We start from the raw sequence: 57,671 nt of genomic DNA, 5'->3' as shown, positions 1-57,671 counted from the left end.
CGGACTTTGGCTCGTTGCTCGCGTAAACTAAAAAACCTCTGCAACAGAAATATCTGCTGCAGAGGACGAGTTACTTTGTATACCCGCGGTTCCACCCCGCTTGTCCTGATTTCCAGGACCTCTTTGTGGATGATAACGGTATCCAGCCGGACTGTTTTACAGCCGCTCGGAGGTGGTCTTCAAACGCTTCTGTAATAAGAGGCTCTCAGCCTAAGACCTCTCTCTCTGGGATTCTTCCTGCGTTCTACTCTTCTCTTCATCGCATTTGCTAACATTATACCATGGGATTTTCATTTGTCAACACGTTCAAAAAATGTATTGAAAATTTCTATCAGAACCTATTTGTTCTTACCACAGCATTTTTTATATTTTTTACCACTTCCGCACGGACATGGATCGTTTGGATAAACTTTCTTTTCCACGTGGATTGTACGTGCGTTTTTCTGTTCTTTGTAAAGGACTTTTTTCTTTTCTTCTGTAAAGATCTTATCCCACTGTGGCAGTTCATACAGCCAGTCAGCTTTTGCATCTACCATGTTCTTGTAAAGCAGTTCTTTATCAAAAGCAAGACTTACCTCAGTGTCCTCATCCATTGTCTCAATTGGATTAGCCACTTTCAGGCTGTCGTTGATTCCATCAAGGAATCCTGTCATTGTAAATACATTAATGCCATATTTTTCAGCAAGTTCCTTTACAGTTCCTTTTACTTCTTCGTCTGGATTCTCAAGCAGCTTTTCATAGATCTCTTTTTCAGTCTGGAAATAGGTTCCCCAGAACTTCTGCAGAGAAGCTTTATCCATCTCTTTCGAGTAAGCGGTATCTCTCCACTGTTCTAATAATGTACTCATACTGTAAATTCTCCTTTTTATTCTTTATCACTCCATATATCATACAGCATTTTTCGACTGTTTGCAAAACATTTTCTTGTAGAAATTGTTTTTTATCTATATAATAGAGATAAAGTATAGTACGAAGGTGGTTGTTATGAAAAAATTCAAGCGTTTTGCAGCTCTTATCTGTGCAATTCTTCTGTTCCTGATGTACGTCAGCACTCTGGTATTTGCATTTATCGACAAATCCAGATCATTAGGACTTCTTAAAGCATCTGTTGCCTGCACGATTCTTGTACCGGTTATGAGTTACGCCTACATCCTGGTTTATCGTCTGATCCACAGGAATGATGACGACTTTCACAGTGAATATTAACATCTCATACATAAAGCTCTGCCATCATCCAGGCAGGGCTTTTCTCTTCGCCGAATCTGCCACCAAATCGTTTTTTCTCCTGTTCTCTGATCTTCTGTCTTTTATTTAGATATTCTTCCATGGAAATGACTTCCTGTGTGCTGATATTCTTCTCTTTCTGCATATCTTGTTACCTCCTGTCTACAGTTTTTTCGTCTGTCTGCCTTCTGGTATAAGCCTCATCCGGCATTTCCCCGACATCTTTAATATATGTTCTTATTTTCTGATTTATGACTTTTTCTTTTTTATGATGATACCAGATTGCTACGTGCTTTGCACTCTCGCAATCCTCAAAAACATTCATCATCTTTTTATTTTAAGAGTATAGCCGTGTTCTGTGACCTTACTATGGAGATTCTCTAAAAAAATCATAAGTTGTTTCTTAAGAAAATATGATTGACAACACCACGTCAATTCACTAAACTAGACATAGTGAGTAGTAAGAAAGGAAGAACATCATGAACAATTTGCAGATACCGGAGAATTACCATTCTCCACTTACGATCCGCGAGACTGAAGTGGCTATCAAAGAAGTAAAAGACCACTTTGAACGCGCACTTGCCAAATCTCTGCATCTGACGCGTGTATCCGCTCCTCTTTTCGTCCGCCCGGAATCCGGACTGAACGATAACCTGAACGGAGTAGAACGCCCGGTTGCATTTGGCATCAAAGAACAGGAAGACCGCGAAGTTGAGATCGTCCACTCTCTTGCAAAATGGAAACGTTACGCCTTAAAGCGCTACGGCTTTCATTCAGGAGAAGGACTTTATACTGATATGAGTGCTATCCGCCGAGATGAAGATACTGACAACATCCATTCCATCTATGTTGACCAGTGGGACTGGGAAAAAGTAATTTCCAAAGAAGAACGCAACATGGAGACACTGGAATACACTGTAGGAAAAGTATACAGTGCACTCAAAGAAACCGAAGCCTACATGGCACGCCGTTACAATTATATTGAAGAATTCCTTCCGGATGAAATCAGCTTCATCACATCCCAGGAACTGGAAACCATGTATCCTGACAAGACACCAAAGGAACGTGAATACCACTTTGCCAAAGCCAAAGGTGCCGTATTCATCAAACAGATCGGTAAGACACTTGCCTCCGGACAGCGTCATGACGGACGTGCACCGGACTACGATGACTGGGAACTGAACGGTGATATCATCGTCTACTATCCGGTACTCGATATCGCACTGGAGCTTTCTTCCATGGGTATCCGTGTCGATGAAGATGCACTCCGCCGTCAGTTAAAGGAAGCCGGCTGCGAAGAACGCGCCGAGATGGATTTCCAGAAAGCATTACTGAACGGAAAACTTCCGTACACAGTCGGAGGCGGAATCGGACAGTCCCGAATCTGTATGTTCTATCTCCGCAAAGCCCACATCGGAGAAGTCCAGTCCTCCATCTGGCCGGACGACGTCCTCGAAGAAGCCGCATCCCGCGGAGTGTACTTACTGTAATACATAACCAACCATTATCACAATTTGATAATTCGCCATAAAAAAATGAGGCAGGACTAAAAAAGTCCTGCCCTATTTTTACATTCCTATTTATTTCTGAAGATGATATCATGTCTTCCCGGTCCATTAGAAACCATTGTGATCGGATATCCGATCTCTTTCTCGATAAATTCGATGTAGTTTCTGCAGTTCTCCGGAAGATCTTCGTATTTCTTGATTCCTCTGATGTCGCATTTCCATCCCGGAAGTGTCTTGAGTACTGGTTTTGCTTTCTCAAGAAGATGTGTTGTCGGGAATTCTGTTGTAACTTCTCCGTCAATCTCGTATCCTACACATACCGGAATTTCATCCAGGTATCCAAGTACGTCGACAACAGTAAATGCTACATCTGTAGTTCCCTGCATACGGCATCCATATTTGGATGCTACACAGTCAAACCATCCCATACGTCTCGGACGACCTGTTGTTGCGCCGAATTCTCCGCCGTCTCCACCACGTCTTCTGAGTTCATCTGCTTCTTCGCCAAAGATCTCACTTACAAAGGCACCTGCTCCTACTGCACTTGAGTAGGCTTTACATACTGTAACGATCTGTTTGATCTCATACGGCGGGATTCCGGCACCGATTGCACCGTAAGCTGCCAGTGTAGAAGAAGAAGTTACCATTGGGTAAATTCCATGATCCGGATCCTTTAATGTTCCAAGCTGTCCTTCAAGAAGAATTTCTTTACCTTCCTTGAGTGCTTCGTTAAGATACAGAGAAACGTTACATACATACGGTGCTACCATTTCTTTGTATTCCATCAGTTCCTTATATAAATCATCAGGATTGATTAACGGTTTGTGATACAGATGTTCCAACATGACGTTCTTCTGTTCTGCTATGCGGTTTACCTTTTCTCTAAGTTCAGCTTCATCCTCGAAAAGCTCACTGATCTGGAAACCAATCTTTGCATACTTGTCTGAATAAAACGGTGCAATACCAGACTTTGTAGATCCGAACGACTTTCCGCCCAGTCTCTCTTCCTCATATGCATCAAAATTCTTGTGATAAGACATCACCATCTGTGCACGGTCTGACACCAGAATCTTCGGCATCGGAACATCTCTGTCAATGATTGACTGGATTTCCTTGAAAAGAACCGGGATATCTACAGCGACACCATTGCCGATGATACTGGTTGTATGTCCGTAGAAAACTCCTGACGGTAATGTATGAAGAGCGAATTTGCCGTAATCATTGATAATTGTATGTCCGGCATTTGCTCCACCCTGGAAACGAATGATAATATCTGCTTTTTCGGCAAGCATATCTGTGATCTTACCTTTTCCTTCGTCTCCCCAGTTCGCACCTACTACTGCTTTAACCATAATAAATCCTCCTGCGTGTTCTTGGCTATCTGTGAAATATCTCCACAGTGTCATCCCTCTTTTCATCGGGATAACTCCTACTTATAAATATAATCAATGTCCCTTATAAAGACACCGATTGAATTATACTACATTTCAAATAAAAAGTACACTCTTATTTTCAGCTACTTCCCGAAAATTCCGTATTTTTCTTGATTTTATGCTCCGTAACAGTCTTGCTACATCAGCGGTGCCACAAGTCTTAAAACCTGACCGTATATTTTCACAAAAGTACTCCGGTTTCTGACCTCCGTCATCGTCACCTTCTGACATTTTGTCAGTGTATCCTGGAAGTCCTTTTCAATATCACGCACAACCGGATTGCGGTAAATGAAAACACCGCATTCAAAATGCAGATAAAGACTGCGGTAATCCAGATTGATACTGCCTACTGTCGCCGTATCATCGTCTGAAGTAAATACTTTTGCATGAACAAATCCAGGCGTATATTCATAGATCTCTACCCCACCTGCGATCAGTTCCTCATAATAAGTCTTCGCAAGATAAAATGCATACGGCTTATCCGGAATATGTGGCATAATAATCTGCACTTCTATTCCACCCTTTGCAGCTCTTGTCAGCGCATCAATCATCTCATTGTCCAGGATCAGATACGGTGTCATAATATGCACATACTTCTTCGCATGATTCAGAATGTGGAAATACACTTCTTCTCCTACATTTTCATGATCGAACGGACTGTCTCCGTATGGGATGATATAACCATCTTTGCGGCTGAATCCCGGCTGCTTTTCTGTCAGATACTTTGCATAATCCTCCGGCTGTCTCTCCGTAATATTCCACATCTGCAGGAACATCATGGTAAAACTCTGCACGGCATCACCTTCGATTTTGATCGCTGTATCTTTCCAGTGTCCGAACCGGACTTTCTTGTTGATATATTCATCTGCCAGATTAACACCTCCGGTAAATGCAACCTTTCCGTCAATCACACAGATTTTCCGGTGATCCCGATTATTCTGGCTGGTAGAAAGGATGGGTACGATCGGTCCAAATTCCTTGCACTGGATTCCATATTCCCGGAGCTGCTTCGGATACTCATACGGCAAAAGGCTGATACTGCAGGTTCCGTCATACATCAGGCGTACTTCCACGCCCTCTTTCACCTTTTTACGCAGAACCTCCAGAACAGTGTCCCACACATATCCTTCTCCGATAATAAAATATTCCATGAAAATAAATTTTTCTGCCTTATTCAGTTCTTCGATCAGAACCGGAAATTTGTCATCTCCCAGTGGAAAATACTGTGCCTGTGAGTTCCCATAAGTCGGAAATCCCACCTGGTTATAAAGGAAATGTGACAGATTGGCATTTGCAACCCTTCCACCTTTCATCGCATGGACAACATATTCATTCTGCTGCATATAAGGTTCAGTCTCCACTCGAAGCTTCTCCAGTCTGGCACCCAGATATTTGGTTCCGATTCCTGCTTTTGTAAACAGATAAAATCCAACTCCGACCACCGGGACAAGGAACACAAACAGGATCCACGTCATCTTAAACGCCGGATTCCCTTTTTCATTGAAAATATAAATCGCTGTGATAAAAGAAAGAAGCGATATCACTCCGTTCATATAGGTACTGTAATTTCCCAGATATGTAAAAGTGAGAACCATAATACCAATCTGAAGAAGAATCAGCAGAAGAATAATCGCGGTATGGCTGTACACTGCACCAAATACTTTTGTCTTGGCACGTTCTTTGACTGACTTGCTGGTATCATGATATTTTGTAAATTCTCTCATTCGCGGTCTTCCTCTCTTTAGATACTATTTTATATCGTAACACAATTTTTATTCTTTCACAACATTCCAGTTGCTTATAATCGTACAACACTTCCTTATTTTTGTTGTTTTTCTGGTTCTTTTATAAATATTTTACTTTCCCTTTTCAAATAAAAGTATTACAATAAAATTATTCATGTATACTATATTTCATGACGAACTATCTCATCTGCCATATCTGACAGGACGAGATCAAGAAAGGAGCAGCAACATGGCTAAAAATTTTGGTAAAATCCTGCTCGGACTGACTGCCGCAGGCGCAGCTGGTGCCGGTGCATATTACTGGTTAAAGAACCGACATAATGAAGAACCGGAAGACGAGTTCGATGATACTTTTGAAGAGGATGATTTTGAACTGGATGATGATCTTGGCGAAGTGCCTGAGCGTGGTTACACAACTCTTACTCCATCTTCTGCAAAGGAAGAAACCTCTGAAGAGTCTGAAGAAAAAACTGACGATGCAGAAGCCGCTTCCCAGACACCGGAAACTGATTCCGAAGAATCCGATCCGGCTTCAGAAGAAGTTTAAGAAAGAACTTATCTTACAGCTTATCATTTTCTGCATAAAGCCAAACCCGGAAGAATTTTTCATTCTTACCGGGTTTTTCATTGCCATTTCTTTTCAAAAACTGTCGACTAACACATTATTTGCAATTAAATTCTGAGCAAGACTGCTTTCTTTATTTTGGCAGCTTGAATGAACTCTTCAGCGAAACGATTCTGTTAAATACCAGATGCTCTTTGGAAGAATCATGGGAATCCACGCAGAAATATCCCTGACGTACAAACTGGAAGCTTTCATATGCTTTTGCATCTGCAAAGTTTGATTCTACAAAGATTTCTTTCTCTGTAAGAGAATTCGGATTCAGGTTCAGGGAACCGTCTTCTTTATTGTAGACACCCTTTTCTTCGTCGATCAGGTTCTCATACAGTCTTACGGTTGCCGGAAGTGCTGTACTTGCCTCTACCCAGTGGATCGTTCCTTTTACTTTTCTTCCTGTGAATCCGGAACCACTCTTTGTCTCTGGATCATAAGTACAATGTACAACAGTTACATTACCGTCTTCATCCTTTTCAAATCCTGTACAGGTTACGAAGTAAGCATTCATCAGACGTACTTCGTTGCCTGGGAACAGACGGAAATATTTCTTCGGAGGCTCTTCCATAAAGTCTTCTCTCTCAATATAAAGCTCTCTTCCAAATGGAAGCTGACGGCTTCCAAGTTCTTCATTCTCAAGATTATTCGGTGCATCCAGATATTCAATCTGTCCTTCCGGATAGTTATCGATCACAAGCTTGATCGGATCAAGGACTGACATCATACGTGCTCTCTTAAGCTTCAGATCCTCACGGATACAGTATTCGAGCATTGCATAATCTACAGAGCTCTGCGCTTTGGAAACTCCGCACAGGTCAACGAACATCTTGATAGATTCCGGTGTGAATCCACGGCGACGAAGTGCTGCGATGGAAACCAGTCTCGGATCATCCCAGCCGTCCACAATCTTATCTTCTACAAGTTTCTTGATATAACGCTTTCCTGTAACTACGTTCGTCAGATATAATTTTGCAAATTCGATCTGACGCGGTGGATTTGCAAATTCACATTCTCTTACTACCCAGTCATAAAGCGGTCTGTGATCTTCAAATTCCAGTGTACAGATAGAATGAGTGATTCCTTCGATCGCATCCTCGATCGGATGTGCAAAATCGTACATCGGGTAGATGCACCACTTATCACCCGTATTGTGATGTGTCATACGTGCTACACGGTAAATAATCGGGTCTCTCATATTGATATTCGGTGATGCCATATCAATCTTCGCACGGAGAACCTTCTCTCCGTCTGCATACTTGCCTGCACGCATATTTTCAAAAAGCTCCAGGTTCTCTTCCACACTTCTGTCACGGTACGGGCTGTCCTTTCCCGGCTCTGTCAGAGTTCCTCTGTACTCACGGATCTGATCCGCTGTCAGGTCACAGACATAAGCTTTTCCTTTCTTGATCAGTTTGATCGCATACTCATACATCTGATCAAAATAATCAGATGCAAAGTAAAGGTGATCTCCCCAGTCAGCACCCAGCCATTTGATATCCGCTTTGATAGACTCAACGAACTCTGTCTTTTCCTTTGTCGGGTTGGTATCGTCAAAACGCATATGGAATGTTCCGTTATATTTCTGTGCAAGTCCGTAGTTTAAAAGGATAGACTTTGCATGTCCGATGTGAAGGTATCCGTTCGGTTCCGGTGGGAAACGGGTACATACATGATCGTATACGCCTTCTGCAAGATCTTTTTCAATTTCCTGTTCTATAAAATTCTTTGATACAGCTTCTTCTGCCATTGAAGTTCCTCCTCACGTCTCTCTATTACTTCAAAATCTGCCGGTATGTAGCAGTCTTTTTCATGTCATGTATCTCAATCATTGCCCTGTAGACAACTTTTGATTCATGTTCTTTAGTTTATCACACTTTCTATACATGAACAAGTGCAAAAAAAGCAGACATCGTAATCTCCAACCGGAAATACAACTCTGCTTCTTAAATAAATAAGCTGCCTAGCGGAATCGAACCGCCGACCTCCGCCTTACCAAGGCGACGCTCTACCGACTGAGCCAAGGCAGCCTGCGCATTTTCGCGACTCATTTAATATAGCATATCACTGCTTTGCTTGTCAACAATTTTAAAACTATATTTTTACTTTTTTTCAGACCGGCGCTTTTCTTCCAGAAGCTGGCGTGCTTTCGCTTTGATCCGCTGCAGGGCATTGTCGATCGTCTTCGGACTTTTGTCCATAAATTCTGCAATCTTCAGATACTCCATTCCCTGTAGATGAAGATACAGCACCTTTCGCTCCAGCTTACTTAATTTTTCTTTCAGTTCCTCTTCAAATGCATTCGTATACTCTTCTCCAAGAATCATCAGCTCCGGATTACTCTCTTTCCCTGCTTCGATCGTATCTACTATGGAAAGCCCGTTCTCCTCCGGATTGTCACTGGCAGACGCGTAAATCGACACATAGGAATTGAGCGGCAGATGTTTTTTCCGCTGTGAAGCCTTAATCGCCGTATACATCTGGCGTGACACACAAAGTCCGGCAAAACTTGAAAAGCTTGCACCTTCTTTCGGATCATAATCCTGCACCGCTTTAAAAAGACCGATCATCCCCTCCTGGATCAGATCGTCATTTTCTCCGCCCCACAGATACATGGCACGCGCTTGTTTGCGTACCATGTCTTTGTATTTTTCCATCAGATAATCCGTGATCTCGGTCTTACCTTCCCGAAGCAGTTCAATCAGCTGCTCATCCGTCATTTTCCCCAGATCCATTTTCATTCTCCGATTTTCCTAACTCATGCGCTGACGCACGATCTCATAGGCAAGGACACCTGCTGCCACAGACGCATTCAGGGAGTCAATATCTCCCTTCATCGGAATGGCTGCAGTCATATCACAGGTCTCTTTTACCAGACGTCCAACACCTTCGCCTTCGTTTCCGATCACCAGACCAATCGGTCCTTTCAGATTCACGCGGTACATCACATCCCCATCCATATCTGCACAGACAAACCAGAGTCCCTTTTCTTTCAGTTCTTCCATGGTTTTCACCAGATTGGTAACTTTTGCTACCGGTGTGTAATTCAGCGCACCTGCTGATGTCTTTGCAACGGTTGCAGTAAGACCTGCTGCGCGGTGCTTCGGAATGATCACACCATGCGCACCTGCAAGATTGGCAGTACGGATGATTGCGCCGAGATTATGTGGATCCTCAATATTGTCCAGAAGGATCAGGAAAGGATCTTCCCCTTTCTGTTTTGCAAGCTCCAGCATATCTTCCACCTGCGCATACTCGTAAGCCGCTGCCTGTGCAATGACCCCCTGATGTCTTCCGGTCTCTGAAATCTGGTTCAGACGTTCTTTGGTTACAAAATTCAGGATCGTATCATGCTTTTTTGCTTCTCTTACGATACTTCTGATCGGTCCGTCCTGACATCCGTCAAGAATATATACTTTGTCAATCGTTTTCCCGGAGCGAAATGCTTCCATTACTGCATTTCTTCCCTCGATCTGCTGACTGTTCATCTTTTTTTCTTCCATTCTATTTCTCCTGCTTCTTTTCTTCTTCGCATTCGCTTAAGTGATCCAGACCGATCTTGATCAGATCTGCCATTCTTTTCCATTCTCTTTTCAGGTAAAGCCATCCCATCAACGCTTCAAATCCGGTTGCACGTCGGTAATCGGTCAGTGACTGGTTCTTTGCCGGCGATACTGATTTAGCATTTCGGCCTCTTCTGTAAACAGCATGCTCTTCTTCAGTAAGCAATGGCTGAAGGGCACGCATCATCTCTGACTGGGCAGACGCCTGCACCATACTGCTTGTCTCCTGATGTAATTTTTTTACCTGTTTATTTCCTTCGCTGATCACCTTTGTCTTGATGATCAGATCATAAATGCTGTCCCCTATATAAGCCAGGGTAAGAGGTGAATAGCCTTCCGGCTCCACCTCTTTCATCTCAAGCACTTCTTTTATATAGTCAGCAATTTCAAATTCTACGCTTTTTTCCATTGTACTCCTTCTCTGGTATCCTTCAGGATAATTCCCTTTTCCAGAAGCTCGTCACGGATCGCATCGGCTCTTGCAAAATCTTTTGCTTTTCTTGCTGCCTGACGCTCTTCGATCAGTTTCTCAATATCTGCATCCAGAAGTTCTTCCTTCTTATCCAGGATCAGTCCCAGGACATCACCGAGTTTTACGATTCTGTCCAGTAATCCCCGGAGATATTCCTTTGAGCTTTCTGCTGTCGCAGTGGTATTTGCATATTTTACAAGTTCAAAGATTGCTGCGATTGCGTCTGCTGTATTGAAATCATCATCCATTGCTTTTTCAAATTCTTCTACATATGCATCAGTTTTTGAAAATGCTTCTTTTTCTTCGGCACTCATCTCTTCTGCTGCCACTGAAGCGATAAGATGTTTCAGATTATCGGTTGCATTGAGAATTCTCTCCAGACCGTTCTTGGATGCTTCCATCAGCTCTGCACTGAAGTTCAGGGGGCTTCTGTAATGTGCGCTCAGCATGAAGAAACGAAGCACCTGGAGGTCATACTGCTCGCTGATCTCTCTTACCGTACGGAAGTTTCCGAGTGATTTTGACATCTTGCGGTTGTCAATGTTCAGGAATGCATTGTGCATCCAGTATCTTGCAAATTCTTTACCGTTAGCGGCTTCACTCTGTGCGATTTCATTTTCATGATGTGGGAATATCAGATCTTCTCCACCTGCATGGATATCAATCTGTTCGCCAAGATATTTCCTCGACATCACAGAACACTCAATATGCCATCCCGGACGTCCATCTGACCAAGGTGACTTCCAGAAAGGTTCTCCTTCTTTTTTCGGCTTCCAGAGTACGAAATCCAGCGGATCTTCTTTTTCATCCTCACCGCTTACCAGAAGAGAACGTCCACCGGAACGGAGATCATCCAGATTCTTGTGGGATAATTTTCCATAGTCTTTAAACTTTCTTGTGCTGAAATAAACGGTTCCGTTTTTCTCGTAAGCGTAACCTTTTTCAATCAGCTCGGAAATCATCTCCACCATGCCGCAGATTTCTTCTGTTGCAAGCGGATGCTTGGTTGCAGGCTTTACATTCATTCCTGCCATATCCTTTTTGCACTCTGCAATATAGCGCTGTGAAATTTCCTGCGCGGATACCTGCTCTTCGATTGCCTTTTTGATGATCTTGTCATCAACATCCGTGAAGTTCGATACATAATTGACATCGTATCCTTTGTATTCAAAATAACGGCGGACGGTATCAAATACGATCATCGGTCTTGCATTACCGATATGGATGTAATTGTATACGGTTGGTCCGCAGACATACATTCTTACCTTTCCTTCTTCCAGAGGAACGAATTCTTCTTTCTTTTTCGTAAGTGTGTTAAATACTTTCATAAAGCTACTCCTTCTTTTTTCTATGCTTCCTCGATTATTTTTTCTTTCGCGAGTTTTTCTTTTAATGCTTTCAGTTCTTTCTTCAGACGGATATTGTCAGTCTGAAGCTGACGGATATCATTCAATACCGGATCTGGCAGATGGATCTGATCCAGGTCAGCGCTCGGAACTTTCTGGTCACCCATGCGTACAATTCTTCCCGGGACACCAACAACGGTACAGTTCGGAGGTACTTCCTCAATAACAACAGATCCTGCTCCGATCTTGGAATTCTTTCCAATCGTAAAGGAACCGATGACTTTCGCACCGGCACTGACCATGACGTTGTCTTCCAGCGTTGGATGGCGCTTGCCCTGCTCTTTTCCTGTACCACCCAGGGTTACTCCCTGATACAGTGTAATATTATCGCCCAGGATTGCAGTCTCGCCGATAATAACGCCACTTCCATGGTCGATAAAAAGCCCTTTTCCAATGGTTGCTCCCGGATGGATCTCAATTCCTGTCTTTCTGACACCACGCTGTGACACCCACCGTGCCAGAAAATAATGTTTTTTCAGATACAACTTATGTGCGATCCTGTAATGAAGCATTACCTTAAAGCTTGGATACAGAAATACTTCTATATCCGATTTGATTGCCGGATCTCGTTCTTTTACTACTTGGATTTCTTCTTTGATATAGGAAATAACTCCCATTTCATTCACCTCTGATTTGGAATTTCCTGTGAAACTATGAGAAACACGCTCCGCGAGTTTCTCAAGTTATCGCGGCAGTCGCCAAGGTCTCGTGCAAGCACGGACTTTGGCTCGTTGCTCGCGTAAATAAAAAACTCCGTCTCATAAAGAGACGAAGTTTCCGCGGTTCCACCCTAAATTAAAAGCAGCACTCCTGCTTTTCTCTCACGGCCTGTAACGTCTGCCACACGTACCCGGCTACTTGTAAAATCTTCACTTTCACGTTCGCCTGGTCAACTCCCGAATGCACTTCATCATTCCTGCTCCTGGATCTGCTTTCAGCCGATGACAGATCCTCTCTGATGGAACTCTGAGGATAACTACTCTTTTCGTTCTCCGTCTTTTCAGTTTTATTCATATCTAGTACATATAGTATGCGATTTTTTCTTTTTTGTCAACCGCTTATCAGACAATCTCGTTGATAAAAACAGGAGAAAACGGCATCAGTTTACTGATTTCTTCTTTGAATTCTGCTGAAAAAATCTCCTTTTCTTCCTCTTCAATCCTTTCCAGCTCTTTATAGCCAAATACGATCGATGTAAGCGCATCAACACTAATCTTCTGCACAGCATCATCTTTGCCGGTGTGCGCTGTCCTTGTCCGAACTACAAGATGTTCTTCATTGCCTTTTAGCATAAACAGACGGTTATTCTCCCGGATAACCGGATCATACAGAACAAACTCCAGATCCATCTCTTCTCTGCACACCATCGAAGACAGAAGACTTTCTATATTCAAAAGCCGTGCCATGATCAACGGTTTTTTCTTTTCTTCTTTTTTGAGGATGACTCCTGCCTTATCAAAAACATCTTCATATCCTTTTCGGATCAATGGCTCTCTTACTGCAAGCCCATCTTCTTCATCAAAAACAAGGATTCCTCGCATCTCTCCATCCTGCTCTGCGATCAGGATTCCGCCTTTTTCACTTTCCTGTTCCTTCAAAAGGCGCATATAATAAGCTGCATCCCGTTTGGTATATACCTGTATTTTCTGTTTTTCCAGAACTTCTTCCGCAAAATCCCCCAGCTTTTTACAGTCTTTTCCCTCTGCCTTTCTGAGTGTCACGCCGGAATCGTTCTGTAATTCCACGATCTTCTGTATTGTCAGTTCTTCCCCGTCTGTTCCTTTTACACTCCACACATCGGCTGCATAGATAAACCGGTAATTATGTGGATAATAAATTTTCTCACTTGCGGGCATCAGGAAAAAGAATGGCATTTTTTGCTGATACAGATCTCTTGCTGTCTTGCTTAATAATTCCGCCATATAACCTCTGTGCCGGTAAAGCGGCTCTGTTGCAACTGCAACAATGTATCTGCTCTCTATTGCCTTTTTCCCCATCTGTATTACATAAGGATTCAGCTGCATCATCGCCCGGATATCGTGATCCGTCTCGATCACATAGATTTCGTTATTCTTCGTCTTTTCTGTGTAATAATAGTCCAGAAATTCTTTTGTATCTTCTGTAAATACTTGTTCCCACAGTGTTCTTGTAAGCCCACGCTCTTCCGGCTTCAGTTTTTTCAGTATCTTCATTTTACTTTTTCGCCGTACCTTTCCATTCAGACTTGATCTACATCTGTCTTGCTGCACAACCTCCACAGCCTGCGCAGCCACCTGCAGGTACTGCTACGTCTACACTGCTGAAATTAGTCAGCTTTTCGATTGCACAGATTGCCTGGGAAGAAATTCCTTCCCCACTTCCGGTAAATCCAAGACCTTCTTCCGTCGTCGCCTTGACATTTACCTGATCCTTTTCAATATGCAGTGCTTCTGCAATATTCTTTTCCATCTGCTCGATGTGCGGGCGCATCTTCGGTTTCTGCGCAATGATCGTCGCGTCAATATTTTCAATCACATACATATGATCATCCAGAAGCTTTCCTACATGCTCCAGAAGCTTAATACTGGAAATTCCTTTGTATGCTGGATCTGTATCCGGGAAGTGCTTTCCGATATCTCCAAGTGATGCCGCTCCAAGCAGGGCATCCATGATCGCATGCAGAAGTACGTCTGCATCCGAATGTCCAAGAAGCCCCTTTTCGTATGGTATCTCCACTCCGCCAAGAATCAGTTTTCTTCCTTCCGTCAGTTTATGAACATCATATCCCATTCCAACTCGCATTTTCTATTCTTTTTCCTCCTGTTTTTCATCTGATGAATCAGTTTCTTCTGATATCTTCTCTTCACCAGACTTTTCTTCATCCTCATTGTCTTCCTGTTTTTCATCTGATGATAGTTCTGATTCAGACTCTGCATTTTTTTCTTCTGAACTCTGTGCTTTTCCAAGATCAACTTCTACTTTTTTCTCTGTCTTATCAGATTCCTTTGTACCTGCTCCCACCTGAACATCTACAACACCTTTTCCTGTCACAGATTCCTTTTCTGTTTCTTCGCTTTCCTCGGCATCCGTATCGGAATTCTCCTCTGTTTCTGCTTCCGTAGCTTGGATCTCTGCCTTTGTCGCCTTTACGATAATTCTGATATTATGAACAATCGTAGCCAGTCCGAATATTGCAAAAAATACTCCCGCCAGAATAAACAAAATCTGGTTCTTCGGTTCCCCGGCTATCGTCTCACGCACCAGAGATACGCCGGTATACACCAGATACGCTCCAACCGCCGCCATGATCACCTGCTTTGATTTTGATGTCATATGATAGTCCTCCATTTTGTCGTAATTTAGTTGTATTTTATCACATATTGGAGAAATTGACTACTTATCAGAAAGCGCAAGTTTTCATTTTCTCCGCAATATTTTATTTTCGATTCTCCGTTCCCCAAATACAAAGCTGGTCCAAAACCACCATCAGAGATTTTCCACGCTCTGTCAGAGAATACTCCACCTTCGGCGGAATCTGCGGATACGCTTCCCTGTGGATCAATTCATCTTTCTCTAATTCCTTCAGATTCTGACTTAACGTCTTATCCGAAATCTTCCCCAGATAACGCTGCAGCTCGTTAAACCTGACCGGCTGATATTCCATCAGACCGTAGAGAATGATCATCTTATATTTACCAGAAATCAAAGACAAGGTATAACTAAACCCCGTCTCTTCAAAATCTGCATTTTCAATATAATCTCTCATTTTACACTCTTTCATTCTTTATCTACACTTCCTTTCAGGTAAGTACCTAACCTAAAAGATGGTACTTGTTATTTCTTCACATCTTTATATAATTATAAATAGGAGCTCTTAAAAAAGCAATCGAATCATAGTACGGAGGTATGAAAATGAAAAAAGATTTAGGTGTCGTTCCTGCAGTTTATCCTATGCCGGTGCTGATGGTAGCTGCATATGACGCAAATGAAAAAGTAAACGTAATGAATGTTGCCTGGGGACAGATCTGCGATATGGATAAGATCATCCTTTTCATCGGAGAAGGCAAAAAGACCTGGTTAAATATCAAGGAAAGCAAGGCATTCACTGTAGCACTTGCTGACGAAGCGCATGTAGACGTGGCAGATTTCTTCGGAATCGCTTCCGGCAATAAAATCGATGACAAATTTGAGCGTACCGGATATCACGCTGTAAAAAGTGATAAGGTACACGCTCCGATCATCGAAGAATTTCCTGTTGTAATGGAGTGTGAGCTTTTGGAATTCGTCGATACGGAGCACATCTCAGGAATCGTTGGCAAAATCGTCAATGTAAAAGCTGAGGAATCTGTTCTCTCCGAAAATGGAAAGGTAGATCCGAAAAAACTGCAGGCTCTGATGTTTGATCAGTTCCAAAGTGGATACTATTCTACCGGAGAGCGCGTTGCTACCGCCTGGAAAGCCGGAGCGGGATTGATGAATAAATAATTTCACCTAAAAAGAGGACATCTCACTTTTTCTCAAAGTGATGTCCTCTTTTCTTATTTCATCTATACATACAAACAGGTATTTATACCACTTCAATCACAGCTTCTCCGCGGGAATGTTCTCCTTCTGCTTCCACACGGATTGTTCCGGTTTCTGGCGCATAGACGACCGCCTGTGCCCTTCCATAATATGTCGTAAATTTTCCTGTATCATAAGCCTCTGTGGTACATGGATCTGCACTTCCAAATCCCAGAAGCACGCCTCCCTTTACCCTGCAGGTCAGCTGCTCATCAGCTGCCGACTCTACCACGCCATTTGCGCCTTTGACAGAGATATCCACATAGACAATATCTCCTGCTTTCACCTGCTTCTCTTCCGGGCAAACCGAAATCCGCTTTTCCCCCTCTGCCGAAAGGAGTCTGCTTCTTCCGATTTCTTTTCCCTGCGCGTCGTATTGGATGGCACATAAGCTTCCGGACTTATATTTTACAGAGAGCAATGCCTTACACTGCTTCAGCTTCTTTTTGCCGATCAGTTTGTTATTCAGATACAATTTTACCGTCGCACCGTTTCCGTAAACCTCTACGATCGTCTTATTCCCTTCACAGCCTGACCAGGACCAGCTTTCTATCGCATTCGTCCCTCTCCAGACCGACTTGCTGACACGTACTCCCGGATGATTTGCCGGTCTGACTCCGATGACTGGTTTACTATTTTTCTCCCAGACGACTGCCGCATACCGACATGAAGCATCTGGATTTCCAAGAATATCGATCACCCCGGCACCTCCGAGCAGCCACGGATACGGACGGTTAAACGGCATACCTCCGGTATAGCTCCACGCTCCGATTCCTGCTTCACCAAGATAATCCCATGCTGTCCACATAAAATCACCGATCAGATACGGATATTTTTTTACCATTTTCCAGTTTTTCCAGATATCCTGTGGAAAAGTCTCGCTTCCAAACACAATTCTCTCCGGATGTGCTTTCCCTTCCAGCGGATATCTTCCGGAGCCGTAATTATAACCTGCTATATCCAGACGATCCAGGAACGGACTGGAGATCGCATCCACCTTTTTTGAATTTCCGCCCTTATTCATGCCGCTTCCGATAAACGAAGCCATAATATTAAACGCCAGGCTGTTATTGCTTTCTTTCTTTTGTTCTTTGGATGAGGATGTCGTATTTGTCTCGCCATCCTGATAAATCCCCTGCTCCTTTGCAGCTCTGCCCGTCACCATCAGATTGGTTCCACAGGTAACCGGACGAGTATGGTCATGACTGTGTATGCATTCTATCATAGCACTTCCAACCTGAAGTCCCTTCTTTTCACAAGGTTCTGCAACCTCATTTCCGATCGAATACAGAATGACCGAAGGATGATTATAATCTCTCTCGACCATGGCAGTCGTATCCGCTTCCCACCATGCTTCAAAATCACATCCATAATCATATTTATTTTTTCGGTTGTACCAGGTATCAAAGGTTTCATCCATAACATACATTCCCAGTTCATCACACGCTCTCAGCATTGCTTCACTGGCAGGATTATGAGAGCTTCGGATGGCATTAAATCCGGCTTCTTTCATGATCTTCACACGTCTTCTCTCACTTTTTTCCCAGCTTGCCGCTCCCAGGATCCCATTGTCATGATGGACACAGCCGCCTCTCAGAAGCGTCGCTTTTCCATTTACAAAAAATCCCTTCGTACTCCAGGAAAGCTTACGGATACCAAACCTCTCTTCTGCTGTATCCAGTATTTTTTCGTCCTCTTCAAGTATGATCTTAGCAAGATAAAGATTCGGAGATTCCTCATCCCAGAGCCTTGCCTCTGGCAGCTCGATCTCTGCTACAGCAGTCGCTTTTTCATTCCCTGATTGCGCAGCATTTACCTTTACAAACTTTTCTGCTATGGTAGTTTCTCCGTCCTGTATCTGCATACGGACACCATATTCTTTCGCACTGTCAATTCCTTCCAGCTTTCCTTCTATCCTTATCTTTGCCGGTTTGCAGGACAGCGTCGTGATTTTTACCCCTTGATAACTAATATGTGTCCTCTCAGACAGATACAGATTCACCGGACGGTAAATTCCGCTTCCTGTATACCACCGGCTGTTCGGAAGCTTCGAGTTATCTGCAATTACAGTCAGAAGATTCTCCTCCCCATAGTTCGCATTCTCATCTAATCGTACCAGAAACGGAACATAACCATACGGTCTTTCATAAAGCTTTTTCCCATTCAGAAAGACCTCTGCGTTTTTGTATACGCCCTCAAACTCTACCGCCAGATATTTCTCCTTCCACTCTGCCGGAATAAAGAATTTTTTCTCATAGGTATATATCCCTCCCGGAAAATATCCGTGCGCACTGCCCCCTGCTGCATCTGCAGTTCTCTTTTCATGGATCATCGCATCATGCGGCACGATCACAGACGTCCCATTACATGTCCAGTTTTCAGTAAATGCTGCTTTTTTCATTATTTCACCCCGTTTGTTAATCTACGATATTACTCTTGGCATAAAAGCCTCTTGTTTTTCCATCAATCACTGCAGTATCTGTGATCACAAATTTTCCGGTGAGCTGTATCTCTTCCGATGAACCACCCACTCCAACCGTGATTTCTCCGGCTTCCACGATCCACTGCATATGCGAATCTAAAAATGCCGTCTGATCGGTATTCATATCTTTTATTCTGCTCTGCCATACCCTTCAAACTCTCATCTGACATTATTTTTCATTTACCAGCTTCTGGTTTTCTTCCACAACTTTCTGTAGCCAGCACATCACAACCAGAAGAACAGTGACGATCAACGGCAGCGCGCCATAAATAAATTTAATTGCTGAGATTACACCTGCACTCATAATATCTGAAGTTCCCACATAACCTGCAGCGGCAAGAATCCAGCCAACTGCCGCAGAACCAATTCCGCTTCCCAGCTTCATACCGAGGGACGAACAGCTGAACATCATACCTTCGACCTGTACATTCTTTTTCAGATATACATTTTTTGCGACCTCTGCTACCAGGGCATTCAGACTTCCCATAAGCGGCGCCATCGTAACTGCTTTTAAAAACATAAGTACAACAATTCCGGTAAAATTAACCATATAAGAAGCAATCATTACTCCGACTGACAAAACCGCAGTTATGATGTAGGAAACCAGGTTCACCTTATACATTCCGTATTTTTTCACAAGAGACGGATTAAAGATCAGTCCTACGATCATTACCATAGAAGACATAGAAACCACTCCCAAAAGCGCCGGATTTCCCATAATATATTTGAAGTAATAGGTTCCGGATGTCGTTCCGATTCCTGTATTAATATAAGACAGAATATAAATAGCAAGCATGATCAGATAATATTTATTCGTGATAATAATTTTAAGCAGTTCCAAAAATGATTTCTTTTCTGCTCTCTTTATTTCCCCATTCGAAGACATCTTTACCTCAAATTCTTCCTCCGGAATTTCTTTGCAGACCAGACTTGCAATTGAACTGAAAGCAAACATGATAATCATGTAAATAATAGCAACCATTCTCCATCCTGCTGCACCGCCTCCAAAGTTATCCACCAGAATTACCGTCATAGCAGAAACTATAATAGAAGCTACTACTGCAAACGCACAACGGAATGATCCAAGCGATACTCTTTCTGCATCATTTTTTGTGATTCTGGCAGACATTGTTGCATATGCAATATTATTTGCCGTATAAAATACTGCATTTGACAAAGTATAAAATACAAAGAAATATGCATATTGTGCTGTTATTCCAAAGCTCTCCGGAATGCAGAACAATAAAATCGTTGAAATTGCAAGCGGTATTGCCGAAAAGAACATCCACGGTCTTGCCTTTCCCATTTTGCTGTGTGTCTTATCGATCAGACTGCCGAAAAAGACATCAGTAACCCCATCCAGCAGTTTACTCACCATCATAAGCGTTCCTACAACGCCTGCATTTAATCCGACAGAATCTGTCAGATACAGCATCATAAACGATGAAACCAGCATATAAAAGAAATTCGATCCAAAGTCCCCCGAACCATATGCTATTTTCTTTGGAACTGATAAATATTTTTTGTTTGCTTCATTCTCCATCCGTATCTCTCTCCTTTTTTTCATGATCATTTCAGTTTTCTCTTCTACAAAAGATTTCCGGAATACACTTTTATAGTTATGCAATCAAAATTGGTTCACTGAACCAATTATTGATATGCTTGGCAATAAAAAACATCCATTGGATACGATTATCATAACCGTATCCAATGGATGTTTCTGTCATATATGTTGCTTTTTTATCATTTATGTCTGTTTGCTTAAAAAATGTATATTTTTATTCTGTTTCCGATATTCGGACGGAGAAATCCCGTTTTTCTTTTTAAACTCTCTGCCAAAATGACTCTGTGATGAAAAACACAGATAATCTGCAATGTAAGAAATCGAAGCCTCAGAATATTTCAGCATATTCTCAGCCGCTCGGATTCGTATCAGAATGCTATACTGTGAAATGCTCATCCCAACCTGTTCGGAAAATTTTCCGGACAAATAGGTTCTGTTTACCCCTATCTGTTTTGCCAGTTCTTCCACCGTGATTCTTTTATGGAAATTTTGTGTCAGATAATCCTTGCACTGTTCGACATAATTTGAATTTTTCTTCTCTTTCTTCCGTTCCTGAACCATTTTCACATAGGTTCGCTGTATCTCAGAAGAGAGCTGATACATCTCTTTCTGTGTTTTACACTTTTCCAGCCTTTGATAAAACACATCGCTCACCGCATAAGCTTCTGTCGGCGATACGCCTCCTTCCATTGCTGCCCGTGAGATCAACGCAAGTCCTGCCGCAACCATATACTCCGCCTGCTTAAGGCCTCCCTCAGCCAGCTTTCCAATTTCATCATACAGATGCAGCTTGTCATACATCGGACCTTTGAAATAATCACTATCTCCTCTTTTTATCGCATCGTAGTATTTTTTTTCATATTCATATGTTACATGCTTTCGTTCATTTTCTGAAGAATCAAATTTATAGTTAACCAGTTCCCCTTCTATTTCGCTTTTCTTACCTGTTTCAATCCGACTTAATTCCATCAGCTCTGCTTCACTTATTTCAAGACCACACAGAGAAAAAAGAGACATAGACAAAATACCGGCAAGTTTCATGATCGACATTCTGGGGATATTCAATTTACGCTGCGAAAGCTGATGTCTGCGCCTGTAATGATACAGTCCGCTTTTTTCTTCCTTATCCGTCGCCAGACTCACCGGTCCTCCGATATAAAAATTGTTCTCTGCATCAGAAAATGCCATGTAAACCACCCAGCCGTCTTCTATCGTAAGGACAGGCGCCCTTTTTTCTTCATACATCTTACGCAGATTTTCTTCTAAATACGGATCTGTCAAGAACGGATCCTCTTCATTTTCTCCGATGCCGATAACTTCCGGTATATCTTTCTCGGCATAATAAATGTGCGAGGAAATCTTACTATTTACATAGAGTCTCTCCGCCCAGAATCGTGTCTTATCCATCTTCCTTACTCCATCACTTCATTTCTCATATAGTAAAAAAGAAGCCCCACACAAGGACTCCTTCTTCAAGTAGCGGGAACTGGATTTGAACCAGCGACACCGCGGGTATGAACCGCGTGCTCTAGCCAACTGAGCTATCCCGCCATATTCAATTATGCAACTTTCATTGCAATGGGACCAATAGGGCTCGAACCTATGACCCTCTGCTTGTAAGGCAGATGCTCTCCCAGCTGAGCTATGATCCCATATGTTTGTCCGTCTCACAACCGACTTTGTTATTATACAATTATAATCACTGAAATGTCAACTGTTTTTTTACTTTTTTTGACACTTTTTTTAACAGATTTTTACCCTTCCTAAGCAAAAGCCCCCGGAATTTACTTCCGGGGACTTTTGGTTTATATTTTTACATAGAGGATATGTCTTATACAATTCCCTGAGCCTGCATTGCGTCTACAACTTTTTCAAATCCGGCAATGTTAGCACCTACTACATAGTTTCCTTCTGCTCCGTAACGTTTTGCTGCGTCTGCTGCGTTGTGGCAGATATTTACCATGATGTTCTGAAGTTTTGCATCAACTTCTTCGAATGTCCAGCTGAGACGTTCGCTGTTCTGTGACATCTCAAGTGCTGATGTGGCAACACCACCTGCATTAGAAGCTTTACCAGGTGCAAATAATACACCGTTCTCCTGCAGATACTGTGTAGCTTCCAGTGTGGTAGGCATGTTAGCTCCTTCTGCTACTGCGAAGCATCCGTTTGCAACAAGCTGTTTTGCATCTTCCAGATGAAGTTCGTTCTGTGTTGCACAAGGAAGAGCGACATCAACTTTTACTGACCATACACCGCGTCCTTCATGATATTCTGAATTTGGACGGTAGTTCTTGTATTCTGTAAGTCTTGCTCTCTTCACTTCTTTGATTTCTTTCAGTGCTGCAACATCGATTCCTTCCGGATCATAAACCCATCCTGTAGAATCGCTGCATGTTACAACTTTGGCACCCATCTGCTGTGCTTTTTCGATTGCGTAGATTGCAACGTTACCTGCTCCGGAAACAGCAACTGTCTTGCCAGCGATGTCTTTTCCTGCAAGTTTGAGCATCTCGCGTGTGAAATACAGAAGTCCGTATCCTGTAGCTTCTGTACGTGCAAGGGATCCACCATAGCTGAGTCCTTTACCTGTCAGAACACCTTCTGATAATCCACGGATTCTCTTGTACTGTCCGTACATATATCCGATCTCTCTTGCACCTGTTCCGATATCTCCGGCTGGTACATCTGTGTCTGCTCCGATATATTTGCAAAGCTCTGTCATAAAGCTCTGGCAGAATGCCATAACTTCACGATCTGATTTTCCTTTCGGATCGAAGTCTGATCCACCTTTTCCTCCACCGATCGGAAGTCCTGTCAGAGAGTTTTTGAAGATCTGTTCAAATCCAAGGAATTTGATAATTCCGATATTTACTGAAGGATGGAGACGTAATCCTCCTTTGTATGGTCCAATTGCACTGTTAAACTGTACACGGTATCCTGTATTAACCTGAACCTGACCTTTATCATCTACCCACGGTACGCGGAATTTGATCTGTCTTTCCGGCTCAACGAGTCTTTCAAGAAGAGCGTCTCTTCTGTATTCTTCTTCATGAGCTTCTACAACTGCACGAAGAGATTCCAGAACCTCTTTTACTGCCTGATGAAATTCTGGTTCATCTGGGTTTTTCTTTACTACAAGTTCAATTACTTCATCAACATAAGACATACTACTCAATACCTCCTGAATGTTCTTTTACAAAAATGTGACTTTGCACACTTCTTTGCTAAAAAAAGAGGGACAAACAAATGTCTGTCCCTCCGGAACACCTTTGTTCTTTAACAGAGTAAAGCATTCAGGCGCCTGTGTCAAGATTTTTTTGCATATTTTTCAATTTTTATGAATTTCCACTACATTTTTTTTCAAATACAGCTGATTTTCATTTTTTTTCTTGATACTTCTTCTCTTTTTTGCAAGTTTGTGTCGACAATCTTGCATTTTCGTCTCATTCGAAGCATTTTATTCCAGATTTCCCGTCTTATTTGAAATATTTCACACCGGATTCAAAGATCTTCATATCCTGCTCACCATAAATATTGATTGCCACGGAATCTGCACGACGTTCTGAATGTGCCATCTTACCAAGCACACGGCCATCCGGACTTGTGATACCTTCAATTGCGCGATAAGAGCCATTGACGTTCCATTCTTCGTCCATAGATACATTTCCGTCAAGGTCACAGTACTGTGTTGCAACCTGTCCGTTTGCAAAGAGCTTGTCAAGCCATTCTTCACTTGCAACAAAACGTCCCTCTCCGTGGGATGCCGGATTGGTATAAACTCCGCCAAGCTCTGCTCCCTGCAGCCATGGTGACTTGTTGGTAACAACTTTCGTGTAAACCATCTTGGAAATATGGCGTCCGATGGTATTGTAGGTCAGTGTCGGAGAATCCGGTGTCTGTCCCACAACTTCTCCGTAAGGAACCAGACCAAGTTTAACCAGTGTCTGGAATCCGTTACAGATACCAAGTACAAGACCATCTCTTTCATTCAGAAGTTTTTCTACTGCTTCTTTGAGTTTTGCATTCTGGAATGCAGTTGCAAAGAATTTTGCAGAACCATCCGGTTCGTCACCGGCTGAGAATCCACCCGGGAACATGATGATCTGAGATTTTGCAATTTCTTTTTCAAATGTATTCACAGAATCTACGATATCTGCTGCATCCATGTTACGGAATACTTTTGTGATGACCTTTGCACCTGCTCTTTCAAATGCTTTTGCACTGTCATATTCGCAGTTTGTTCCTGGGAATACCGGGATAAATACGGTCGGCTGTGCAATCTTGTGTCCGCAGATTACAATGTCTTTTGTATCATACAGCGGAGATTCTACCTTTTCGTCAGAAGCTTCGTCAGATACCGTACGGAATACCTGTTCCAGAGTTCCTGTCCATGCATCTTCTGCTTCTTTCAGTGTGATTTCTGTATCTCCAAATGCGAATTTCGCATCATCTGTCACTTCACCGATCACAGTGTAAGAAATGGAGAGTTCTCCAACCTTGTCTGCCGGAACTTCTGCTACGATGTCACCGAATGCAGGTGCAAAAAGTTCTCTTGCATCCATGCTGTGTTCGATCTTCACACCCATTCCGTTACCGAATGCCATCTTACTGACAGCTGCGATCACTCCATGGCGGTCAAGTGCGTAAGCCGATACAATCTTTCCGTTGTGGATATCATCAGCGAACTTACCGTACTGATCCATTACCTGTTCATATACCGGAAGCTCATATTCATCTTTTTCAATCTTCATCCATACAAGTTTATTACCTGCTTTTTTCAGTTCCGGAGTAATGATATCTCCTTCTTTGGCAATGTCAACTGCAAAGGATACCAGTGTCGGCGGTACATCGATATGTTCAAATGTTCCGGACATGCTGTCCTTTCCTCCGATTGACGGAAGTCCGTAAGCAATCTGTGCCTTATATGCACCAAGCAGTGCTGCAAATGGCTGACTCCATCTTTCCGGATCCTCTGTCATTCTGCGGAAATATTCCTGGAATGTAAAACGGATCTTGCTGTAATCTCCACCACAAGCCACGATCTTAGCCATAGACTCTGTGACAGCATAGACAGCTCCGTGATACGGACTCCAGCTTGACAGATACGGATCAAATCCATAACTCATCATCGTAACGGTATCGCATTTACCATGCATAACCGGAAGCTTTGCAACCATACTCTGCGTCTCTGTCATCTGGTATTTTCCACCGTGAGGCATGAAAACCGAGCCTGCTCCGATGGATCCGTCGAACATCTCAACCAGACCTTTCTGCGAGCATACATTCAGATCTTTCAGAGTATCCAGCCATTTTTCTTTTACATCGCCAACCTCGACCTGTTTCTTAAGGATGGTATCTTCTCTTGAAGGAATATCAACTTTAACCGTTGTCTCCTGGTGTGCACCGTTGGTGTTCAGGAAGGCACGGGAAATATTTACAATCTCTTTTCCTCTCCATGAAAGAACAAGTCTCGGATCTTCGGTAACAACTGCAACCTTTACCGCCTCCAGATTCTCTTCTTTTGCATAGCCAAGGAATTCATCTACATCCTTCGGATCTACCACAACAGCCATACGCTCCTGGGATTCAGAAATTGCAATCTCTGTTCCATCAAGACCTGCATATTTTTTCGGTACTTTGTCCAGATTGATCTGAAGACCATCTGCAAGTTCTCCGATTGCAACAGATACTCCGCCTGCTCCGAAGTCATTACACTTCTTGATCAGCTTGCTGACTTCTTCTCTGCGGAACATTCTCTGGATTTTACGTTCGGTCGGCGCATTACCCTTCTGAACCTCAGCTCCACATGTCTCGATGGATTCTTCGGTATGAACTTTGGAAGAACCGGTTGCTCCACCACAGCCATCACGTCCGGTACGTCCGCCAAGAAGAATGATGATATCTCCCGGATCCGAATTTTCACGGATAACTGCACGTCTCGGAGCAGCACCCATAACCGCACCGATCTCCATTCTCTTTGCCACATAATCCGGATGATAGATCTCTTTTACCAGTCCGGTTGCAAGTCCGATCTGATTACCATATGAGCTGTATCCATGTGCTGCACTACGCACCAGTTTCTTCTGCGGCAGTTTTCCTTTCATCGTCTCTTTTACAGATACGGTCGGATCTGCTGCACCTGTTACACGCATTGCCTGGTATACATAAGTACGTCCTGACAGCGGGTCACGGATTGCTCCACCAAGGCAGGTAGCTGCACCACCAAATGGTTCGATCTCGGTCGGATGGTTGTGCGTCTCGTTCTTGAAGTTGACAAGCCACTCTTCTTCCACACCATCTACTTCAACCGGGACAACGATACTGCAGGCATTGATCTCATCGGATTCTTCCTGATCCTGAAGTTTGCCTTCTTTTTTCAGCTTCCGCATTGCCATCAATGCAAGATCCATCAGGCATACAAATTTGTCTTCGCGTCCTTTAAAGATCTCACTGTGTGTCTGAAGGTATTCTTTATAAGTATCTTCCATCGGCTTTCTGTAATCGCCATCACCGAAGGATACTTCTGTAAGTTCTGTTGAGAATGTAGTATGACGGCAGTGGTCAGACCAGTAAGTATCCAGAACACGGATCTCTGTCATAGATGGATCTCTGTGTTCCTCCCCTTTGAAATAATTCTGGATGTGCTGGAAATCCTTGAATGTCATAGCAAGTCCAAGAGAACTGTATAACTCTTTCAGTTCCGCTTCCGGCATATCTTTGAATCCGTCAAAAATCTTTACATCTGCAGGTTCCTCGAATTTCGTAACCAGTGTCTCCGGTTTTTCAAGTCCTGTCTCTCTGGAATCCACCGGATTGATGCAGTGTGCCTTGATAGCTTCCATCTCTTCTTCGCTGATCTCACCTTCGATCACATAAGTGGTCGCTGTCTTGATAACCGGCAGCTCATCCTCTTTGATAAACTGTACGCACTGAACAGCAGAATCTGCTCTCTGGTCAAACTGTCCAGGAAGAAATTCTACAGAAAAAATGTGGTCACTTTCTTCGCGCGGGAAGTCCTCTCTGTAAAGCACATCTACCGGTGGTTCTGCAAACACACCGTTGCATGCTCTTTCAAATGTTGCATCAGAAAGATTTTCCACATCATAGCGGATCAGTACACGTACATTCTTCACCGTCTTAATTCCAAGATAACTCTTTACCTCATGGCGAAGTTCTTTAGCCTGTACTGCAAATTCTGGTTTTTTCTCCACATATACACGTTTTACGCCCATAATTTCCTCCATTAGCTTTGGTAGTAATATTGAAACCGCATGCCTTGATCCGGCATAACGGCAGTTTCCTCGATTTTTATTTTACCACATCACCTTTTATAAGTACAATAAATATAACTAAATCTTTTTATAAGTATATCTTATTTATTACAATTAACGTGAACCGCATCTCTTATTTATCTTTTTCTGAACAATACTGCAGACAAAAGATACGATTAAAAACACAGCAAAAATACTTCCGATCCTCATCACCATATCATAGAAAAAGCCCTCCGGTAGCATCCGGATCATATAGTCTTCTGCCGGATCAAGGATCCATAAGTTATTGTTAAAGAAAATATGATGAAAGATCACGAAATATTTGTTAAAGTCTCTTGAGAACAGAAATCCTGCCACCGCGGTAAGTGCCAGAAATACCGCCAGCACCCGCTGATACATCTGCGGGATCAGTCTCTTCCAGTCTGCTTTCATAAGCACAAGTGCCGCCATTGAAAAAAGCAGTACGATGATTGCTCCCCGCCGGATTGCAAGTCCGCCAAGAAAAAGCCCCTGCACATCTGCCATATGAAGCCGGTCCTTCTCATTGAAAAAATCCTGTATATTTCCTTCCACTTCCGTCTCAATACTCAGTTTCTTCTCGTTGCCCCGCAAATAAGACATCATGAATTTTGTCACCTTCATAATATCCGGCATCTCCATATAAAGTTCATCCGCTACCTTATATTTTTCATATTCTTTTTCATAAAAATTCCAGTCTCCGTATGCACCGATCTCAAAACTGCTGATCAGCAGGATCACGATCAGTGAAATACTCGGCAAAATCGCCAGGATTTTATGCAGCCATTTCTTTTTTGCCATCCTTTTTCTCCTTCTCTTTTTTGTCTATAGTTTAGCAACCCTGCCTTCATTTGTCAAAAATGGTTTTCTCTTGAAATTTTATTTTTTATCACTTATAATACTAATAGGTTTTATAAGGAGGACTAATAATGGATATCAACTATGAATTATATAAAGTATTTTATTATGTTGCAGACACACTCAGCTTTTCTGAGGCTTCCAAGCAGCTCTTTATTTCACAGTCCGCTGTCAGCCAGTCCATTAAAGCACTGGAAAAGAAACTGGATCAGGTTCTTTTCATCCGAAGCACAAAAAAAGTTCAGCTCACCCCGGAAGGCGAGATCCTTCTGCGTCATATCGAACCGGCGATCAATCTGATCAAGCGCGGGGAATCCCAGATCATGGAAACAGCCTCTACCGGCGGTCAGATCCGCATCGGTGCCAGCGACACCATCTGCCGGTATTTTCTGGTTCCTTATCTGGAACGTTTCCACAAAGCTTTCCCTAACGCACATATAAAAGTGACCAATGCCACTTCGATCAAGTGTACGGAACTTCTGGAGAACGGTCAGGTAGATCTCATTGTCGCTAACTATCCGAACGTTTACCTTGGCAGTCTTGCCTCCTTCCGAAAGATCCGTGATTTTCACGATGTCTTTATCGCAAACCAGTCCTTTGCGGAACTGCAGGGGAAAAAGCTTTCCCTCAAAGAACTGCAGCGTTATCCGATCATCATGCTGGACAGAAAAAGTACAACCAGTGAATTTCTGCATTCTCTCTTCCAGCAGCATCAGTTGGATCTGGTTCCTGAAATCGAGCTGAGCAGCAACGATCTTCTGATCGATCTCGCACGGATCGGACTTGGCATCGCTTTTATTCCGGACTACTGTGTACCAAAGAATTCCGACCAACTCTTTGTCGTCCAGACCGAAGAACAACTTCCAAAGCGTCAGCTGGTTGCCGCATGGAACGGACATGTTCCGGTTTCCCGCGCGACACAGGCATTTCTGGATTACTTTAATGCATAAAAAGTTTCTTAATTATCCGTCTGTTTTTCCCAGAACAGACGGATTTTTTCTTCCACAATGTCTAACCGGCATCTTTCACAGTCCGCCCATTCTTTCGGGAAAATCTCTTTCCCCTTCTCCCTCTGAAAACGCTCATCCAGAAGAAGTATCACTCCGCGGTCATCCTCTGTGCGGATCACCCTTCCTGCCGCCTGCAAAACCTTGTTCATCCCCGGATACCGGTAAGCATAGTCAAACCCGTAAAGTCCCTTCTGGTCAAAATAGCTTTTCAGGATTTCCCGCTCATTGCACACCTGCGGCAGCCCTGTTCCGATGATCAGTGTCCCGATCAGCTTCTCATTTGTCAGATCGATTCCTTCTGAGAAAATCCCGCCAAGAACTCCAAAACCGATCAGACTTTTCTCTCTTCCCATTTCAAATGCACGCAGGAAATTTTCCCGTTCTTCTTCATCCATGTGCTTCTGCTGAATAACCAGTTCCATCTCTTCTTCATCTGATGCAAGAAGCTGTGTAAATTCCTGATACACATCTTCCATAAACCGGTAAGACGGGAAAAAGATCAGATAATTCCCCATTTTTGCTTTCACTACCCGGAAAATGTATGTCGCATATCGTTGATACATTTCCCTGGAACGCATGGCGTAACGGGTACTCACATCCACACCATTCATAAGCAGTCTCTTCTTTGTATCAAACGAAGAATCAATGTAGACCGCATAGTTGTCTTTTTCCGTACTCAGAAGTCTTTTGTAATACTGGATTGGCAGAAGTGTTGCCGAAAAGAATACAGCACTGTTCCCCTTATCCAGACATTTCTGCAGATTTGCCGCCGGGTTAACACAAAACAACTTCAGAACAAATCTTCCATTCTCCTGATACTCCGTATAGACGACATAGTTCTCATCCAACCCATCATATATATTCAGGAAAGACCTCACTTGAAAATAAAAATCCAATACGGTTTCCCGGACTTCTTTATCCACACATTCCTCCAGATACCGGTCTGTCTCAGATAGTACATTCATAAGCTGGATTCCAAAATGCGAAATATTGTCCAGCACTTTATAGTTTTCACACTCTTTTTTCATTGCCAGAAGAATCTTATTGCATGCCTCCAGTCTTTTTGCAAACCGCGGTGCTTCTCCCTTTACCAGTTTCTTCACCGCAAGAAAATCCTCCTTACATAGCTCTGCACTGTACATCTGCCGTCCACGTTCTACCAGATTGTGTGCCTCATCGATCAGAAACAAATATCCTCCAGCGCCACCTTCTGCAAAGAAACGTCTGAGCCGGGCATCCGGGTCAAACACATAATTATAATCGCAGATCACACCATCCACCCAGGTCGACACATCCAGTGCCATTTCAAATGGACAGACCTTATGCTTTCTTGCCTGCGCTTCCAACACTTCCCGGCTCATCACATCTTCCCGCATCAAAAGCTCATAGACCGCGTCATTTACCCGGTCAAAATGCCCTTTGGCATATGGGCAGTCATCCGGATTGCAGCTTGTCTCCTCACAGAAACAGATTTTTTCTTTTGCCGTTAAAGTGATCACCTTGAACTTCAGATTCTGTTCCCGTAAGGTTTCGAATGCCTGCTCCGCCACCGTCCGGGTGATTGTCTTTGCCGTCAGATAAAAAATCTTCTCACCCAGTTCTTCTCCAACCGCTTTCACTGCCGGAAATACCGTTGAAATCGTCTTCCCCACTCCGGTTGGTGCCTGGATGAACAACTTTTTCTTCCGAAGAATCGTCCGGTAAACAGATACCGCAAGATCTCTCTGCCCTTTACGATATGGAAACGGAAATTCAATCCCTTTAATAGATGCATTTCTTGCCTTTCTCCATTCAATCTGGAACTTTGCCCATTTTTTATACTGTCGAATAACTTCATCGAACCAGACTTTCAGTTCGTTACTCTGATAAGAATACTGAAACCTTTTCACCTCTTCCGTCTCCATCTGGCAATAGGTCATCTGTACCCCGATCTCATCCACCCCTTCCTGTTCTGCTACCATGCTGGCATAACATTTTGCCTGTGCCAGATGAATGCCTGCCGGCTCCTGCACCCGGTCAAGTTCCCGCAGAACACCCTTGATCTCATCTACCATGACCTGCTCTTTTGTATGAATCAGTCCATCGGCACGTCCTTCTATTTTCAAAGTAAACCCATCACAGACGATCTCTGTCTTAAGAGGTACCTCCGCCTGATAATCCGATCCCATCTGTCTCTGGATCTTCCGGTGAATCCGACTTCCCATCTGCATATTCTCCGGATCTTGTCCGCCTCCTGTTCGATTGTCAATATCCCCTTCTCTTAAAATAAACTCCACAAGGTTTCGCACCGAAATCCGGATCACCGGGAGATTCTCGTCCATGTTCTTTCTGCCTCCGCTTTTTGCTACCTGTTATCATACCATAAACACATGTTCCTTGCCAATTGTATCCGTCCTGTCATGATATGGCTTTTCACATTTTCCGTGCCTCTATAGCTAAAAAGCCCCGGCGATCATCACCTCGCCGGAGCTTTCTTCTTAATTGAACTTGTCAATGATGTTTTTAAGATACTGGTTGTCTGCCTCATAGAACTTCTCCTGTTCTACAATTTCGGCAAGTTTCGGATCGATCGGCATCTTTCCGAGTACTTCTACCCCAAGTTTTTCTGCAATCTCGTCAATGTGGCTTTCCCCAAATACAGATATTTTCTTTCCACAGTCCGGACATTCCAGATAACTGTAGTTTTCCACCAGTCCGAGAACCGGTATGTTCATCTTCTTTGCCATATTGTAAGCTTTCTCTACAATCATCTGTACCAGATCCTGTGGCGAAGTCACGATCACAACGCCGTCTACCGGAAGTGACTGAAATACCGTAAGAGGAACATCCCCTGTTCCCGGTGGCATATCAACAAATAAGAAATCCAGATCTCCCCACATTACATCAGTCCAGAACTGGGTTACTACTCCTGCGATCACCGGTCCTCTCCAGATGACAGGATCTGATTCGTGTTCCAGAAGCAGATTGACCGACATGATCTTCGTGCCGTCTTTTGCAACGCACGGGAACATTCCCGCCTCGCTTCCGACTGCACTTCCATGCACTCCATACATCTTCGGGATAGATGGTCCTGTGATATCCGCATCCAGAATACCAACTGAATATCCCTGCTGTACCATCATACGTGCAAGAGATGCTGTCACCATTGATTTGCCGACTCCACCTTTACCGCTGACTACTCCAATTACTTTTTTTACCTGTGAATACGGATTTGCCGGTGCTTTCAGATCTTTCTTCGCACTGCTGCATGAACCCGCATGCGCACAGGAAGAACACGATTCCGGCGAACATCCGCTGTTCTGCTCTTCTGCCATAACGCCATCCTCCTAATTTTCAGGATTTATAAATCCTATTCTTCTACTGCTGCTATCACTTCAATTTCGCAAAGAAGGTTCTTTGGAAGTGTCTTAACAGCAACACAGCTTCTGGCTGGTTTTGATGTGAAATATTTCGCATAAACTTCGTTAAATGCGGCAAAATCTCCCATATCAGCAAGGAAACAGGTTGTCTTTAATACTTTGTCAAAAGAAGTTCCTGCTTCTTCAAGGATTGCTCCGATGTTCTTACATACCTGGTCAGCCTGTCCTTCGATGGTATCAGCTTCTACAGTATCTGTAGCCGGATTGATCGCAATCTGTCCTGCTGAATAAAGGATTCCCCCATGTACATATCCCTGGGAATACGGTCCAAGTGCTTTTGGTGCTTTTTCTGTTGATACTAATTTCATGTTGCAAATCTCCTTTTCAAATATATTCTTTCTATATCATATCACATCTGCCTCAAAATTCCAAATTTATTTTCGCATACAATGTTATGCCAGCTCTGCTTTTTCTCTCGTCACATTCTGAATCCATTTATAGCTTCGGTAGCGCATGACTGTGATCGGTACTTTGATCACCTCATCACTCATCAGAAGGATATAAACAACCTGCACCGGCGCATGAAAGACAAAGGCAGCGATCATACCCAGCAGAATAGAGCATCCCCACATGGTAGACACATCCAGGATCAGACCAAACCTGGTATCTCCTCCTGCCCGGAATACACCCACCACAAGGGTCGTATTGATCGCCTGGCAGAGTGTAAAGTAAGACATAACAAAAAACATAAAATAAAGATACCCCTGCGCTTCCTGTGAGAGTGTCATCACATGATTTGCAATCGGAGCAGCTATCAGAATGATGCCGCCTCCTACCGCACCAGTAATAATACTCAGCCACAAAAATCTTTTTCCATACTCTTTTGCCAGATGAAACTCTTTTGCACCGATGGTCTTACCAAGATAAATGGCAGTCGCATTGGATACACCAAAGGCAACCACCGTTGCCAGCTGTCTTGCAACCTGCGCCACGGAATTTGCTGCCACCGCAGCACTTCCCAGATGACCGATCACTGCTGTATTCGCTGTAGATCCAAGTCCCCACATCATTTCATTCAAGATCACCGGGCTCGCATAAATCAGGAAATCTTTCAGCAGCACCTTGTCGATCTTACGCATATAGACCGGGTGAAATCTAACGTCATGGTTTTTTACTTTTGCATACCAGATTACAATGATAAGTTCTACGATCCTTGCTGTCAGAGTTCCGATTGCCGCACCCATAATTCCCATCTTCGGTAAACCAAATAAGCCAAAAATAAGAAGCGCATTTACCAGGACATTACAAACTAGTGACGCGCTGTAAACAACCGTTGCGATCACAACCTGCTCGATACTCCGCATAATGTAAAGATAGACCTGCGTTGCCGCCATCAGAACATAGGAAAGCGCCACGATCCGCAAATATTTCACACCTTCTGCGATCACGGCCGGGTCACTGGTATAGATATGAAGCAGCACTTCCGGAATGATTTCCGCAACAATGGTAAAAAGAGCTGCACAGCTGACACCGATGGTCATTCCCATTCCAAGGATTTTTTCAATCGTCTGTGTATCTTTCTTTCCCCAGTACTGTGCAGTCAAAACCGTTGCACCTGATGTTGTACCAAAAAGGATCAGTGTCATGACAAACTGTATCTGCCCTGCAAGGGATGCACCAGAAAGAACTTTTTCGCTGACTCTTCCAAGCATCAGCACGTCTGCCGCCGTCACACCCACATTGATCAGATTCTGAAGTGCCATTGGAATTACAAGTGCGAACACTTGTCTGTAAAATTTTCTCTTATTTATTTCCATCTTATTTTCCTGCTGCTTTCCGAAAAATCTGGTATACATCTTCGGCAGTAAGTTCTTTGATTTTTGAAAGTTTTACAGTATCATTTAATGTCGCAGCCATAGCAAGTTCCCGCAGATCTTCCTCTGATACTTCTCCGATCTCCAGTTCCTTTAAATTTGTCGGCATATGAATCTCACGGAAATATTCTACCGTCCGGCGAATTCCCTCTTTTGCGGCTTTCGCCACATCTTCTTCCTCTACGCCCCATACTTTTTTTGCGTAATGCGCAAATCTTTCTTCATCGTTTTTGTAGACATATTCTGCCCAAGATCCCCAGACAGCTGAAAGGGTTGCACCATGCGCCTTATCATATTTTGCACCAAGTGCATGTCCGAGCTTATGTACAGAAAAATCTTTTGCTCTTCCGAGACCTGTCAGACCGTTATGTGAAAGGCTTCCTGCCCACATGATTTCACTCATGGCATCGTAGTCTGTCGGATTCTCCAGACCTTTCTTTCCATTTTCAATCACAACCCGCAGAACTCCCTCTGCAATCTCATCTGTTATCTGATTTCTCGTATTTGGAATAAAATATCGCTCCAGTGTATGCATCATGATATCCACGATTCCGCACGCAATCTGATATTTTGGAAGCGTATAGGTAAGAACCGGATTCATAATCGCAAACTTCGGGCGGTTCAGGCTAGTGCTGATTCCTCCCTTTTTCCTTGTTTCTTCGTTTGTCAGAACTGCGGAATCGCTTGTTTCACTTCCTGCTGCCGCAATCGTAAGTACGCATCCTACCGGTGTCGATCTGGTAAGTATGATTTCACCTCCCCAGATTTCCTCCAGAGACCAGTCCGGGTTTGCCACACCATGGGCGATTGCCTTTGCTGTATCAATAGAACTTCCACCGCCTACTGCAAGAAGAAAATCCGCACCGAACTCAATTGCTTTCTCAACGCCTTCCTGTGCATATGCCATCCGGGGATTTGGCTTTACTCCGCCAAATTCCGCATAAGCAAGTCCTTCTTTTTCCAGGGCTTCTTCTACCTGCGCAAGAAGTCCGCTTTTCTTTACACTTCCACCGCCATATACGATAAATACACGGCTTCCGCCCCATTTCTTAACTTCTTTCCCAACTTCTGCCTGTGTGTTTTCTCCAAACAGGATTTCTGTCGGGGTATACTGTATAAACTTTTGCATTTTACCTCTCTCCTTAAAAAAATCCGAACCGTTCAATAAAGATTGCGGTTCGGACTAAATCTTTCAGTCTTATCTTATAACCATACTTTTCCGGTATGTTCGCCATTGATTACATAGTATACTGCATAATCTTCCGGTTTTACATAAAGCTCAATACTCTTGATCTCGGAAATTTTATGTTTCTGTTTTGTCCAGTCTTTTTTTACTGAAGCAATCATATCTTTTGTGTTTACTTCTTTTTCACCATACTGAAGAACAACTTCTGTTTTGATTTCTTTCTTTGCCGCAGATTTTTTTGCTGTTGTTTTTGGTGCTGCTTTCTTTACTTCTTTTGTAACTTTCTCTGCAGTTTTCTTCACTTCTTTTGCAGCTTTTTCAGCTGTTTCTTCTACTGTTTTTTTCACTTCTCCTGCAGCTTTTTTTACCTCCTGCGCTTTCTTTTCAACAGTAGCCTTTACTTCTTTCGGCTGTGCTTCTTTTTTAGCAGTTTCTTTTACTTCTTCTACTTTTTCGCTGACTTTATCTTCTGCTGCTTTAACTGCTGTTTTTACTTCTTCTTTAGTTTCTGCCGCTGCCTTTACCTCTGCTGCCTTTGTTTCTTTTATCTGTTTTTTCAGTGCCATATTGGTTTGCCCTCCTTAACCGCTAAGCCTTACTATTTTAAATCCGCAAAACTGACAATACGCTGTGTTATCATTTGCTCTTTGACATTATAGCATACTAAATGAAAAAAGTCACATTTTTTCATTTAATTTTACTTGCCTCCGTGTTATACTATAAAAAGACGAGAAAAGGAGGTACGTGTTATGGGTATTTTAGTAGCACTGATCGGTGTAGCAATCATCGCCGCTGTCGTTGTTGCTTCTTTCACTGCCGTTCTCGGAGGTGTCATCGGAGGAGAACTGGAAGACGAAGAAGAATAAAAAAGGTGGCTGTGAAAAATTCAATCGAGTTTTTCACAGCCACCTTTTTATTATTCTTCAAATGTTTCTTTTAACTTATCCATGAACCCTTTTTTCTTAGCTTTACCCTTCGATTCAGAAGCCGGCTCTTCCTGGTTCAGTGTATTTCCTGTCAACTGATCAAAATGTCTAAGCACTTCTTTGGCTTCCGGACTTAATTTTTCCGGGGTCTGAATAACCAGCGTCACATAATGATCACCTCTGACCTGAGGATTTCTCAAAGAAGGTACCCCTTTTCCTTTCAGTCGTACTTTTGTATCAGTCTTAGTTCCCGGTTTTACGGTATAGATCACATCACCATCAACCGTCTTGATTCGCACATCACCACCAAGTGCTGCCTGCGCAAACGAAATTGGTGCAGTTGAGAAAATATGAACATCCTGTCTCTGGAAGATTGGATGTCTGGAAACCGTAACTTCTACCAGAAGGTCTCCCCTCGGTCCGCCATTCACACCCGGTTCACCTTTCTCACGGATTCTTACGCTCTGACCATTGTCAATACCTGCCGGGATTGTGACTTTGATCTTCTTGCGGCTTGAAGTATAGCCTGTTCCACCACAGTCCGGACATTTCTCACGAATGATCTTACCCGTTCCATGACAGTCCGGACAGGTCTGCACATTCTGCACCGTTCCGAAGAACGACTGTGATGTATAAACAACCTGACCTTTTCCACCACATTTTGAACAGGTCTCCGGACTTGTTCCCGGTTTTGCTCCTGTTCCGTTACACTTTGTACATGGATCTTTCAGAACGATATCCAGTTCCTTCTCGCATCCAAAAATTGCTTCCTCAAATGTAATCCGGACACCTTTACGGATATTGGCGCCTTTCATCGGACCATTGTTCGCACGTCCGCCTCTTCTGCCACCGCCAAACAGATCACCGAAGATATCACCAAAAATATCACCAAAGTCTGCCCCGTTAAAATCAAAACCGCCATATCCACCGGCTCCGCCTGCACCGCCTTCAAACGCTGCATGACCAAACTGATCGTACTGACGCCGTTTGTCTGCATCACTCAGAACAGCATAGGCTTCAGAAGCCTCCTTGAACTTCTTTTCGGCTTCTGCATCTCCTGGATTCATATCCGGGTGATATTTTTTCGCCAAAGCTCTGTATGCTTTTTTCAGAGTCGCATCATCCGCATCTCGTGATACGCCCAGGATCTCATAATAATCCCTTTTTGCCTCTGCCATAATCCTACCTCACTTAGATATTTCTCAAAGTATTTTAATACAGAATGTACCCTGGCACATTCTCATGCCCGCGCCGGCTCTCTGCAACATCTTCTTTGCACATGCAGTTCACCTAACCGGAGGCTTTTTATGTCATAAAAAACTATTTTTATTTATGATACATGAAATCTGCAAGACGGTATAATGCCGCCTTGCAGTTTCTCATCTTATCTTACGGATTAAACTTCTTTGTAATCTCCGTCAACTACGTCATCTCCGTTAAATCCTTCCGGAGCCGGTCCTGCTTCTGGTGCAGGTCCAGCCTGTGGTCCTGCCTGACCAGCCTGTGCGCCTGCCTGTTCGTAAACCTTTGTGAACAGTTTCTGAGCGCTTTCCATCAGTTTTTCTTTTCCTGCTTTGATTTCTGCAACCTGAGCATCTGTAAGTTCTTCTGTATTCGCTTTCGCAAGCAGATCTTTCAGAGCCTGTACGTCAGCTTCTACTGCTGCTTTGTCTGCTGCATCGATCTTATCTCCAACTTCGCCAAGTGCTTTTTCTGTCTGGAATACCATAGCGTCGGCATCGTTCTTAGCATCGATTGCTTCTTTACGTTTCTTATCCTGAGCTTCAAATTCAGCAGCTTCTTTTACAGCTTTGTCGATATCTGCATCAGACATATTAGATCCTGCTGTAATTGTGATGTGCTGTTCTTTTCCTGTTCCCAGATCTTTTGCAGATACATTTACGATACCGTTTGCATCAATATCGAATGTAACTTCGATCTGTGGGATTCCACGTGGAGCCGGCGGAATTCCATCCAGTCTGAACTGTCCGAGGGACTTGTTATCTCTTGCAAACTGTCTTTCACCCTGTACAACATTGATATCAACGGCTGTCTGGTTATCAGCTGCTGTAGAGAAGATCTGGCTCTTCTTTGTCGGGATTGTTGTGTTTCTCTCGATCAGTCTTGTAGCTACACCACCCATTGTTTCGATAGAAAGTGAAAGTGGAGTTACATCAAGAAGAAGGATGTCGCCTGCACCTGCATCTCCTGCAAGCTTACCACCCTGGATAGAAGCACCAAGTGCTACACATTCATCCGGGTTAAGAGATTTGCTTGGTTCTTTTCCTGTCAGACGTTTTACTTCTTCCTGAACTGCCGGGATACGTGTAGATCCACCAACAAGAAGTACCTGACCTAAGTCTGCTGCTGTAAGTCCTGCATCAGAAAGTGCACGTCTTACCGGTTCCTGTGTCTTTTCTACAAGGTCACGTGTCAGTTCATCGAATTTAGCTCTTGTAAGAGTCATATCAAAATGCTTCGGTCCTTCAGCTGTTGCTGTGATGAACGGAAGGTTGATGTTTGTTGTTGTTGCAGAAGAAAGTTCTTTCTTTGCTTTTTCAGCTGCTTCTTTCAGTCTCTGAAGTGCCATTCTGTCTGTTGACAGGTCTACGCCTTCTTTTGCCTTGAAATCTGCAAGCATATAATCTGTGATCTTCTGGTCGAAGTCATCTCCACCAAGTCTGTTGTTACCAGCTGTAGAAAGAACTTCGATAACGCCGTCACCGATCTCGATAACAGATACATCAAATGTACCACCACCAAGGTCGTATACCATGATCTTCTGTTCTTTTTCATTGTCAAGTCCATATGCAAGAGCTGCTGCTGTAGGCTCGTTGATGATACGTTTTACATCAAGACCTGCAATCTTACCTGCATCTTTTGTAGCCTGACGCTGAGCATCGTTGAAGTAAGCCGGAACAGTGATAACTGCTTCCGTAACTTTTTCTCCAAGATATCCTTCTGCATCTGCTTTCAATTTCTGAAGGATCATAGCTGAAATTTCCTGTGGAGAATATTTCTTTCCATCGATGTCTACTTTATGATCTGTACCCATCTCACGCTTGATAGATGAGATTGTCTTTTCTGCATTTGTTACTGCCTGACGTTTTGCAGGTTCACCTACAAGACGTTCTCCTGTCTTTGTAAATGCTACTACAGATGGTGTAGTTCTTGCTCCTTCTGTATTTGCGATTACGACCGGCTGTCCACCTTCCATAACCGCTACACAACTGTTTGTTGTACCTAAGTCAATACCAATGATTTTGCCCATTATGAAGACCTCCTGTTAATATAATAAAAATTGTATTTTGCTTTGTTATTTATATAAAGTGTATCGTAAATGCGGTACACGGTATATCTTAGTTTGCTACCTTTACCATGCTGTGTCTTACGACTGAGTCACGGTACATATATCCTTTCTGGAATTCCTCAGCTACTACATTTTCACCAAGTTCTTCATCCTCCACATGCATCACTGCATTGTGGAAATTCGGATCGAATTCCTGACCAACTGCTTCGATCGGTTTTACTCCGATTCCTTCCAGTGTGCTCATCATTTGTTTATAGATCTTATCCATTCCATCTACGAACGGATCATCTTTCTTTTCTTCCGGTACGGACTGAAGTCCGCGTTCAAAGTTGTCTACAATCGGAAGAATTTTTTCTACAACATCTTTGGCTCCGATCTCATACATCGCTGACTTTTCTTTTTCAGTACGCTTTCTGTAATTATCGAACTCAGCCATGTGTCTCGTAAGTTTGTCTGTCAGATCTGCGATCTGCTCATCCTTTTTATCTTTTTTATTCTTCTTTTCAAACAGCTTCTTTTTCTTTGGTTCTTCAGCATCTTCGGAATTCGTCTCTTTACCAACAGCTTCTTCCTCTGTTGCTTCGGTTTCTTCCGCGTCTTCCGGTTCCTGCCCTTTTGCCTCCTGCTCTTTGGCTTCTGCCTCCGCAGCTTTCTTTGCTTCTTCCACTGCTTCTTTTACCATTTCTTCATTACTCATCTTTTTATCCAATGGTTCTTCCACCTTTCTTACTTCTTATTCGAGCTTTTTCGGCTCATCCCTGTGGAATATGTCATCCAGCTCTGCCATCAGTGTCTTAAGCGTCTTCATGACATGTTCATAATCCATTCGCTTCGGTCCGATGATTCCGATGGTTCCCTGCATGCCCTCGCCCAACTCATATGTTGCTGTGACTACGCTGCAGTCTTTCATGTTCTCCACATTCGATTCATCTCCGATGTATACCTGGATGTCTCTGTCTTCACCGCCGTTTGCCATTGACTTTGTTACCAGAGCGGCAAGCTGCTGCTTTTCTTCAAAAGCACTGATGATCTCCTGTGCGCTCTGCTTATCACTAAGCTCCGGATACTTGAAAATATTCGTCGCGCCACTGGTGTAAATCTCCATGTCGTCATCCAGCTGGATCACATTCGCTACTGCATCCAGGACACTGCTCATCACTCCACTGTGGATCCCTGCCTGTTCTTTCAGTCTTGCGATCACTCCCAGATTGATCTGCTCTAGTGAAGTTCCGTTCAGCGAAGTATTCAGAAGCATATTCAGCTTCAATAGTGCTTCATTGCTGAGCGGCTCATCCAGTGTCACGATCTGGTTCTTTACAATGTTGCCTTCCATCACGATCACAACGATCAGCTGATGGTCATCAACCTGTGAAAGCTGGATAAATTTTAATTTGTTCCCGTTGTAAGTCGGAGTCGAAATCATCGTCGCATAATTTGTGTTGTTCGCAAGAACCTTTGCAACCTGCTTCAGAAGTTCTTCCATCTTGTCAGCCTTCTCAAGCATCTGACCTTTGATTTCGGTAATCTCCTGTTCCTTCTGGCTCATCAGCATATCCACATACCATCTGTAACCTTTATCCGACGGAATCCTTCCTGCTGATGTGTGAGGCTGCATGATATAACCAAGCTCTTCGAGATCTGCCATCTCATTCCGGATCGTTGCCGAACTTAAATTCAGATCCGTATACTTGGAAATCGTTCTGGATCCCACAGGCTCTCCGGTCTCAAGATAGTTCTTAATGATTGCATGTAAGATCTTCGTCTTCCGCTCACTAAGTTCCTGTATGGCTTCCATATGCTACCTCCTTTTTGTTATTAGCACTCGTTATGTCTGAGTGCTAACATTTTCTACGCTTATAAATGTACCACTTACTATTCACTTTGTCAACAGGGTTTATGATTTTTTTATTTTTAGTCCGGTTCCACCCGGATATGCTGTCGGATTCCAATTCATTTGAGGCAATGTAGATGAGACTCAAATCATTGTGGAAGCCATTGCTGACACAATGATTGCTTTCGGAGGCTCATCGGAATGGTTTGCCGATTGAATCGGAATCCCTTCTTTTCTGCCTGAACCGCCTGCTCCCTTCCTCCCAAACTCCCCACCCGACCGTCAAACCAAAAAATACACACCCCAGCCTCCCGGTCTGATGGTGTGCATTTCTTCTATTATATATAGTACATATCCTGACTGTATTCACTGTATTCCTGATATTTTTGTTCGAGGTCAGAGAGAAACAGATTCTCAAGGATATCCTGTAGTCCTCTGTTCAGACGTTCGATAACTTCACTCTGTACAGCCTGAGCCGCAGCTCTTCCGTTCTCGGCGCCTTCTACATCCTCTTCTTCGATGAGATAATCACCTTCCAGCGCACGTAATATTTCCGCAACCGAAATCTTTGTGGCAGGCTTCGCCAACAGGTATCCCCCCTGCGGTCCTTTCACACTTTTGATGATTCCGGCTTTTCTGAGTGCCGCAAATACCTGTTCCAGATACTGCGGTGAAATACTGTTACGCTCTGCAATTGCTGCAAGTGCAACATGGGATTCTTTCGAGTATACGGACAGGTCGATCAGTGCCCGAAGTCCGTATCTGCTTTTCTTTGAAAAATTCATATTCTACTCCGTGAAGAGCGGTGTGGAGTAATATCTGTCTCCGGTATCCGGAAGCAGTGCCACAATCGTCTTTCCTTTGTTTTCCGGACGTTTTGCAAGTTCGATCGCTCCATAAAGTGCAGCTCCCGAAGAAATTCCTACCAGGATTCCCTCTTTCTTTGCAAGCAGCTTTCCTGTTGCAAAAGCGTCATCATTTTCTACAGTAAATATTTCATCATATACAGTTGTGTTGAGTACGCCCGGTACAAATCCTGCTCCGATTCCCTGAATTTTGTGAGGACCACCTTTTCCTGTAGAAAGTACCGGTGAACTTGCAGGCTCCAATGCAACGATCTTCACATCCGGATTCTGGGATTTCAGATATTCGCCGACACCGGTCAGTGTTCCACCTGTACCAACACCTGCGATAAACAGATCTACTTCTCCGTCTGTATCCTTCCAGATCTCTGGTCCGGTTGTCTTTCTGTGTACTTCCGGATTAGCCGGATTAACAAACTGTCCAGGGATATAGCTGCCCGGGATCTCTTTTGCAAGTTCATCTGCTTTTTCAATCGCACCCTTCATTCCCTTTGCGCCTTCTGTCAGAACAATCTCTGCTCCGTATGCTTTCAGTATGTTTCTTCTTTCTACACTCATTGTCTCCGGCATAGTAAGAATGATACGGTATCCTTTGACTGCTGCAATCGATGCAAGACCGATTCCCGTATTTCCCGAAGTAGGCTCAATGATAACAGAACCTTCTTTTAATAATCCTTTTTCCTCAGCATCCTCGATCATTGCTTTGGCAATTCTGTCTTTTACACTTCCAGCCGGGTTAAAGTATTCCAGTTTCACAAGGATTCTTGCCTCTAATCCTAATTCTTCTTCAATATTTTTCACCTCTACAAGAGGAGTATTTCCAACAAGCTCTAAAGCACCATTATAAATTTTTGACATCGTAAGTTCTCCTTTCTTTTCCTACTATTTCGATAGGTTTAACTTGATGATGTCATTATATGCCTATAAAACCTATTTGTCAAGTATACTTTATATTTTTCTGATTTTCCAAATTTTACTCTTCCAGCAGAAACTCTACAAACACACTGTTGCTGACATCAATCCCCCGTTTTGTAAGCCATACTCTGTCATCATCTTGCTCAAGAAGCTTTAAGCTTTCCAGTTTGCAGATCGGTTCACCGTAAATGTCCTCCAGACTTTTCCCAAAATACTCTGAAAATTCTTTTTTTGAGATTCCGTCCACTTTCCGCAGTCCAAGAAACATAAATTCCTCCATTTCCTCAGTTTCTGTCAGAAGCTCTGCCTGAAATTTGTTCCTGTAGGAATGTGCATACTCCCTTAACTGATCCGGGTTCGTGTAGCGACTCATTTTTCCTTCCAGCTTCCTGCATTTTCCAATCAGATCCCCGGGAACCAGAGATGCCGCACCAATTCCAAATCCCAGATACGGAATTCTCTCCCAATATCCCAGGTTGTGCCGGCAGGCATATCCCTCCTTAGCATAATTGGAAATCTCGTAACGGTGATATCCGTTCTTCTCCATCAGCGTTTCCGTATCCCAGTACATCTGACGCTCCGCATCCTCATCCGGAAGCTTTGGCCCTTCTTTTGCTTCGTCTTCTACATATTTTTTATAGAAAGTTGTTCCCTCTTCCAAGATCAGACTATATGCAGAAATATGCTCCGGGGAAAGTGCCATTACCTGCTCCAGTGTACGCCTCCAGCTTTCCACCGTCTGCCCCGGAATTGCCGAGATCAGGTCTACATTGATATTTGCAAAACCATTGGCTCTCGCCAGATGATATGCTTCCAGAAATTCTTCATAAGTATGGATTCTTCCAAGCAGACGAAGTTCCTCATCATTGACCGACTGCAGACCGATACTCAGACGGTTCACCCCTGCCTGTCTGTACTTTCGCAGTTTTTCTTCCGTTACCGTTCCCGGATTCATTTCCATAGTGATCTCTGCGTCCTCATCCAACGTAAATATTTCCCTGACCGTATCCATCAGCCGCCCAATCTGCTCACCGGTAAGAAGAGATGGGGTTCCGCCTCCGAAAAAAATGGAAATCACCCTGTAATTCTGCACTGTATCCGGACAGTTTCTGATCTCGTCGACCAGCATTTTCACATATTCCTCTTTTTCCTTTTCTCCGGCCGGACCGGAAAGGAAATCACAATATGCACATTTTTTCACACAAAACGGAATATGAATATATAGTTCTAAAGGCTGCATCTGCTTTTCTCCTTTTCTGTGCAAAAGGCAGGAACCTTTCCCTCGGAAACCGCTCCTGCCTTTTTGTGTATACGATGAACCAAGTACAGATTTGTGCTTGCACAAGAATCTGTACTTGGCGAATGTACATCATCGAGCTGTTAAGCGAGATAGTGTACAAAGTATACGAATCGAGTAGGAGTCAGCCTGCTCGATTATCCTTTGTCTGTCTATTTGTCGTCCAGTTTTAATACACTCATAAATGCCTTCTGTGGAATTTCTACATTTCCAACCTGGCGCATACGCTTCTTTCCTTCCTTCTGCTTTTCCAGAAGCTTCTTCTTACGGCTGATATCACCGCCGTAGCACTTGGCAAGTACGTCCTTACGCATGGCTCTTACTGTCTCACGGGCAATGATCTTGCTTCCGACAGCTGCCTGGATCGGAATCTCAAAAAGCTGTCTCGGAATCTCTTCTTTGAGCTTCTCACACATCTTTCTTCCTCTCTCATAAGCACTTCCCGCAAATACAATAAAGGAAAGAGCATCCACTTCTTCTTTGTTGATCAGGATGTCCAGCTTGACCAGATCAGATTTGACATAGCCGAGCATTTCATAATCAAAAGACGCATAACCGCGGGATCTGGATTTGAGCGCATCAAAGAAATCATAGATGATCTCATTCAGAGGCAGGTGGTATTTCAATACCGCTCTGGTCTCTTCGATGTATTCCATTCCCTGATATTCGCCACGTCTTTCCTGACACAGATCCATGATCGCACCGATAAATTCGGATGTCACCATAATCTCTGCTTTTACCATCGGCTCTTCCATAAAATCAATTTCTGACGGATCCGGAAGATTAGACGGATTAGTCAGGTCGATCACTTCTCCGTTGGTCTTGTGCACCTTGTAGATAACGCCCGGCGCAGTTGTCACCAGATCCAGATTGTATTCTCTTTCCAGTCTCTCCTGAATGATCTCCAGATGCAAAAGTCCAAGGAAACCACAGCGGAAACCAAATCCCAGCGCAAGAGAGGTCTCCGGTTCAAACTGAAGTGCCGCATCGTTGAGTTGCAGTTTTTCCAGTGCATCTCTCAGATCCGGGTATTTGGAGCTGTCTGCCGGATACATTCCGCAGTACACCATCGGGTTGACCTTTTTATATCCCGGAAGAGGCTCAGAACATGGATTTTCCGCACCTGTTACGGTATCACCCACACGGGTGTCCTTTACATTTTTCAGGCTGGCTGTAAAATATCCAACCATTCCTGCTGAAAGCTCATCACAAGGGATAAATTGTCCGGCACCAAAATATCCAACCTCCACAACATCGGCAGTTGCACCTGTCGCCATCATATGAATCGGCATTCCTTTCGTGATACATCCTTCTTTGATACGGCAGAATACGATAACGCCTTTATACGGATCATAGAGGGAATCGAAAATCAGTGCCTGAAGCGGTGCATCCGGATCTCCTGTCGGAGAAGGGATCTTTGTCACGATCTGTTCCAGAACCTGATCTACATTAAGCCCTGTCTTTGCCGAGATCAGTGGTGCATCCTGCGCTTCAATTCCGATCACATCTTCAATCTCTTCGATCACACGCTGCGGCTCTGCGCTTGGAAGATCGATCTTGTTGATAACCGGCATGACATCCAGATCATGGTCCAGTGCCAGATATACATTTGCCAGTGTCTGCGCTTCTACGCCCTGTGCCGCATCAACGACCAGGATCGCTCCATCACAGGCTGCAAGACTCCGTGACACTTCATAGTTAAAGTCTACGTGTCCCGGAGTATCGATCAGATTAAAGATATATTCCTCCCCATCCTTTGCCTTATAAACCGTGCGGACTGCCTGTGATTTGATTGTGATACCACGTTCTCTTTCCAGATCCATGTTATCCAGCACCTGTGCCTGCATCTCTCTGCTGGTCAGAAGACCTGTCTGTTCAATAATACGGTCCGCCAGTGTGGATTTTCCATGGTCAATATGTGCAATAATACAAAAATTCCGAATCTTTTTCTGATCCATATGCATATTTTCAGTCTCTCCTTTTTCTTCTTATCTATATCTGATTACTTTTCCCGTTTGCTACTGTACTGCACCAGAAAGAGTTCCACCGAGAGGATATCTCCCATCTTTCCGGTTTTTACATCTTCTTCCGTCTGTACACCGGCTTCTACGATCCCACGCAGCTCTTTCCTGGTAAATGCCTTCGCCTGTGCCCGGTACTTTCCTACCAGGAATGGCATGATTCCCACCTTGGCGGCAATCTCTTTTGGCGGAATCCCAGTACGGTCCATCTCTTTTACCTCCATCAGGATACGGAACTGTCTGGTCAGCAGGTAGAGGATCCGCATCGGCGGTTCCTTCAGTGTCAGAAGATCATAATAGTAATCCAGCGCTTTTTTCTGCTCTTTTGCTGCAACTGCATCTACCATATCAAAAATATGGTTTCCGATCTGCGTAGTACAGATTTCATCAATATCTGCTGCCGTGATCTCCGTGTGGTTCATGCAGTAACAGAATAATTTTTCCAGCTCCTGCCCGAGATTCTCCATGTCATTACCAGTCTTTGCAAGCAGATAGCGCACTGCTGCCTCCGACATCTGAAGCTTCTCCTTTTTCGCCATCCCAAGAATCCAGCGGATCAGTGTCTTTTCATCCTGCCGCTTCAGTTCTACAATATGACCTTTCTCCTTGATCACTTTGTAGAGCTTTCCTCTCTTATCCAGCTCTGATTCCACAAAGATCATATAAGTGGTCTCCGGCATGTTCTTTAGATATTCTGCCAGCTCCGGTGTCGCATTTTTCAGAAAACCGGTATTTTCCAGAACGATCAGCCTGCGCTCTGCAAAAAAAGGTAATGTCTCGGCAAGGTCGATAATCTCCTTCGGGTTCGTGTTCTTTCCCTCAAAATAACGATAATTCATCGTGTCACCTTCCGGAACCATCGCTTTGACGAAACGGTTTTTATATAATTTTTTCAGATAAGCTTCTTCGCCGTACAGAAGATAAATCTGCTTAAACTGTCCTGTCTTTAAATCTTCATTCAAACTTTTCATGGACTTTGGATACCATATTCCCTTCCATCTGTATACATACTGACAGCACCTCTGTCTTTCGTATTATATAGGCTTACGCCCCATTTTGCAAGTCTTTCCAGTGTTTCCGCATGCGGATGTCCATAACGGTTTTCTTTTCCGGATGAACAGAATGCTACCCGTGGTCGGATCACTTCCAGAAGCTCTTCGCCGGTCGCATTTCTTGATCCGTGGTGTCCGACTTTCAGCAGATCATAACACGCCGGAAGTTCTCCTTTTTTCCGGAGATTCTTTATTCTCTCTGCCAACAGCTCTTCTCCGGTATTTTCCAGATCTCCGGTAAAAAGCATGGTAATTTTTCCATATTGCAGGTGAAGTACCAGAGAATTTTCATTTCCATTTTCAGATGGCTCACCTTCTCCAGGCCAGAGACAACGCATCTTCAATTTTCCAGACAGAAAAATAGTATCCATCTCCATTACCCGTACCTTCGTTCCTGCCTCTTCTGCCAGATTACATAATTTAATAAGCCTTTCATCCCAATATTTCTGTTCCGGAAAAATCAGATACTGGATTTCTACTCCATACTTTCTCCGTTCCAGAAGTTCTTCCACTGCATTTAAGTGATCCACATCCCCATGCGTCACCCACACATAATCCAGCCTCTTCACGCCCCGGAATTTTAAAAATGGTTCCAACCGGTATCTTCCTGCTGCATCTACCGAACTGCTTCCGCCGTCGATCAGGTAATTTTTTCCGTTTCCGTCCCGAAAGAAAAAACAGTCGCCCTGTCCCACATCCAGCATAGTCAGCTCCATCTGCCCTCGTTTCCACTTTGGGATCCCGAGCAGGATGAGCAGGATCCCAGCTGTCACAAGCTGTCTTACCACCTGTTTCCCGGTTTGTCTACCCTCTTTCTTTTCCTTCCTTTTTCTCCACAAATAAAATAGAAGAACCCCATAATAACAGGCAATCTGCCAGAGCCGTGGTCTTCCCGGAATCCACCTTGCCCCCGGAAGTTCCAGGAGCAGACCGCTCCCTTTTTCATAAAAAAGCAAAATCCACTCTGTTATTTTCCAAAGTGCGCTCTGCATTATATCTCCTGCCCCACACGGAATCAGCATGACTGCCATCCCTGCACTCCCGCAAAACAGAAGCACGGATGTCATCGGAATTACCAGAAGATTCCAGGCTGGCGCATACAGGCAGGTTTCATAATAGTGCCACAATGTAACTGGCAGCAGAAAAAGCCAGAGCCTCACCGACATCCGGACACTGTCTGAAAATCTGCCTTTTTTATTTCCCAAACCAATCAGATAGATACCGAGAACCGCAGCAAAAGAAAGCTGGAACCCTGCCGTAAAAAGCCGCAACGGATTTGCCAGAAGCAAACCAATTTCCGCAATCCCAAGTGCCGTCAATCCATCGTATTCCCTTCCTGTCAGCTCTGCTCCCATCCGGATCAGAAACATGGTAAACGCCCGCAGTGCCGAAACACTCATTCCAGTCATCACCACATAGCTCCCAAGAAGCAGACTTCCCACTACACCGGCCTGTAAAATAGAAAATCCGGTTTTCCTAAGCCCCCGGTAAAGTCCGTTGCCAAAAAAAGAAATATGCAGACCGGATATAGCCAGCAAATGCCCGATCCCTGCCACCCGGTAAAGTTCTTTCACTTTCTCTTCTGTATAAAAAGAATCTCCCAGAAGAACCGCACACAAAATACCCCCTCGACGCTTTCCCATCTCTCTGCAGATCTCATCTGCGGTCCGGTTCCTAAACTGCCACAGCTTTTCGCGGAAGGAAGTCTTTTTCACCTGTTTTTCCAGAACCTTCCCTTTCCATAAGACTGCCTGGATATTCTGCTGCTTATAATAATTTTTCTGGTCAAAATTGCCCGGATTGGCCGCCGGATCAAAAAATCCCACATTGCCTTTAACCAGAATCCGCTGTCCGATTTCCGGACCATTTCCCTTTTCATCCAGATAGACAAGCAGCCTCTCGTCAGCGACTGCTTTTCCATTCCCCATCTCTCTGATCTGTATTTTTTTCAGATACAGGATCAGTTTTTCTTCTTTTCTGGTTTTCTGATAAACCTCTCCTTCCACCATCACTTCTTCCGACTCTTTCCAGAGCTTCTCACACCTTGACACACCGAGTCTTCCAAAAATCTTTCCTCCCCCTGTCAGATACAGTACCAGAATCAGTCCTGCCAGAAGTATTCCGGCAAAACCAAGTCTTCGCTTGATCAACCGATCAATCCTCCTTTATCATTTCCTGGTTTCTGCTCAGAGGTTCATCCAGCTTTATACTCTCCTGATATACAATACTGCTGTCTCCGTTGATTGAAATCTGTACTTCAGAGACATTTCCACCATCGATCACTGAATTTACGATGGAATAGATCACCGTCTCCGGACTGACTCCCGGAGCAATGTTCCGAAGTCCTTCATCAAAATTCAGATAGCAGATATGATCTTTGATCGACACACCCAGCAGCTTTGTTCCTTTTGGTATGGTAGCAAGCAGTCTGTTATTGGATGGTCCTCGCATCAGCTGTTCCACTACAACCCGTTCCTTCGACTCATTGCTGTTATACCGCACCGTATCCTCTTCCTTTTGCAGCTTTTCTCCAGATGAATCTGCATAATACAGCGTAAGCTTCATCTCCTGGAAAGAGTTAATAGAAGAGCCTGTGTTCTGTACAAAATCTTCTGCCTGCTGGTATCCATAAGTATTCCCCTTTTTATCCGTAAGTGGCGTTCCATCTACACAGATCATCACCAGATCCACTCCGTCGATCTGCGTCAGTGAACGGACAAGCGCTGCCCTGCACAGAACCTCTCTTACCGTATCCATCTTTCCGTAAACAGCATTATAGTACAGGATCAGCTTTTCATCCTCCAGAGTGTATCTCTCCAGTTTTACCTTTTTCGGCAGTGCCGCCTGTGCCTTCACCTCGTCATCACACTTCTGCAGCGCAGACAGCATTCCTTTTACTTCTTCGTCCGCCGACTTTCCTGTTCCATCATAGCCGTTCGGAACCAGCGCCGTTCCGCTCTGGTTAATCTGGTAAATCGTGTATTTTGCATCTGCTTTCTGCTCCTTTTTTCTGCATCCCACAACGCCTGTAAGAAGACACACTGCAAGAAGAATGCTTATGATCTGGTAATTTTTTTTCATTCTTCTCACCCTTCCCTCTTGATATAAGTAAGCGGGATCCGGACTGTAAATGTCGTTCCCTCTCCCGGTTCACTGTAGACCTTGATCGCACCGCGGTGCATGACAACCGCATTTCTTGCAATCGAAAGCCCAAGACCAGTTCCGCCGATCTCACGAGAATGGGATTTGTCCACACGGAAAAACCGCTCGAATATATGATCCGTATCTTCTTTCGGAATCCCGATTCCAGAATCCGCAACCTTCAGATAAAAATACTTATGATCCGCATTTAACGACACGTGTACCCATCCGTTCTCTTTATTGTACTTGATCGCATTTTCCACCAGATTCGTGATCACAAGTGCAATCTTTACCTCATCAATCTCCGCTGTCACCGGACGAAAACTCTCAAATACCAGCTCAATATTACTTTTTGCCGCAAGTGGCTGTAATCTTTTGAGAATCCGTTCTACCAGTTCATTAACATCCTGACTCTTAATATTTAAGTTTGCACCCTTCTTATCCAGTTTTACAAGATCCAGAAGGTCATTGATGATCTTATTCTCCCGCTCGATTTCTTCGGACAAATCACCCATGAATTCCCGGTAAATCTCCGTCGGTGCATCCGGCTGCATCAGCAGTGAATCCGCCAGCACCTTCATAGAGGTCAACGGTGTCTTCAACTCATGGGATACATTTGCCACGAACTCTTCTCTCGATGCATCCAGTACTTTATAGCGGTCCCACAGTTTATTAAATGCATTGGAAATCCGTTCCGTTTCATCATAAGCATTTTCATGGAGATAATTATCTCCATAGCCTCCTGCCATCTCCTCGATCGATTGAGACATCCTTTTCAGCGGCCTTACAAGCAGCATACCGATGATTGCTGATAAAAAGATCCCGATAATACTGATTGCAACCGTTGCAATTCTTGCCTTTGACTGCAATGCCTCTACATTGTCACGCAGACTGTCTGTAGAAACACTGACCAGAATCATTCCTTTTACCGGCTCTTCCCCTTTTTTGACCGGGACTGCCACTTCAATGTACCGGCTCTTTCTGTCATAACTTGCCGGCTTCTCGCCGCGGAAGCATTTGACTACATCCTCGGAAATGATCGTCTTTCCCTCCTCCAGATCATAGGTATCTTCCACAATCCGGAATTCATCATCAATAACAAGCACTCTTCCATTGTAAATATTGGATAACTGTGATAGTTCTGTATCGATCACATCAGAAACTCCCGTTTTCAGATAATCAGAATTGACCAGCTGATTACTCAGAATCGTACACTGGTTTTGAATCTCTGCTGTGCGCACGGATACGGTTCTCTGATCATAGCTTTGCAGAATCGCATTCATCAGGATCACACTGGATAATATGACAAATACGCTCAGGATCACCGTTACCCGCACTTGCAGACTTTTTATGAATTTTGGTACAAAAAATTTAACCCCTGAAATAATAGCCAACTCCCCACTTTGTGTAAACGTATTTCGGATCACTTGGATTTACTTCAATCTTCTCGCGCAGTCGTCTGATATGTACATCTACCGTTCTTGCATCTCCCGGATACTCATATCCCCAGACAATATTCAAAAGACTTTCCCTGCTGTAAACCTTGTTCGGATTCATCGCAAGAAGCTCCAGAAGATCAAATTCTTTTGCGGTAAGATTCAGTTCCCTGTCCCCGGAAAAAACTCTCCGGCTTTCACAGTCGATCTTCAGATCTCCCTTTACCACAACTTTACCGCTCGCGCTCATCCCGTCTTTTTTAGCGACCCTGCGCATGATTGCCTTCATTCTGGCCTTAACCTCAAGAATGTTGAACGGCTTTGTGATGTAATCATCTGCGCCATATTCCAACCCGAGGATCTTGTCCATATCCTCGCCCTTCGCAGTGAGCATGATGACCGGTACATCTGAGAAATCACGGATCTGTCTGCATACTTCAAATCCATCGTATTTTGGAAGCATGACATCCAGAAGAATCATATCATACTCTTTTCTTTTTACCATCTCAAGTGCTTCCTCACCGTCATATGCGCAGTCAACTTCCATATCATCCTGTTCCAGGCTGAATCTCAGTCCTTTCACGATCAGCTTTTCATCATCTACTACCAATACTTTTCTGCCCATCTTGCGCACTCCTCTACTCTACCGTTATCTGCTCCCGGATCTTCTGAAAGATTCCTTCCTTGATCCCGTCCACTTTCTTCAGATCCTCTATCTTCCTGAATCCACCGTTTGTCTCTCTATAAGCAATAATTGCTTCCGCGCGGGACTCGCCAATCCCGCTTAAGCTTAAAAGTTCAGCCTTTGTCGCGGTGTTCAGGTTTATTATTCCTGTGTCTTTTCCCATCCCGGCATCTGCCATATCCGATGGTGAACCTTCTTCTTTCAAAGTCTGTTCTTCTTCTCTGGATGGCACATAAATCCTTTGTCCATCTGTCAGATGTGCTGCCTGATTCAGATAAACCTGTCCTGCTGCCTCCGTCAGACCTCCCGCTGCTTCTATGGCATGCGTGATGCGGTCTCCTTCCTGCAGTTCATATACACCGGGTGATGCCACCTCGCCACATACATACACCCAGATCGAACCTTCTTTTTCTTCACCACCCGGATCTGCTTTTGCCTTATCCGGCTTTTCTTCGGCAGCCTTTGATTCTGCCTCGTTTTTCTTATCCCCGGCATCCGCTTCTGCAGCAGCCACACTGGTAAAGGTCTCTTCTTTTTCATGGCATGCTGACAGCATACAGCTGATTCCAAGGAAAATTCCACATATTTGATATAAAATCCGTCTTCTTTTCCGCATACATACTCCTTTTCCGCAGAGCATGTCCCCTCGTACTTCCAAGACATGATTATTGTAACGAATTTTTTTCCAAAAGACAACCTATTTCCACTGAAAAATTGTCGTGCCGATCAGAGCGATCCCCATACCGATCACTTTTCTCCAGGAAAATGGCTCTTTTTCCACACCAAATAATCCCACCAGTTCAATCAGATACGCCACAATAAGCTGAGACATAACGATCAGAAGTGCCGCCTTTGCAGGCCCGAGCTGCGCCATACTTTTGATCACGGTCCAGGTGATCCCTGCTCCGATCACACCGCCAAGCAGCATATATTTAGGCTGCACCTCTCCTATCGTGGCAATACTGTCCCTTCCCATGATCAGCCACATTACCAGGCAGATGGCAAATGCACTAAGCTGCACCCAGGCATTGCTCACCCACATTCCTGTCGTCTTTGTTACCTGGGTGTTAAATACCCCCTGCACACTCATCAGCGCTCCCGACAGCAGGGCAATAAAAAATCCGGTCATCTTTCATACCTCCTTTTCTTCTGAAAGTATATCCGATGACCGGCTCTTTTATTCTCTTATTTTTATCAGGCACCGACTTTATGCAAGTGCTTTTTTCAGGATCTCTGCCATCTCATCTACCTGGTCTTTACCGATAACAAGCGGTGGGATCATTCGGATCACATCTGTTCCAGCTCCGATGATCAGAAGTCCTTCTTCCAACGCTTTGGCTGTCACTTCACCCAGCGGCTTGGTGATCTGAAGTCCCTGGATCAATCCTCTTCCCTTTACTTTAACGGCTGCATCGCAGGTATCCACGATTTCCTGCAGTTTCTGTGTCAGATATGGTGCGATTTCATTGACATGATCGAGCATATGCTCTTTTTCAAAGATCTCAATAGTCTTGCTGACCGCTGCACAGCAAAGTGGGTTTCCACCATATGTAGTTCCGTGATCTCCCGGTACCAGCGAATTATCTGCAACTTCTTTTGTCATCGCAAATGCGCCGACCGGAACACCGCTTCCGATTGCTTTCGCCATTGTCATGATATCCGGTGTGATTCCCATCTGCTGCCATGCAAACCATGCACCGCTTCGTCCCATACCACACTGTACTTCATCGCAGATCATCAGGATTCCGTTCTCATCACAGATCTTACGGATTCCCTGCATAAATTCTTTTGTCGCTGCGTTGATTCCGCCTTCGCCCTGGATTGTTTCCAGAATAATCGCGCAGGTCTTATCATTTACCAGTGCTTTTACACTGTCAAGATCATTGTAGATTGCAAAATGTACACCAGGCATAACCGGTTCAAATGGCTCTCTGTATTCTTTGTGTCCGGTAAGTGCAACTGCACCCATACTTCTGCCGTGGAATGAATTCTCCATTGCAATAAATTCATAACGTCCGGTTTTTTTTGTGTACGCATATTTTCTTGCAGTTTTGATCGCACCTTCGATTGCTTCTCCACCACTGTTTGTGAAGAATACCTTGTACATACCGGTGATCTTTTTCAGATCTTCTCCTGCTTTACCGCAGGTTGTATTATAATACAGGTTTGATGTATGGATCATCTTGTCAATCTGAGCCTTTAATGCATCATTAAATTCCTTGTTGTTATATCCCAGAGAAGATACTGCATATCCTGCTGAGAAATCCAGATATTTCTTTCCTTCCGGATCATAGAGGTATGCGCCGTCTCCATGGTCCAATACAACCGGATAACGGTTATAAGTTTTTAAAATCGCGTCGTCCTCTTCCTGCATATACTGATTTGCCATAAGAATTACCTTCTTTCTTTGTCTTCCCTTTAATCTTCTTCACCGTTTCTTAAAATTGCAGTTCCGATACCTTTCTTCGTGAAAATCTCAAGAAGCAGGCAGTGCGGAATTCTTCCATCCAGAATATGGACTCTGGACACTCCGTTTTCAATCGCTCCTACACAGTTCTGCAGTTTCGGGATCATTCCTCCAGAAATTGCTCCGCTTTCGATCAGTTCATTCGCCTGATCTACAGTAAGAGCTGTGATCAGAGAAGATTTATCCTCGTAGTCTCTGTATACCCCTTCAATATCAGAGAGGAACGCAAGCTTCTCAGCATGAACCGCTTTTGCGATCGAATAAGCTGCATCATCCGCATTGATATTATAAGTGTTGTAATCATCATCGATTCCGACCGGGCATACGATCGGGAGAAAATCTTTATCCAGAAGATCCAGAAGAACCTCTGCATTGACCTTCTTGATATCTCCTACAAATCCAACGTCCTGTCCTGTCATGGAAAGCTTTTTATCAACTCTTAAAAGTCCGCCGTCTTTTCCACTGACACCGATAGCACGCACACCAAGTTCTTCGACCATACGAACCAGATTTTTATTAACCTTGTTCAGTACCATCTCTGCAATTTCCATGGTCTCTGCGTCCGTCACACGAAGTCCGTCGATGAATTTCGGCTCCATTCCGGCTTTACTTACCCATTTACTGATCTCTTTTCCACCGCCGTGAACGATGATCGGTTTGAATCCAACCAATTTCAAGAATGTAACATCCTTGATGACATTTTTCTGGAGTTCTTCGTCCAGCATTGCACTTCCACCGTATTTTACAACGATGATCTTACGGTTGAAACGCTGAATATAAGTAAGCGCCTCAATCAGAACTTCTGCTTTGTCCAGATACTGCTGCATATCCTGATCCATTTTGCTTACCTCCTAGCTTCTGTAATCTGCATTGATGTCAATATATCCGTGAGTCAGGTCACATCCCCATGCTGTTGCGCTTTCGCTTCCCATCTTCACATCAGCAACTGCTTTTACTTCTTCCTGTGAGAGGATCTCCGTTGCTTTTTCTTCACTGTAATCTACCGCTGTACCATTTTCGATGATCTGGATCTTTCCTGCCTTGCTCTCGAAGAACAGATCCACCTTTTCCGGGTCAAACTGTGCTCCGGAATATCCCATTGCACAGAGGATTCTTCCCCAGTTTGCATCATGTCCTGCAATTGCTGCCTTGGTAAGATTTGAGCATACAATTGATTTTGCAAGTGTCTTTGCAGTCTCTTTTGTATCTGCACCAACTACAGTTACTTCAAATAAAGCAGTTGCTCCTTCTCCGTCCCCTGCGATCTTCTTTGCAAGGTATTCGTTGATCTCATGCAATGCTTCCGCAAAGGTCTTATAGCTTTCACTGTCTACCGTGATCACTTCATTTTCAGCCATTCCGTTTGCAAGAAGAACTACAGAATCATTTGTAGAAGTATCTCCGTCTACGGAAATCATATTGTATGTATCATTGACATCATCACTGAGGGCTTTCTGAAGTGCCTCTTTTGTGATTGCTGCATCTGTTGTGATAAAGCTGAGCATGGTGCACATATTCGGATGGATCATACCAGATCCTTTTGCCATACCACCGATGGTAACGGTCTTTCCGGCAACCTCGATCTCTACTGCGATCTGT

General features: G+C 43.8%; 50 protein-coding genes, 3 tRNA genes and 2 other annotated features (1 of these 55 only partly in view). Of the genes, 5 read left to right on the top strand and 48 right to left on the bottom strand.

Annotation, left to right across the window (positions count from 1 at the left end; translation table 11 throughout):
• Positions 1–58 precede the first annotated feature (58 nt).
• Positions 59–269, bottom strand: a binding site (T-box leader).
• Between the two features lie 69 nt (positions 270–338).
• Positions 339–848 carry an SEC-C metal-binding domain-containing protein gene (locus PG766_RS00585; RefSeq protein WP_022220547.1) on the bottom strand — a complete coding sequence of 170 codons (510 nt, stop codon included), beginning with the start codon at positions 846–848 and terminating at the stop codon, positions 339–341.
• Positions 849–984: 136 nt separating this feature from the next.
• Between PG766_RS00585 and PG766_RS00580 the strand changes: the two genes are divergently transcribed.
• Positions 985–1,206 (top strand): hypothetical protein, encoded by a 222-nt coding sequence (locus tag PG766_RS00580; protein ID WP_022220548.1) that lies wholly within the window; start codon positions 985–987, stop codon positions 1,204–1,206.
• Between the two features lie 4 nt (positions 1,207–1,210).
• Here PG766_RS00580 and PG766_RS00575 read toward each other — a convergent pair whose 3' ends face one another.
• Positions 1,211–1,369 (bottom strand): hypothetical protein, encoded by a 159-nt coding sequence (locus PG766_RS00575; RefSeq protein WP_008374787.1) that lies wholly within the window; start codon positions 1,367–1,369, stop codon positions 1,211–1,213.
• Between the two features lie 334 nt (positions 1,370–1,703).
• On the opposite strand from PG766_RS00575, the gene asnA reads away from it, so the two are divergent.
• On the top strand, positions 1,704–2,714 hold the full coding sequence (gene asnA, locus PG766_RS00570; protein WP_008374783.1) for an aspartate--ammonia ligase: 1,011 nt from the start codon (positions 1,704–1,706) through the stop codon (positions 2,712–2,714).
• An 86-nt stretch (positions 2,715–2,800) separates the two neighbouring features.
• Here asnA and PG766_RS00565 read toward each other — a convergent pair whose 3' ends face one another.
• The gene (locus PG766_RS00565; protein ID WP_117823944.1) at positions 2,801–4,084 is read right to left on the bottom strand and encodes an adenylosuccinate synthase; all 1,284 of its coding nucleotides are present in this window, start codon (positions 4,082–4,084) and stop codon (positions 2,801–2,803) included.
• Between the two features lie 218 nt (positions 4,085–4,302).
• On the bottom strand, positions 4,303–5,889 hold the full coding sequence (gene cls / locus PG766_RS00560; RefSeq protein WP_173824597.1) for a cardiolipin synthase: 1,587 nt from the start codon (positions 5,887–5,889) through the stop codon (positions 4,303–4,305).
• Positions 5,890–6,139: 250 nt separating this feature from the next.
• Between cls and PG766_RS00555 the strand changes: the two genes are divergently transcribed.
• Positions 6,140–6,457 (top strand): hypothetical protein, encoded by a 318-nt coding sequence (locus PG766_RS00555; RefSeq protein WP_118198438.1) that lies wholly within the window; start codon positions 6,140–6,142, stop codon positions 6,455–6,457.
• Between the two features lie 151 nt (positions 6,458–6,608).
• Here PG766_RS00555 and PG766_RS00550 read toward each other — a convergent pair whose 3' ends face one another.
• From PG766_RS00550 to PG766_RS00500, 11 genes are all read right to left on the bottom strand, one after another.
• The gene (locus PG766_RS00550) at positions 6,609–8,273 is read right to left on the bottom strand and encodes a glutamine--tRNA ligase/YqeY domain fusion protein (protein ID WP_118198439.1); all 1,665 of its coding nucleotides are present in this window, start codon (positions 8,271–8,273) and stop codon (positions 6,609–6,611) included.
• A gap of 207 nt (positions 8,274–8,480) precedes the next feature.
• Positions 8,481–8,553 (bottom strand) — tRNA-Thr (locus PG766_RS00545).
• Between the two features lie 72 nt (positions 8,554–8,625).
• The gene (locus PG766_RS00540) at positions 8,626–9,264 is read right to left on the bottom strand and encodes a sigma-70 family RNA polymerase sigma factor (protein ID WP_008374769.1); all 639 of its coding nucleotides are present in this window, start codon (positions 9,262–9,264) and stop codon (positions 8,626–8,628) included.
• Positions 9,265–9,276: 12 nt separating this feature from the next.
• Positions 9,277–10,026, bottom strand: a complete 750-nt coding sequence (rlmB, locus tag PG766_RS00535) for a 23S rRNA (guanosine(2251)-2'-O)-methyltransferase RlmB (RefSeq protein ID WP_118198440.1) — start codon at positions 10,024–10,026, stop codon at positions 9,277–9,279.
• Position 10,027: 1 nt separating this feature from the next.
• Positions 10,028–10,495, bottom strand: coding sequence for a Mini-ribonuclease 3 (locus PG766_RS00530; protein ID WP_022220552.1), 468 nt, complete (start codon positions 10,493–10,495; stop codon positions 10,028–10,030).
• Positions 10,480–11,886, bottom strand: a complete 1,407-nt coding sequence (cysS, locus tag PG766_RS00525; protein ID WP_117823948.1) for a cysteine--tRNA ligase — start codon at positions 11,884–11,886, stop codon at positions 10,480–10,482. The genes PG766_RS00530 and cysS overlap by 16 nt, the downstream gene beginning before the upstream one ends.
• Before the next feature lie 20 nt (positions 11,887–11,906).
• On the bottom strand, positions 11,907–12,581 hold the full coding sequence (gene epsC / locus PG766_RS00520; protein WP_117823949.1) for a serine O-acetyltransferase EpsC: 675 nt from the start codon (positions 12,579–12,581) through the stop codon (positions 11,907–11,909).
• 144 nt (positions 12,582–12,725) lie between these two features.
• Positions 12,726–12,966, bottom strand: a binding site (T-box leader).
• 59 nt (positions 12,967–13,025) lie between these two features.
• The gene (locus PG766_RS00515) at positions 13,026–14,156 is read right to left on the bottom strand and encodes a GNAT family N-acetyltransferase (RefSeq protein WP_147356963.1); all 1,131 of its coding nucleotides are present in this window, start codon (positions 14,154–14,156) and stop codon (positions 13,026–13,028) included.
• 37 nt (positions 14,157–14,193) lie between these two features.
• The gene (ispF, locus tag PG766_RS00510) at positions 14,194–14,745 is read right to left on the bottom strand and encodes a 2-C-methyl-D-erythritol 2,4-cyclodiphosphate synthase (RefSeq protein WP_117556289.1); all 552 of its coding nucleotides are present in this window, start codon (positions 14,743–14,745) and stop codon (positions 14,194–14,196) included.
• A gap of 3 nt (positions 14,746–14,748) precedes the next feature.
• Positions 14,749–15,276 (bottom strand): hypothetical protein, encoded by a 528-nt coding sequence (locus PG766_RS00505; RefSeq protein ID WP_117823951.1) that lies wholly within the window; start codon positions 15,274–15,276, stop codon positions 14,749–14,751.
• 103 nt (positions 15,277–15,379) lie between these two features.
• On the bottom strand, positions 15,380–15,724 hold the full coding sequence (locus PG766_RS00500; RefSeq protein WP_270590236.1) for a winged helix-turn-helix transcriptional regulator: 345 nt from the start codon (positions 15,722–15,724) through the stop codon (positions 15,380–15,382).
• Positions 15,725–15,855: 131 nt separating this feature from the next.
• Between PG766_RS00500 and PG766_RS00495 the strand changes: the two genes are divergently transcribed.
• Complete coding sequence (locus tag PG766_RS00495; RefSeq protein ID WP_117823952.1) at positions 15,856–16,428, top strand: flavin reductase family protein; 573 nt, start codon at positions 15,856–15,858, stop codon at positions 16,426–16,428.
• Positions 16,429–16,510: 82 nt separating this feature from the next.
• On the opposite strand, the gene PG766_RS00490 is transcribed toward PG766_RS00495, so the two are convergent.
• From PG766_RS00490 to PG766_RS00450, 9 genes are all read right to left on the bottom strand, one after another.
• Positions 16,511–18,907: a glycoside hydrolase family 2 TIM barrel-domain containing protein gene (locus PG766_RS00490; RefSeq protein WP_270590235.1), complete on the bottom strand. Its 2,397-nt coding sequence runs from the start codon at positions 18,905–18,907 to the stop codon at positions 16,511–16,513.
• A 16-nt stretch (positions 18,908–18,923) separates the two neighbouring features.
• Complete coding sequence (locus PG766_RS00485; RefSeq protein WP_117835252.1) at positions 18,924–19,112, bottom strand: hypothetical protein; 189 nt, start codon at positions 19,110–19,112, stop codon at positions 18,924–18,926.
• A gap of 45 nt (positions 19,113–19,157) precedes the next feature.
• Positions 19,158–20,531, bottom strand: a complete 1,374-nt coding sequence (locus PG766_RS00480; protein ID WP_118198444.1) for an MFS transporter — start codon at positions 20,529–20,531, stop codon at positions 19,158–19,160.
• A gap of 204 nt (positions 20,532–20,735) precedes the next feature.
• On the bottom strand, positions 20,736–21,959 hold the full coding sequence (locus PG766_RS00475; RefSeq protein ID WP_118198445.1) for a helix-turn-helix domain-containing protein: 1,224 nt from the start codon (positions 21,957–21,959) through the stop codon (positions 20,736–20,738).
• 70 nt (positions 21,960–22,029) lie between these two features.
• A tRNA-Met gene (locus PG766_RS00470) sits at positions 22,030–22,103 on the bottom strand.
• A gap of 28 nt (positions 22,104–22,131) precedes the next feature.
• Positions 22,132–22,204, bottom strand: a tRNA-Val gene (locus PG766_RS00465).
• Between the two features lie 179 nt (positions 22,205–22,383).
• The gene (gdhA, locus tag PG766_RS00460; protein WP_118198446.1) at positions 22,384–23,718 is read right to left on the bottom strand and encodes an NADP-specific glutamate dehydrogenase; all 1,335 of its coding nucleotides are present in this window, start codon (positions 23,716–23,718) and stop codon (positions 22,384–22,386) included.
• Positions 23,719–24,028: 310 nt separating this feature from the next.
• Positions 24,029–27,787 (bottom strand): phosphoribosylformylglycinamidine synthase, encoded by a 3,759-nt coding sequence (locus tag PG766_RS00455; RefSeq protein ID WP_117823988.1) that lies wholly within the window; start codon positions 27,785–27,787, stop codon positions 24,029–24,031.
• A gap of 150 nt (positions 27,788–27,937) precedes the next feature.
• Positions 27,938–28,642 carry a TIGR01906 family membrane protein gene (locus tag PG766_RS00450; RefSeq protein ID WP_117823956.1) on the bottom strand — a complete coding sequence of 235 codons (705 nt, stop codon included), beginning with the start codon at positions 28,640–28,642 and terminating at the stop codon, positions 27,938–27,940.
• Between the two features lie 128 nt (positions 28,643–28,770).
• Between PG766_RS00450 and PG766_RS00445 the strand changes: the two genes are divergently transcribed.
• Complete coding sequence (locus PG766_RS00445) at positions 28,771–29,649, top strand: LysR family transcriptional regulator (RefSeq protein ID WP_008374739.1); 879 nt, start codon at positions 28,771–28,773, stop codon at positions 29,647–29,649.
• An 8-nt stretch (positions 29,650–29,657) separates the two neighbouring features.
• Here the strand turns inward: PG766_RS00445 and PG766_RS00440 are convergent, their stop codons facing one another.
• The 24 genes from PG766_RS00440 to argJ form a co-directional block, all read right to left on the bottom strand.
• Positions 29,658–32,030, bottom strand: coding sequence for an ATP-dependent DNA helicase (locus PG766_RS00440; RefSeq protein ID WP_118198447.1), 2,373 nt, complete (start codon positions 32,028–32,030; stop codon positions 29,658–29,660).
• Positions 32,031–32,186: 156 nt separating this feature from the next.
• A complete protein-coding gene (locus tag PG766_RS00435; RefSeq protein WP_117823958.1) occupies positions 32,187–33,023 on the bottom strand; it encodes an Mrp/NBP35 family ATP-binding protein in 837 nt (278 codons plus the stop codon).
• A 35-nt stretch (positions 33,024–33,058) separates the two neighbouring features.
• Positions 33,059–33,436, bottom strand: a complete 378-nt coding sequence (locus tag PG766_RS00430) for a RidA family protein (RefSeq protein ID WP_117556305.1) — start codon at positions 33,434–33,436, stop codon at positions 33,059–33,061.
• 84 nt (positions 33,437–33,520) lie between these two features.
• Complete coding sequence (locus tag PG766_RS00425) at positions 33,521–34,885, bottom strand: MATE family efflux transporter (protein ID WP_117556428.1); 1,365 nt, start codon at positions 34,883–34,885, stop codon at positions 33,521–33,523.
• A 1-nt stretch (position 34,886) separates the two neighbouring features.
• On the bottom strand, positions 34,887–36,071 hold the full coding sequence (locus PG766_RS00420) for an iron-containing alcohol dehydrogenase (protein WP_182438572.1): 1,185 nt from the start codon (positions 36,069–36,071) through the stop codon (positions 34,887–34,889).
• 74 nt (positions 36,072–36,145) lie between these two features.
• Complete coding sequence (locus PG766_RS00415; RefSeq protein WP_070097332.1) at positions 36,146–36,694, bottom strand: DUF6465 family protein; 549 nt, start codon at positions 36,692–36,694, stop codon at positions 36,146–36,148.
• 350 nt (positions 36,695–37,044) lie between these two features.
• Positions 37,045–38,232 (bottom strand): molecular chaperone DnaJ, encoded by a 1,188-nt coding sequence (gene dnaJ / locus PG766_RS00410; protein ID WP_008374725.1) that lies wholly within the window; start codon positions 38,230–38,232, stop codon positions 37,045–37,047.
• A 218-nt stretch (positions 38,233–38,450) separates the two neighbouring features.
• Positions 38,451–40,325: a molecular chaperone DnaK gene (gene dnaK / locus PG766_RS00405; protein ID WP_008374721.1), complete on the bottom strand. Its 1,875-nt coding sequence runs from the start codon at positions 40,323–40,325 to the stop codon at positions 38,451–38,453.
• An 88-nt stretch (positions 40,326–40,413) separates the two neighbouring features.
• Positions 40,414–41,061: a nucleotide exchange factor GrpE gene (grpE, locus tag PG766_RS00400; RefSeq protein ID WP_022220706.1), complete on the bottom strand. Its 648-nt coding sequence runs from the start codon at positions 41,059–41,061 to the stop codon at positions 40,414–40,416.
• Positions 41,062–41,097: 36 nt separating this feature from the next.
• Positions 41,098–42,159, bottom strand: coding sequence for a heat-inducible transcriptional repressor HrcA (hrcA, locus tag PG766_RS00395; protein ID WP_008374717.1), 1,062 nt, complete (start codon positions 42,157–42,159; stop codon positions 41,098–41,100).
• A gap of 374 nt (positions 42,160–42,533) precedes the next feature.
• Positions 42,534–42,980 (bottom strand): RrF2 family transcriptional regulator, encoded by a 447-nt coding sequence (locus PG766_RS00390; RefSeq protein ID WP_008374709.1) that lies wholly within the window; start codon positions 42,978–42,980, stop codon positions 42,534–42,536.
• 3 nt (positions 42,981–42,983) lie between these two features.
• Complete coding sequence (cysK, locus tag PG766_RS00385; RefSeq protein WP_118198450.1) at positions 42,984–43,916, bottom strand: cysteine synthase A; 933 nt, start codon at positions 43,914–43,916, stop codon at positions 42,984–42,986.
• A gap of 115 nt (positions 43,917–44,031) precedes the next feature.
• Positions 44,032–45,213, bottom strand: a complete 1,182-nt coding sequence (gene hemW, locus PG766_RS00380) for a radical SAM family heme chaperone HemW (protein ID WP_118198451.1) — start codon at positions 45,211–45,213, stop codon at positions 44,032–44,034.
• A 209-nt stretch (positions 45,214–45,422) separates the two neighbouring features.
• Positions 45,423–47,234, bottom strand: a complete 1,812-nt coding sequence (gene lepA, locus PG766_RS00375; protein ID WP_008374702.1) for a translation elongation factor 4 — start codon at positions 47,232–47,234, stop codon at positions 45,423–45,425.
• A 38-nt stretch (positions 47,235–47,272) separates the two neighbouring features.
• Complete coding sequence (holA, locus tag PG766_RS00370; RefSeq protein ID WP_117556313.1) at positions 47,273–48,262, bottom strand: DNA polymerase III subunit delta; 990 nt, start codon at positions 48,260–48,262, stop codon at positions 47,273–47,275.
• Positions 48,259–50,493 (bottom strand): DNA internalization-related competence protein ComEC/Rec2, encoded by a 2,235-nt coding sequence (locus tag PG766_RS00365; RefSeq protein ID WP_270590231.1) that lies wholly within the window; start codon positions 50,491–50,493, stop codon positions 48,259–48,261. The genes holA and PG766_RS00365 overlap by 4 nt, the downstream gene beginning before the upstream one ends.
• Positions 50,494–50,497: 4 nt before the next feature.
• Positions 50,498–51,424 (bottom strand): GerMN domain-containing protein, encoded by a 927-nt coding sequence (locus PG766_RS00360; protein WP_147356964.1) that lies wholly within the window; start codon positions 51,422–51,424, stop codon positions 50,498–50,500.
• A 5-nt stretch (positions 51,425–51,429) separates the two neighbouring features.
• On the bottom strand, positions 51,430–52,911 hold the full coding sequence (locus PG766_RS00355) for a sensor histidine kinase (RefSeq protein WP_117823965.1): 1,482 nt from the start codon (positions 52,909–52,911) through the stop codon (positions 51,430–51,432).
• Complete coding sequence (locus PG766_RS00350) at positions 52,856–53,545, bottom strand: response regulator transcription factor (protein WP_008374691.1); 690 nt, start codon at positions 53,543–53,545, stop codon at positions 52,856–52,858. Before PG766_RS00350 ends, PG766_RS00355 begins: the two co-directional genes overlap by 56 nt.
• 13 nt (positions 53,546–53,558) lie before the next feature.
• Positions 53,559–54,221 carry a helix-hairpin-helix domain-containing protein gene (locus tag PG766_RS00345; protein WP_022220712.1) on the bottom strand — a complete coding sequence of 221 codons (663 nt, stop codon included), beginning with the start codon at positions 54,219–54,221 and terminating at the stop codon, positions 53,559–53,561.
• 81 nt (positions 54,222–54,302) lie between these two features.
• Entirely contained in the window at positions 54,303–54,734 is a 432-nt protein-coding gene (locus PG766_RS00340; protein WP_008374687.1) for a DMT family transporter, read from the bottom strand.
• A gap of 78 nt (positions 54,735–54,812) precedes the next feature.
• Positions 54,813–55,994 (bottom strand): aspartate aminotransferase family protein, encoded by a 1,182-nt coding sequence (locus PG766_RS00335; protein WP_117823966.1) that lies wholly within the window; start codon positions 55,992–55,994, stop codon positions 54,813–54,815.
• 29 nt (positions 55,995–56,023) lie between these two features.
• Positions 56,024–56,911 carry an acetylglutamate kinase gene (argB, locus tag PG766_RS00330; protein ID WP_008374684.1) on the bottom strand — a complete coding sequence of 296 codons (888 nt, stop codon included), beginning with the start codon at positions 56,909–56,911 and terminating at the stop codon, positions 56,024–56,026.
• A 12-nt stretch (positions 56,912–56,923) separates the two neighbouring features.
• Positions 56,924–57,671 carry the 3' portion of a bifunctional glutamate N-acetyltransferase/amino-acid acetyltransferase ArgJ gene (argJ, locus tag PG766_RS00325; protein ID WP_117823967.1) on the bottom strand. It continues 476 nt past the right edge of the window, so the window shows 748 of its 1,224 coding nt (coding positions 477–1,224); the start codon falls outside the window, past its right edge — the gene reads right to left on this strand; it ends in the stop codon at positions 56,924–56,926.

It is taken from the genome of Coprococcus sp. LG101-27, assembly GCF_027695515.1.
GTDB classification, from domain to species: domain Bacteria; phylum Bacillota; class Clostridia; order Lachnospirales; family Lachnospiraceae; genus Allocoprococcus; species Allocoprococcus comes.
Note: the sequence above shows the minus strand (reverse complement) of the source record. Positions and strands in the feature narration are given on the sequence as shown.

Excerpts from the sequence above, each read along its gene's own strand:
- PG766_RS00585 (WP_022220547.1), bottom strand. The coding sequence starts at position 848 with ATGAGTACATTATTAGAACAGTGGAGAGATACCGCTTACTCGAAAGAG.
- PG766_RS00580 (WP_022220548.1), top strand. The coding sequence starts at position 985 with ATGAAAAAATTCAAGCGTTTTGCAGCTCTTATCTGTGCAATTCTTCTG.
- PG766_RS00575 (WP_008374787.1), bottom strand. The coding sequence starts at position 1,369 with ATGCAGAAAGAGAAGAATATCAGCACACAGGAAGTCATTTCCATGGAA.
- asnA (WP_008374783.1), top strand. The coding sequence starts at position 1,704 with ATGAACAATTTGCAGATACCGGAGAATTACCATTCTCCACTTACGATC.
- PG766_RS00565 (WP_117823944.1), bottom strand. The coding sequence starts at position 4,084 with ATGGTTAAAGCAGTAGTAGGTGCGAACTGGGGAGACGAAGGAAAAGGT.
- cls (WP_173824597.1), bottom strand. The coding sequence starts at position 5,889 with ATGAGAGAATTTACAAAATATCATGATACCAGCAAGTCAGTCAAAGAA.
- PG766_RS00555 (WP_118198438.1), top strand. The coding sequence starts at position 6,140 with ATGGCTAAAAATTTTGGTAAAATCCTGCTCGGACTGACTGCCGCAGGC.
- PG766_RS00550 (WP_118198439.1), bottom strand. The coding sequence starts at position 8,273 with ATGGCAGAAGAAGCTGTATCAAAGAATTTTATAGAACAGGAAATTGAA.
- PG766_RS00540 (WP_008374769.1), bottom strand. The coding sequence starts at position 9,264 with ATGAAAATGGATCTGGGGAAAATGACGGATGAGCAGCTGATTGAACTG.
- rlmB (WP_118198440.1), bottom strand. The coding sequence starts at position 10,026 with ATGGAAGAAAAAAAGATGAACAGTCAGCAGATCGAGGGAAGAAATGCA.
- PG766_RS00530 (WP_022220552.1), bottom strand. The coding sequence starts at position 10,495 with ATGGAAAAAAGCGTAGAATTTGAAATTGCTGACTATATAAAAGAAGTG.
- cysS (WP_117823948.1), bottom strand. The coding sequence starts at position 11,886 with ATGAAAGTATTTAACACACTTACGAAAAAGAAAGAAGAATTCGTTCCT.
- epsC (WP_117823949.1), bottom strand. The coding sequence starts at position 12,581 with ATGGGAGTTATTTCCTATATCAAAGAAGAAATCCAAGTAGTAAAAGAA.
- PG766_RS00515 (WP_147356963.1), bottom strand. The coding sequence starts at position 14,156 with ATGAAGATACTGAAAAAACTGAAGCCGGAAGAGCGTGGGCTTACAAGA.
- ispF (WP_117556289.1), bottom strand. The coding sequence starts at position 14,745 with ATGCGAGTTGGAATGGGATATGATGTTCATAAACTGACGGAAGGAAGA.
- PG766_RS00505 (WP_117823951.1), bottom strand. The coding sequence starts at position 15,276 with ATGACATCAAAATCAAAGCAGGTGATCATGGCGGCGGTTGGAGCGTAT.
- PG766_RS00500 (WP_270590236.1), bottom strand. The coding sequence starts at position 15,724 with ATGAAAGAGTGTAAAATGAGAGATTATATTGAAAATGCAGATTTTGAA.
- PG766_RS00495 (WP_117823952.1), top strand. The coding sequence starts at position 15,856 with ATGAAAAAAGATTTAGGTGTCGTTCCTGCAGTTTATCCTATGCCGGTG.
- PG766_RS00490 (WP_270590235.1), bottom strand. The coding sequence starts at position 18,907 with ATGAAAAAAGCAGCATTTACTGAAAACTGGACATGTAATGGGACGTCT.
- PG766_RS00485 (WP_117835252.1), bottom strand. The coding sequence starts at position 19,112 with ATGAATACCGATCAGACGGCATTTTTAGATTCGCATATGCAGTGGATC.
- PG766_RS00480 (WP_118198444.1), bottom strand. The coding sequence starts at position 20,531 with ATGGAGAATGAAGCAAACAAAAAATATTTATCAGTTCCAAAGAAAATA.
- PG766_RS00475 (WP_118198445.1), bottom strand. The coding sequence starts at position 21,959 with ATGGATAAGACACGATTCTGGGCGGAGAGACTCTATGTAAATAGTAAG.
- gdhA (WP_118198446.1), bottom strand. The coding sequence starts at position 23,718 with ATGTCTTATGTTGATGAAGTAATTGAACTTGTAGTAAAGAAAAACCCA.
- PG766_RS00450 (WP_117823956.1), bottom strand. The coding sequence starts at position 28,642 with ATGGCAAAAAAGAAATGGCTGCATAAAATCCTGGCGATTTTGCCGAGT.
- PG766_RS00445 (WP_008374739.1), top strand. The coding sequence starts at position 28,771 with ATGGATATCAACTATGAATTATATAAAGTATTTTATTATGTTGCAGAC.
- PG766_RS00440 (WP_118198447.1), bottom strand. The coding sequence starts at position 32,030 with ATGGACGAGAATCTCCCGGTGATCCGGATTTCGGTGCGAAACCTTGTG.
- PG766_RS00435 (WP_117823958.1), bottom strand. The coding sequence starts at position 33,023 with ATGGCAGAAGAGCAGAACAGCGGATGTTCGCCGGAATCGTGTTCTTCC.
- PG766_RS00430 (WP_117556305.1), bottom strand. The coding sequence starts at position 33,436 with ATGAAATTAGTATCAACAGAAAAAGCACCAAAAGCACTTGGACCGTAT.
- PG766_RS00425 (WP_117556428.1), bottom strand. The coding sequence starts at position 34,885 with ATGGAAATAAATAAGAGAAAATTTTACAGACAAGTGTTCGCACTTGTA.
- PG766_RS00420 (WP_182438572.1), bottom strand. The coding sequence starts at position 36,071 with ATGCAAAAGTTTATACAGTATACCCCGACAGAAATCCTGTTTGGAGAA.
- PG766_RS00415 (WP_070097332.1), bottom strand. The coding sequence starts at position 36,694 with ATGGCACTGAAAAAACAGATAAAAGAAACAAAGGCAGCAGAGGTAAAG.
- dnaJ (WP_008374725.1), bottom strand. The coding sequence starts at position 38,232 with ATGGCAGAGGCAAAAAGGGATTATTATGAGATCCTGGGCGTATCACGA.
- dnaK (WP_008374721.1), bottom strand. The coding sequence starts at position 40,325 with ATGGGCAAAATCATTGGTATTGACTTAGGTACAACAAACAGTTGTGTA.
- grpE (WP_022220706.1), bottom strand. The coding sequence starts at position 41,061 with ATGAGTAATGAAGAAATGGTAAAAGAAGCAGTGGAAGAAGCAAAGAAA.
- hrcA (WP_008374717.1), bottom strand. The coding sequence starts at position 42,159 with ATGGAAGCCATACAGGAACTTAGTGAGCGGAAGACGAAGATCTTACAT.
- PG766_RS00390 (WP_008374709.1), bottom strand. The coding sequence starts at position 42,980 with ATGAATTTTTCAAAGAAAAGCAGATACGGACTTCGGGCACTGATCGAC.
- cysK (WP_118198450.1), bottom strand. The coding sequence starts at position 43,916 with ATGTCAAAAATTTATAATGGTGCTTTAGAGCTTGTTGGAAATACTCCT.
- hemW (WP_118198451.1), bottom strand. The coding sequence starts at position 45,213 with ATGCAGCCTTTAGAACTATATATTCATATTCCGTTTTGTGTGAAAAAA.
- lepA (WP_008374702.1), bottom strand. The coding sequence starts at position 47,234 with ATGCATATGGATCAGAAAAAGATTCGGAATTTTTGTATTATTGCACAT.
- holA (WP_117556313.1), bottom strand. The coding sequence starts at position 48,262 with ATGAAAAGTTTGAATGAAGATTTAAAGACAGGACAGTTTAAGCAGATT.
- PG766_RS00360 (WP_147356964.1), bottom strand. The coding sequence starts at position 51,424 with ATGAAAAAAAATTACCAGATCATAAGCATTCTTCTTGCAGTGTGTCTT.
- PG766_RS00350 (WP_008374691.1), bottom strand. The coding sequence starts at position 53,545 with ATGGGCAGAAAAGTATTGGTAGTAGATGATGAAAAGCTGATCGTGAAA.
- PG766_RS00345 (WP_022220712.1), bottom strand. The coding sequence starts at position 54,221 with ATGCGGAAAAGAAGACGGATTTTATATCAAATATGTGGAATTTTCCTT.
- PG766_RS00340 (WP_008374687.1), bottom strand. The coding sequence starts at position 54,734 with ATGACCGGATTTTTTATTGCCCTGCTGTCGGGAGCGCTGATGAGTGTG.
- PG766_RS00335 (WP_117823966.1), bottom strand. The coding sequence starts at position 55,994 with ATGGCAAATCAGTATATGCAGGAAGAGGACGACGCGATTTTAAAAACT.
- argB (WP_008374684.1), bottom strand. The coding sequence starts at position 56,911 with ATGGATCAGGATATGCAGCAGTATCTGGACAAAGCAGAAGTTCTGATT.